Genomic DNA, 55,472 nt, shown 5'->3' with positions numbered 1-55,472 from the left:
CCGAACCGCCCTGCATGATACCCGCGACCTCGCGGCCGAGCTGGCGGTCGATGATCGGCCGCCACGGGACAAGGGTGAACTCGTGGCTCTTTTCCACGATGGCGAACTTGCCGCTCGTTAGCTGGACAGTCCCGGTGAACTTGCCGCTGACACTCTCACCATCCTTGGCGGCGCGGAACGGCAGCGCCTTGCCCTCGGCCATCTCCGCACCGGCGCGCGCAACTTCCCGCTCGCGCAGGGTGGCGAGAAGATTGCGCCGGTAGAAGATTCGGCCGTCCCTGTTGCGCGTGGCGTCGCGCTGTTCGATATGATGCTCGCGGCGCTGGTCCATGGCTTCGCGGACCTGTTGCCCGAAGCCGGTCGGCGCAAGGTCGGCCGTTTCGCCATGGACCAATCGCCGGTCCAGCCATGTCGCGCAGTCCGAACGTATCTGCCTTTGCAGATCAACCGGGGAAAGCACGCGAACGCTGGCCTGCCGGTCGCGGCCGGTATCGTAATCAGCCGCGCGGCTGACCAGATCATCTGGGATGCGCCATTGGTCGGCGTCGATGCGCTCGACGATGCCGGCCCGGCGCAGCGCCTCCAGCCGCCGGACATGGGCATCGATATAGCCCTCATCGTCGCCGCCGGGAACGCGGCCCTCGAATTTCGCCTGCTCCAGATGGCGGCTCGGCCGATAGATGCCGTCCTCGGCGATGGCGGTGATGGTGCGGTCGGACGGCCGGGGTGCCACCTCGGCCGGGCCGATCTGGATGACGCTGCCAATGCGGGCGTCCTCCAGCCGCTCGGGCGTGATGCCGGCGATGTGGTGCGTCCTACCGTCGATCCCGTCCACCACGATTGTCAGGTTCTCGCCCAACTCGTCGGACAGGTGCTTGTCCACGACGCGGCCGACGATAGGCGTCTCGGGCGCTCCGTCATGGATTTGGAAGCTCATGGGATCGCGTTCGCCTGCCTGCGGGCCGAGCGCCTTCTGCATGGTGCGGATAATGTCGCCACGCTCGCCTAGCTCGCGCAGGGCCGGTTCCATGTCCTTGCTCAATTCCCAAACGGCGGGCGCGTGCTCGGTCGCCAGCCCCATCTTCTCCAGCTTGGTAAGGCGGCGCAGGCGCAAGGTGCGCTCGAACTGCCGCCTCGGCTCTGCCAGTTCATGGCGCAGGTCGAGGAAACGGGCATCGGCTTCCTCGACCATGGCGCGGTCGATCCGGGTGAAACGGTCTTGGTCGATCTCGGCGGATAGCTTGCGGGCCTGCTCGATCTCGGTCACGGGGCCGAGTTCGAGACTGGCAAGCTCGCTGGCGCGTTCGCGCAGGCCGGCGGAAAGGTAGTCGCCGTTGATGACTAGATCCCCGCCCATATCGTCGCGGCCGTTGACGACGATATGCACATGGGGATGGCCGGTGTTGTAGTGATTGACGGCAACCCAATCGAGTTTGGTGCCAAGGTCAGCTTCCACCTGTTTCATGAAATCGCGGGTGTAGGCCGTGAGGTCCGACAGCTCCGCCCCCTCCTCGGGCGAGACGATGAATCTGAATTGGTGGCGGTCGTCCTTGCCGCGATCAAGGAAGGCGTCGCCATCGGCGCGGTCCTCGGTCGCCGAATAGAGCCGGCCCCGCTCGCCGTCGCGTGAGGTTCCGTCACGCTGGACATAGCGCAGATGTGCACGGGCACGGCCGCCCTTCAATGCGGCCCTGACGCTGCGCTGCTTGACGATGACGCGGCGGCTGCCCGGCTGGCGATGATGCCAGTTGCCCGAGATATTGCGGGCACGCACGAAGCTCGCGCCCCGGCCGCGCTTCACGCCCTTGCCGCTGGCGACCACGGCACGGGACCGGCCCGACGATGACGGGCGGGCGGATGACGGCATGGAAGGGTCGCGGGAGGCTGCCGCCTGATGCTGCCGGGTGATCTTCCTGACCTGCGTGAAAAAGCTCTTGGTCTTGCCAGCCTTCGGCGTGTCGGATCGGATGCGGCCGGGCTTCGGTCGGAAGCGGTTTTCGTCGTCGGCGCTCAAGGGCGCGACTCCAGCCCAAACCGCCGGAAAACCGCCGATCTGCGCCTATGGTGCCGCTTGAAACCCTGCAAAGCCAAGGCTTTGCGCAAAATCGCGGCACGCGGCCCCTCAAAACCATGGTGCCGGAACCGGCCACCTAACCAGTGTGCAGACAACAACAATTTCCAGAAGCGGCCCGACATGGTGCCGTCTTCTTTAATCTTGCCCTCCGCCCTTTCTGTCTTTTCTGCCCCTCCTGCCGGGAATCCTGCCGGGCGCAAACCTGCCCGACCAGATGCCGAAACCAGCGCCGCCGAGCGCGGGAACGCCGCCCTCATGGGGTTCTCCCATCGCTGGCGCTCGCCACGAAAATGCTGCCGTCCTGCGGCTCCGCACGGGCGCGGCCGTCGCCTGTTTGCACCTCGGACGGCGGCGCGGCGGCAGCTCGCGTGTCGTCCGGGCGCATGACGAATAGCGGTGCCTCGCGCCAGTCGGGCGGCGGTGCCGGTGGTTGCAACGGCGCATCCGATGGAGCCGCGCCGCCAAGGATCGGGGCGAGCGCGGCGACATAGGCGCGTGTCTCGGCGGGAAGCGGGCGGCCCGTCGTGCGGTGCTCGTCATAGCGGCCGGGGCCGGCGTTATAGGCCGCAAGCATCGCGCCGACATTGCCGTAGCGGTCAAACATCTCGCGCAGATAGGCCGTGCCTGCGAGGATGTTGTCGCGCGGGTCGTAGGGATCGCGGCCGAGGCCATGGCGGACGCGCAGGCCCGCCCATGTGTCGGGCATCACCTGCATCAATCCCATCGCTCCGGCCGACGATATGGCGCGCACATCGCCCGCGCTTTCGGCGCGCAGCACGGCACGAATCCAGTGCTCGGGGATGCCGAACCGCTGCGACGCCTCGACGATGTGCGCCGCATACGGATGGGCGGCGGCCGGGCGCTCGACCGATGCGGATTGCGCGACGGCGACGCCCGGTCCTATGCAGACGGAAAGCGCCCCCGCCAGCAGCAGGACGACATAATGCCATGCCGGCCTGTCTCCGCTTCGCCGCCAGCCTGCCAGCGTGCTCGCTGCGGTCAAGGGCAAGGCGCAAGCGCCGGCCGGGGGCCGCCCCTGACCTTCGCTGCGCGCGCCGGCCGTCTGGTCGCCGAGCGGGACGAAGGGATGAGACGGCTTTTCCGCGAACAAAGGGATGCCGATCTTTGACCGGATTGCGGGCCGAACGCGCGCGGCTGTCATTCCTCATCCTCGATCTTCCGGGCGTGCTTCCAACGCAGGGTCCAGACCGAAGGATCGTCGTTGGACTGGAACAGTTTGGCGCGGATCGGGGACGGGAAGATTGGCCCCTCCAATCGCATCGACACGAACTCGCCAGCGTTCTCGCTGGAGTCTTTCCATGCGGGGCCGGCGTCCGGGCCGTCCTCGCTGCCGAGGCGCACGCGATAGTCGGGTGCGTTCTTCACGTCGCTCGGCTTGGCCGGGACGATGAATAGCTGTTCTCTGAGGCCGAACGAATGAAGCTCCCCCGCATAGCCGGCTTCGGTGCGGGTGAAGGTGCCTATCTCTGCCATGGGAAATCTCCTGTGGTTGGTTTTCGGGGGGGGTGGTTTCAGTGCGTCGGCGCGCGCCACTCGTAGCGGCCGACGCCTTCCTCATCGGTCCAGAGCGGAACCGCTCGGCCGATGGCGGAAGCTGCGGGTATGGGTCCGAAATAACGGCCGTCGAGGCTGTCGCGGACTTCCCAATTCATGAGGAAAAGCTGGTCGCCGCCGATGACGCGGCAGCCCTGCCAGACGGGCAGATCGCGGCCGAGGCTGTCGCGCTCCAGCGCCTCGCCCATCTCGATCCCGTCAACCGTGATCGTGCGGCCGGCGCGGCAAACCCGCTGTCCGGGCAGGCCCAAGACGCGCTTCAAGAGCGGGACGCCTCGCGCGATATAGCCGCGCTCGACCATGAAGGCGGCGAGCGGTTCGGGCGGCATGATGGCGACCAGCTCGGGCACGTCGATCCGGTCTGCCGGCTCGACGGTGTAGAACCCGACTGGCGCGCTGGCGGTGGCGTTCCATATGAGTTTCGTCGGCGTCTCGACCGCGCTTGCGGCGGCGATGCCGAGCACCACCAGCGCCGTGATCGTAAGGGTGCGGCGGCGCGTCATGGGTCGATCCTTCGGCGATGAAGCCACGCGGCATGTCGCTCGGGCGTGTAGGCGTTCGCCTCCAGATTGGCGGTCAAACGGTTGTGGACGTGCCGCCAATGCTCCGGCGAAGCGTCGGCCGGATCGAGGCCGAGCGATTCCACGGCGTCGATAGCGGCAAGCGCGCGCTGCACCTTTGGCCAACCGTCGAGGCGCAACAGGATTTCGCCGCCGGGGCGCACGAACGGCAATGTCTGGAACGGCTCGCCGCGCCCGATGGCCCGCACAATGTCGATGCGGGAAACGACCGTGCCATGGTCGCCTTTCGCCCAACGGACGAAGGCAAAGACGCTGCCCGGCGCGAAGCCGACGACGCTGCGGCGGCGGTCGATGATCTGCTCGTAGCTCTTGCGGCCGAAGCGTATCCAGTGCTCGACCTTGCGTTTCTCGAAGGTCAGTTCGACCAATGTTGTGAAGGGCGCGAGGCCATCCGGCAGAGGACGGCCGTGCGCGCTGCGGTGGGCGCGACGGGTCATTGTTCGTCTCCGGTGATATGCTGGGGGCTGCGCGGGCGCAGCGCGTCGAGCGCGGCCGTCATGGCTCGCCCCTTCGGGCAGAACCGGCACCACGCTTCCCGTGCGCGCGCGTCAAAGAAAAAGAGTTAGATTCTCTGTTAGATAAGTTAGCGGTCGGATTCCGCTTTTCAGGCCAAAGCGTTAGCTGCGGTTCGTGCGCCTGATCTGCCGATAGTCGTGCGCCTGATGTGCCGATACCCCGTGCGCCTGATCTGCCGATGGCATTAACAGGGTTATCAACAGTGCCTGTTGACAGGTTTCCGGGGCGGATGCGCAGCAGCTCGCGGCCGTCTTCCCGCTCGATCTGGAGCAGGTAGCCGGGGAGCTGCTGGCGGGCCGCGATCCGGCGCAGGTCTAGCGCGAAGTCGGACGGCCGCGCGAGGCTGCCGGATTTCTGGTGAAGGTGCGCGACCTCAAAAACCCAGCCGTGGCGCTGGTGCCCGGCGTGCTTTCGGGCAACGCGGTAAAGCCATCGCTCGATGCCGCCAGTCAGCCGGAAATAGGCCGGGTCGATGGTCAGGACCAGCGAGCGGTCAATGACGCTGTTGTAGAACCATTCGGGCAGGACGAACTCCATACCCTCGACGCGGCCGGCGTGCGTCGTCATTTCCTCCCACTCGTTGATCCACGAGAATTGCCGGCGACGCCAATGCGGGCCGTTGCGGATGGTGGTGGCAATGACGGTCGATTGCAGCCGCGCCAGCGCGGCTTTCAGAAGCCGGTATTGGTGATTGCCGGTCGGCCGCCCAATGGCGCGCAGCAGATGGTAAGGCGTAAACCGGACAAAGCGCGACGTGGTGAGGCCGTTGTTCTCGGCCGCGACGATCTGCGAGGCCGCCCATATCAGCACATCGGCGTCCCATATGGTCGCCATCCCGTGCTCGGGCATCCCGAACACCTGCACCTCTATGTCGGCGGCCTTGTAGAGAATCGGCTTGGTGCGCGGGGTCTTCGCCAGCGAGAAGAACGGCCGTTCCATCAAGTCGCGCTGGTCGCGCGGCGGCGCGTCGCCCGTTGCGACCACGAAGGGGTCTAGGCGGCTGCGCTCGCTGTCCTCGGTCGGCTGCGCGGGGTCGTGATCGTCCTCGCGCAGCATCTAGCAGTCGCCCCGTTCTTCGGGCGTAAGCGGACGCGCAGGAAAGACGGTGCCGGCGGTTTTGTCGCGGGTGGATTTGCGCTCACCCGCCGCGCTCCAGTCTTCCAGATCGCGGACGGTGTAGAGGACGCGCCCGCCGACCTTGCGATAGGTCGGCCCGGTGCCATAGGTGCGATGCTTCTCAAGGGTGCGGATGGATATGCCGAGGAAGCGGGCGGCTTCCTTGGTGCGCAGCAGGCGCGGCGGCAGGCCCGCAAGCGGGTTGGGCATGGATCACCTCCAGTCGGGATTGGGCTGCCAGCGGCGGCAGCGGACTGTGGCGAACCATGGCGAGGGATCGGCGGCGCGTAGCGTGCCGCATTTGCGCCTATGCGCTGGCGGCACCCCCTCTCGGGGCGGTGCGCGGCCAATAGATGAGGGATTTCAGCGGCTCGTTGCCTGTCGCGCTGAATAGGCGAAGACATTCGCAAGCAGTTCGTCTAAGAATGTGAGTGGAGCAGACGCGCTGCTCTGGGGCGTCGAAACCCCTCACGAATGGCTGGTGCTGGCCAGAACGGCACCAACTCCTTGACCTATGGTCGGGGAGCCTGTGGCGTATACAACAGGCTTTCCGAGCTAAAGGCCATGGGGCCGTTTCGTGACGGTTTCGAACTCCCCGATCACCAAGAGTCAGAGAGAATCGTTTGCGGGGGCGCACCGCAGACAAAGCTCTCCCGGATACGGGGAATGACCATGCGGGTTCCCGTCGAACTCGATCCCGATGTGGATGACGAAGCACCAGCCGGCGACGCCATAACCGCCTATGACGAACGCCACTACGTCACCTATCTGCGTCTTCTCGATGCGAAGGCCGAGGGCGCAGACTGGAAGGAAGTCGCCCGGATCGTGCTGCACCGCGATCCGGCAGCCGAGGAACTTCGGACCTATCGTTGCTGGCAAAGTCATCTCGAACGCGCGCAATGGCTATCGCGTGAAGGCTATCGCAAGATTCTGGAGCAGGCGGCAGCCAACAAGGCGTGAGGACAACACTCGCACGATCAACGCTTGCCGGGCTTGATCGGGTAATGAAGCAGCAAGCGATAGCCGCCGCGCATCATCTTGATACCGTGCGCGACCAGGCGGCGGGCCTTGTTCTTGCGCGGATCGTTCTCAAAGTCTTCCTTGGTGCCGCGAAAGCCGAGCAGGACTTCGGCGATGGTGCGATAGCTCTCTCCGCGCAGCCGGGCGTCGAGCGTGCGCAGGGACAGGATATGCCATTGACGTAGCTGCGTGGGAACGGCCCGGAAGTCGGGACCGGGCGCTCGGCCGTTGAGGGACCGCCAGAATCGACGGACAGCGTGAGCGCGCAGCTCCAGAAAGGAATCCATCGGCAGGGTGACGGCATAGTAGGCGGCGGCATCCGGCATCGCCTCTGGAAGCCAGAACTGATGTGCAACGCCATCCACCTGCCAGAGGCCATGCCAGCCATCGGCAGCGGGGCGCAGGTCTAGGCCGTCTAGGTGCGCCAGCGTCAATATTGGCTCGGTGTCGCCGTCCTTGTGATCTACAGGCGACAACATCACAGCTTGCGGTTGAAGGCGCGGGCTCCAGATCGGCGTTTGACAATCATGCGGCGCGTCTGGATCGCAGGGGAAATCGCAATCCCCAGCGATGCGCGAACTCTTCAAGGTCGCGGCCGGCCGATTGTCCATTAAATGCGATGGTCTGGAAGTCGTGACGATAATCGTCATTCCGGCGTAGGTATTCCCAAGCGAAACCAGCGGCAGGGATGTGCTTTGTGTGCCCGTATGCCGCCGGAGATCGCCAATCAATGCTGAGCATGGCGTCACCTCCCCAAGCCGGGATGCTGGGCAGCGCCCGGCAAAAAGAGGTTCAAGGATCACTGGAAATATAGAACCCACTCAAAGCAGATACCTTGAGCGGCTAACTCGATCATTTTTGGTATTCTTGGCTTGGCGACAGCCGGTAACTCCGGGACGCCTGCCCCTATCAGCACGGATGGGTAGCCTTGTTCTCATCTGCTGGAAAACACATGCACCTCACCGTGCGCAGTTTCGATGGTGAACAGGTCGCCGCCCATCTCAGCGTCGCGCGCCATCGCCTGCCAATCGACATAGTAGAGTAGCGCCTCGGGGATCGTGACGCTCTCGGTGGTCAATTCCTCCATGTAGTCGGCGAGGCTGGCGAACTGACCATGATAGCAATCCTGCAAGGCGGTTTCGGCTTGTTCCATGTCGCCGCTGAACTGCTCCAGCAGGCCCGCGCCAAGTGCGCCATGTTCTGCGATGAAAGCGCCCATGCGTGCTACGGTGTCGATGCCCGCATATTCGCTGATCGCGACACCCTCGAAGCCCTCATAATCATGGATGGCATATTCCTCCGCGTGCTCGATGGGGGACCGTGCGAGCATGGTCGCGATCTCGTCCCTGATTTCGTCCACGTCCTGATCCGCGTCGATCCACGCTCCATGCAAATAGCCGTTATTATAGGCGGCAAGGCAGGCAACATAGATGCGAGGATTGCTGTCGGCTGCGCTGGTCATGTCTCTGTTCCTTCGGGTTTGGGGTTCAGAGCAGCGAAGCGCCGCTCCTGACCCCTTGCCCGTCGGCGAGACCGGGGTAGTAAGGTGCCAGACAACCCTTTGGCACCGTGGAATAAATGGAGGGGACCCGCTTGCGGGGAGCGGGCCGTTTATGCCGCGAAAGGCCGGAGAGTTTTCTTGCGCCGCGCGAGGGCAGCGCCCTTAGAAATAGCTATCAGATGGGACGCGGCGAAAGCCGCGCCGGCCCGCAGGCGAACGCGCTCACAGATTGCGTGGTAGAGAGCTAGACGGCCGCTAGACGAATTCACGGTGTTTGCTGGCGGTAAGCATATCCTCAGGGCTGGTTTTTGTGTATCCGCCGGATACACTGCGAACTATGAAAAAAGACGCCGGTATGCGAATCAGGATCGAGCGCGAGCTGCGGGATGAATTCCTTGCAGCCTGTCAGGTTCTGGATCGGCCTGCCGCGCAGGTCATACGGGAGTTCATGCGCGATTTTGTCCGTAGGAACAGCGCGTCGTCGGACGCGCAACCCGCAACGAAACCGAACGTGACGACGCGCTGATGGAACACGCGCGAAAGCCAGTTCCGGCGCAGCAGGTGAATGCCCGAACAGGGGCTTGGGGGAAGACATGGCCGAACAGACGCTGCAATCGCTTTTGCAGACCTACCGTGATGCAGCGCGTACCGAGCGGGAAAAGGGAACGTATTTCGAGCGTTTCGCCATCGCCTACCTCACCCATGATCCGATCCAGCTTGAACAGTATGAGCAGGTCCAGACCTTCAAGGATTGGGCCGACGCTAACGGCTGGGATGCCCGCGACACCGGGATCGACCTTGTAGCCAAGCTTCGCGACGAAGACGGTTTCGCCGCGATCCAGTGCAAATTCTATGATGCCGCCTACCGCATCAGGAAAGAGGACATCGACAGCTTCATATCGGCATCGGGCAAGGCCCCGTTCAAGCGGCGCGTCATCATTGACAGCACCGAAAAGGCTTGGAGCGAAAACGCCGAAACCATGATCCGTGGGCAGGCCATCCCCGTCCTTCGGATCAACCTTTCCGAAATGCAGGAAAGTCCTATCCGTTGGGAAACCTTCGCCGCCAAGGGCGAAGTGGTGCTGGCCGACAAAAAGAAACTCCGCGAACACCAGCAGGACGCCTTGCGTGAGGTGCGCACCGGACTGGCCGAAGCCGATCGCGGTAAGCTCATCATGGCCTGCGGAACAGGCAAGACCTTCACTAGTCTCAAGATCGCCGAAGACCTTGCAGGGGAAGGAAAGCTTGTCCTGTTCCTTGTGCCGTCCCTTGCCCTGATGTCGCAGACGGTACGCGAATGGACGGCGGACACCGAAACCCCGTTGCGATCCTTTGCGGTATGTTCCGATACGCAGGTCGGCAAGCGTCGTCAGAGCAAGGATGACATTGCCGAAATCGACGTGCTGGACCTCGCATTCCCTGCCACGACCAACGCCGCCAAGCTTTCCGAAAGCGCGGGCGAGGCCGTGCCGGACAAGATGACCGTGGTGTTTGCGACCTACCAATCCATTCAGGTTGTCGCGGACGCACAGCAGAAGCACGGCCTGCCGGAATTCGACCTCATCGTTTGCGACGAGGCGCACCGCACCACGGGCGCAACTCTGGCGGGCGAGGACGAATCCAATTTCGTCAAAGTCCATTCCAACGACATTATTCGTGGCAAGAAGCGCCTCTATATGACGGCCACGCCGCGCATCTTCGGCGACAACGTGAAGAGCCGTGCCGATGAAGCGGACGCTGTTCTGGCTTCGATGGATGACGAGAAGCTGTTCGGAAAGACGCTCTTCTATCGCGGCTTCTCATGGGCGGTGCAGAACAACCTTCTGACCGACTACAAGGTTGTCGTGCTAGCGATGGATGAAGGACTTGTCAGTTCAGCGATCCAGAAGCGTCTTGGTGACGGCAGCTCCGAGCTTGTCCTTGATGACGCGACCAAGATCATCGGCTGCTACAAAGCTCTGACCAAAGCCGACATGAAAGCCGACCTTGCCACCGATCCACATCCCATGCGCCGCGCCTTGGCATTCTGCAAAGATATCCGCAGTTCCAAGCTGATCCGCGACGAGTTCAGCACGGTTGTTGATGAATATCTCGACTATACCGACGAAGACGACGCTGAAAACAGGTTGTCGTTGCGGTGCGAGATCGAACACGTTGACGGCACGTTCAATGCCAAGTCCCGTGGGGCGTTGCTTGATTGGTTGAAAGCCAATGCCGGTGACGATATCTGCCGTATCTTGACCAATGCGCGCTGCCTATCGGAAGGCGTGGACGTTCCCGCGCTCGACGCGATCATGTTTCTGCATCCGCGTAAGAGCCAGATCGATGTCGTGCAATCGGTCGGGCGCGTGATGCGCCGCGCCGAAGGCAAGAAGATGGGTTACGTGATCCTGCCCGTCGGCGTCCCCGCAGGCGTTCCACCGGAACAGGCATTGAACGACAACGAGAAGTATCGCGTTGTCTGGCAAATCCTCAACGCCTTGCGCGCCCATGACGATCGTTTCGATGCGACCATCAATAAGGCATCGCTGGGGCAGGATGTCAGCAATGCGATCGAGATCATCGGCGTCACCCGGAATGCCGAGTTGCAGGCCGTCACTGCCGTTGTTGAAGACCTGCCGACGCGCTCGAAACCCGAGCGGTCGGGTATCGGCACACCGGGGCGCGATCCGATCGTCACCGGCGAGGTGCAGGGCGAGCTTGCCTTCTCCGTTGACGAATTCTCGCGCGCTATCATGGCGAAGATCGTCAAGAAGTGCGGCACCCGTGATTATTGGGAAGATTGGGCGACCAACATCGCCGAAATCGCCAAGAACCATATCAGCCGCCTAAAAGGCATCCTTGCCGATCCGGATACCGAAGCCTGCCGTGCCTTCGACGAATTCCACGGCGAGCTGAAAGATGACCTGAATGACAGCATCACCGAAGATGATGCCGTCGAAATGCTCGCGCAGCACATCATCACCCGTCCGGTGTTCGAGGTGCTGTTTGAAGGCCATCAGTTCACCAGCGAGAACCCCGTCTCCCGCGCCATGCAGAGAGCACTGGACGTGCTGGACGAAGCCAATCTCGACAAGGAATCAAAAGATCTCGAAAAGTTCTATGCCAGTGTGCGGATGCGTGCATCAGGCATCACCGATCCGCAGGCCAAGCAGCGGCTTGTTGTCGAGCTTTACGAGAAGTTTTTTGCCAAAGCCTTCAAACGTACGACGGACAAGCTTGGCATCGTTTATACGCCGGTCGAAATCGTGGACTTCATCATCCATTCGGTGAACGAGGTTTTGCAGCAGGAATTTGGGCAGACGCTTGGTTCCGAAGGCGTCCACATCATCGACCCGTTCACGGGAACCGGCACTTTCATCACGCGGCTTTTGCAATCAGGCCTGATTGCCCCGGAGGAAATGGAACACAAGTTCCGGCATGAAATCCATGCCAACGAGATTGTTCTACTGGCGTACTATATCGCCGCCATCAACATCGAAGCCGTCTATCACGGCATCATGGGCGGTGATTATGTGCCATTTGAGGGTATTTGCCTCACCGACACCTTCCAGATGTACGAGAGCGACGACCTAGTATCGCGGTACATGCCGGACAACTCGGAACGACGGAAGCGGCAGAAGGCGTCCGATATTCGGGTAATCGTGGGTAATCCGCCGTATTCGATTGGTCAGGACAGCGAGAACGACAATGCTGCAAACATTGTCTATCCGAAGCTGGATGAGAGGATTCGCGAAACCTACGCGCATAGATCAAAGCGAAAACTGTCGCGTGCACTCTACGATAGCTATGTTAGAGCCTTTCGTTGGGCAAGCGATCGCATCGGTAATAGCGGTGTGCTGGCGTTCGTAAGCAGCGCGGGTTGGGTGGAAACCTCAACAGCAGATGGGATGCGCGAATGCCTGGCGGAAGACTTCAGTGATCTATACATCTTCCATCTACGGGGCAATCAGCGCACTTCTGGCGAGCTTTCTCGCAAGGAAGGGGGAAAGATTTTCGGCTCAGGCAGCCGAGCGCCGATTGCGATTTCGGTTCTCGTCAAGAATCCTGATGCAGCTGAGAAAGGGCACATTCATTTTCACGACATTGGCGACTATCTCGACCAGAAACAAAAGCTCGGGATCATCAGAGATTTCCATTCTATCAGTGGCATCTCCAAGATCGATGGATGGAGGGGCATCACGCCAGACAAGAACAATGACTGGCTAGACCAGACGGATGAGGCCTTTGAAACATTTCTTCCTATTGCTAGCAAAGATGAAGCCATTGGGCCGCAGGTTTTTAGCCTGCACTCTCTTGGCGTTGTTACTGCAAGGGATGCATGGGCGCTGAATTCTTCGCCCACGAAACTCCGCGATAACATGCAGAGGATGATCTCGGTTTATAATGAAGAGCGAGAACGCTTCGCGGCACTCAGCAAAACCTTCCCCAACGCCAAGGCAAGAAACGACTATGTCGATAGTTTTGTAACAGATGAAACAAAGCGCATCAGTTGGAGCCGCGCCCTAAAAGCATCCGTCGGCAAGCAGACCAAGATCAAATTTGATCCGAGCAAAATTCGTCGGTCCACTTACCGACCCTTCACGGCGCAATGGCTCTATTTTGACCGACAACTCAATGAAGTTGTCTATCAGATGCCGCGCGTATACCCGAACGAAGGTGTCGAAAACTTGTGCATTTGCGTGCCCGCAAGATGTAGCCCCGGTTTGTTTTCGGGGTTCATGGTGTCTGCGATACCTGACCTAAATCTTGCGCCAAACATGGGCGGCTATCAGTGCTTCCCCCTGTACCTCTACGAAGAAACCCAACCCGATGATGGCCTCTTCGCCGCATCGAGCGATCAGGACGGCGGCCTCACTCGCCGTGATGCGATCACCGATGAGGGCCTTGCCCATTTCCAAGCCGCCTATCCGGGGGAAGATATCAGTAAGGAAGACCTGTTCTATTACATCTACGGCCTGCTTCACTCACCCGATTATCGCGCGAGGTTCGCCAACAACCTCGCCAAGCAGCTCCCCCGCATCCCGGCGGTGAAAACCTTTGCTGACTTCCGCGCCTTCCGCGACGCTGGCCGCACCCTTGGCGATCTCCATGTCGGTTACGAACGCGTGGAGCCGTATCCAGTCACTTTCAAACAGGGAGACTTGCGGCTTGCTAACATCCCTGATCCAGAAGCGTTCTACCGCGTCACGAAGATGAAGTTCGGCGGTAGTGGGAAATCTAAGGATAAATCCGTCGTCATCTACAATGCCAACATCACCATGCAGGACATCCCGCTTGAGGCATATGAATATGTCGTCAACAGTAAGCCTGCCCTTGAATGGGTGATGGAGCGCCAATGCGTCAAGACAGATAAGGACAGCGGCATCGTCAACGACGCCAACCGCTATGCTATCGAAACGGTTGGCAATCCGGCCTATCCGCTGGAACTGTTTCAGCGTGTCATCACCGTCAGCTTGGAGACGATGAAAATCGTCCGCAGTCTTCCGGCGTTGGATATCGGCGAATGAGTATCTTTGTCATGTTGGGATCAATTCAAATGTAAGCAGCCGCAACTGGCTGCGTCGGGAGGGGCGCGGGGATGGTACAATCGAAATCAAGAAGGGATGGCGTGCTTGCCATCCTGCCGATCCATTTTGATTTACCGGCCCATGCCATACCCCTCAATACGTTTGTGCGCACCGCCGAACAGACGGAAGCCATCATCGCCTCTTTGAACAGAGAGTTGTTTGATGGAAAGCTGAAATACGAAATTCTGGTGCTTCCGCCGCAGGAAGGCTCCTTTAAAAGCAAGATCGGCGTCTATTTGTTCGGCGGATGGCTTGCCGTTTGGACGTTTACAGAAAGCGACATCGGTCAGGCTTTCATCCGTGGTCTGACATTGCAGGAGCCGGCACATTGGGCCGAGCAGGCCGGTTCGGCGATCAGGGAACAGATCGTTTCTGATGAGGATGACGAAGCCATCGAGGAAGCGGACGAAGAGCCAGAAGACGACGAAGCGAAATGCCTTGCCGCCGCTGAATTCCTTGTCGGAACAACAAAATCCTTTCTTCAAACAGATGTCGCCGAACTGGAATCGGTCGGGATAACCACGACGCGCTTCCGCGATGGATTCGCCGCACGGAACGAGTTTTACGAAGCTTGCGCCGCCACACCTGATATCCGTGCAGTTGGGTTCGAGGACGAGCCTGTTTTCCCGATCGACCGAAGCGACTTTGCACGCCTACAGGTTGTTCTCCCGCCGCTGAAAGACGAGAACGACGAGCCGTGGCAAACGGCCATTGTTGACCTCAAGGTCACGTCCCCGAATTGGGAAAGGGAAGATCGTCAGCGTGCTTGGAAGGCGAAGGACGCCAAGGGCCGCGAGCGGCTTTTCCGGATTGAAGATGAGCAGTTCTGGGGATTGGTAAAAGCCGAACGCCTCAACATCCACATCATGGACACGATCAAGGTGCAGTGGGCATTTCAGGGAAAAGTCAACTCACCCAAAAATATCAGGGTTTTGCGCGTTCTGGAGTTCAATAGCGATGCCTTATCGGAGCCGCTAGACGATAATGCTCTGTCTGCGGTTTTGGGTGCATTTAGCGAAATCGACACAGACCAGGGCGACCTTTTCGCGGGCAGAGGGGGTAGCGATGAGTAGTCGACATCTCCGCACGATCGTGAAGGGAGTCGGTCAGATCGAGATCGATGATCTCTATATCGGGCTCGACAAGTATGGCTGCCACTATGTCATTCCCGTTCAAGCCAAAGACGGAAAAGACCAGATCGGCGCTGTGCAAACAGGCCAGGATATTGCTTTCGGCGCTGAGAAGTTCCCAGACATGCGCTGCCGCCCTGTCGCTGCGCAGTTTATGAACGAGGGAGTCATTGCCCTTTTCGAGCTGACGCTCGACGACGGGCAAGTGAAGGGCGTGGAGGAGCGACACTACTGCTTGGTACCGGCAGATGAACTCGATAGAAAAGCAATTAGGGAGTACCGATAGACGATATGTGTGGAGGGGGCATGTCTGTTTGGGAAAAGCGTCGGAGCGATTGGGTACAGCAGCCAGAGGATCAACGAACGCCTTACGATGTGGATTACGCCCGCATTGTGCATTCCGGTTCTTTCCGACGCTTGCAGGGGAAGACGCAAGTCCTCAATCTCGGCGATAGCGACTTCTACCGAACGCGCCTGACGCATTCGTTAGAGGTAGCGCAGATTGCGAACAGTATCGTTCGTCAACTTTCGGCGCATACGGATCATCCCGTCCATCCTCATTTGCCGTCTACAAGTCTTATTCAGGCGGTTGGGTTCGCGCACGATCTAGGTCACCCGCCATTCGGCCATGGCGGCGAAGTCGCACTCAATTATTGCATGCGGGGTCATGGCGGATTCGAAGGAAACGGGCACACGCTTCGAATTCTTGCTCGTCTGGAGAATTTTTCGAAGTCGCATGGGACGGACGTTACACGTCGCACCCTTCTGGGTGTGCTTAAGTACCCTGCGAGCTACGATGAGGCAGCGAATCCGCTTCTCGTGCCGACGATGGCCAAGGAGCCTCAGTCGATCAGATTGATTGAGCGAAAATCGTCGAAGCCGCCCAAATGCTATCTGAACAGCGAGCGCGATGTGGTCGACTGGATACTCAGCCCGCTCGATCCGGCCGAACGAAAGCAGTTCATTTCTGTAAACCCCGTCGAGAAGAAGCACTCGAAGACGATGTTCAAGTCTTTCGATTGCAGCATCATGGATGTCGCGGACGACATCGCTTACGGCGTTCACGATCTGGAAGATGCAATCGCTATGGGTCTGATAACGGAGCGCGATTTCCGTTCCTCGGTGCCTGAGGAGAAGTGCGCCTCGTTTATCGAGATGCTAAAGCGGCGAAAACCCGATGGAAACCACAACAGTCTCTACGATTCGATCGTGTCGTCGCTATTCGGCAGCGGCAAAGAGCGCAAACACTACATCGGCAGGCTGGTGCATCACTTCATCACCGGCGTAGGGATCATACAGAACGTGGATTTCTTCGAGCCGCTCATCCGCTATAATGCGGTGCTAGCCGGGGGCGAGCGAGAATTTCTCGACGCTCTTCAAGATCTAATCGTGACGAAAGTGATCAAGAGCGCAGAAGTGCAGCACCTTGAGGTCAAGGGGCAAAAGATGGTGGTGTCCGTTTTCGAAGCGCTCGCTTGCGATCCCGAAGCGATGCTCCCTGCGGATGCCTTTGCGGCTTATAAGGCGACCGGAAACGACCTCCGGTCGATCTGCGACTACGTCGCCGGAATGACAGACGGCTTCCTCCTAAAAACATATGATCGTCTATTCAGCCCGCGCATGGGGTCCGTATTCGATAAAATATAAGCGAGTTCAGATAGCGCCTCGCCACGCGCCTATGGAGCAAAATACTCCATTGTGCTCCGATCTTTCGCAACGCGATATGATTACCGCTATTCTAGCGGCGGAGAGAGGATTTTTGGCGAGCGTCATTTGTTTATTACTCTGGGGTTGGGGGGCAGAAAATGCAGATTTCTAGGGTGGTCGTGCGCAACTATCGCGCGCTTGAGAATGTTGATGTAAGTGTCTGTGAGGACCTGTGTTGTGTTATTGGGGAAAACAACACCGGCAAGAGCGCCCTGCTCAGAGCGATACAAATTTGCCTCGATGTGTCTCTGCCGTCCAGCTACCGGGCGCTGATACGAGAGGATATTCATACGTCAGTTGACGTATCGCGCCCGAGCCGGCTCTGTTGCAAAAATCGTGAAGCTTGAGCATGCTTGGCGGAGATTGGACGGACGGAACGATGACGGATTTCAAGTGGCGCCATTTCCAGGGTGATGTGATCCTGTGGGCGGTGCGCTGGTATTGTCGCTATCCGATCAGCTATCGCGACCTTGAGGAAATGCTGGCGGAACGCGGCATTTCGGTCGACCATACGACGATCTATCGCTGGGTCCAGTGCTACGCCCCGGAGATGGAGAAGCGGCTGCGCTGGTTCTGGCGGCGTGGCTTTGATCCGAGCTGGCGCCTGGATGAAACCTACGTCAAGGTGCGGGGCAAGTGGACCTACCTGTACCGGGCAGTCGACAAGCGGGGCGACACGATCGATTTCTACCTGTCGCCGACCCGCAGCGCCAAGGCAGCGAAGCGGTTCCTGGGCAAGGCCCTGCGAGGCCTGAAGCACTGGGAAAAGCCTGCCACGCTCAATACCGACAAAGCGCCGAGCTATGGTGCAGCGATCACCGAATTGAAGCGCGAAGGAAAGCTGGACCGGGAGACGGCCCACCGGCAGGTGAAGTATCTCAATAACGTGATCGAGGCCGATCACGGAAAGCTCAAGATACTGATCAAGCCGGTGCGCGGTTTCAAATCGATCCCCACGGCCTATGCCACGATCAAGGGATTCGAAGTCATGCGAGCCCTGCGCAAAGGACAGGCTCGCCCCTGGTGCCTGCAGCCCGGCATCAGGGGCGAGGTGCGCCTTGTGGAGAGAGCTTTTGGCATTGGGCCCTCGGCGCTGACGGAGGCCATGGGCATGCTCAACCACCATTTCGCAGCAGCCGCCTGATCGGCGCAGAGCGACAGCCTACCTCTGACTGCCGCCAATCTTTGCAACAGAGCCGTCGCAAGTATTCTATTTCATGCAACTAAAACACGCGACAAAAAACGCCAGGGAAAGGGCAGGGTGGTGTCGTTTTCAGAAGACGGCTGCACTGAACGTCAGAAGCCGACTGCACTATAGCAGCGGAGGGGTTGGATCCATCAGGCAACGACGGGCTGCTGCCGGCCATCAGCGGACGCAGGGAGGACTTTCCGCAACCGGCCGTTCGATGCGGCACCGATGGCCTTCGCGCAGGGGTAGTGAATCCGCCAGGATTGACTTGCGCTGCCCTACCTCTCACTAGTGAGGGGCGGCAGCGCATCAAGCGGTGAGCGCACTCCGGCACCGCCAACTTTCAGCACATGCGTGTAAATCATCGTCGTAGAGACGTCGGAATGGCCGAGCAGATCCTGCACGGTTCGAATGTCGTAACCGCTGCGGAGCAAGGCCGTCGCGAACGAGTGGCGGAGGGTGTGCGGTGTGGCGGGCTTCGTGATGCCTGCTTGTTCTACGGCACGTTTGAAGGCGCGCTGAAAGGTCTGGTCATACATGTGATGGCGACGCACGACACCGCTCCGTGGATCGGTCGAATGCGTGTGCTGCGCAAAAACCCAGAACCACGGCCAGGAATGCCCGGCGCGCGGATACTTCCGCTCAAGGGCGTCGGGAAGCGCAACGCCGCTGCGGCCCTCGGCCTGGTCCTTCAGCCACCATGCCCGTGCACGCGACAGCTGCTCGCGCAGGCTGGGTGCCAAGCTCTCGGGTAACATCAAGGCCCGATCCTTGGAGCCCTTGCCCTCCCGCACGATGATCGTGCCGTGATCGAAATCCAGATCCTTGACCCGCAGTTGCAAACCCTCACTGATCCGCATGCCCGTTCCATACAGAAGCTGGGCGAACAAACGATGCTCGCCTTCCAGAAAACCGAGGATGCGAACCACTTCATCCGGGGTCAGCACCACCGGCAAGCGCCGCGACGGCCGAGGTCTTCCGATCTCCTGAAGCCAGGGCAGATCCGTGCACAGCACCTTGCCGTAGAAGAACAGCAAGGCCGCCAATGCCTGACGATGCGTGGAGACCGAAACCTTGCGCTCGTTCGCCAGCCAGGACAGAAATGCCTCGACTTCGCTGCTGCCCAAGGTTGCCGGGTGACGCACACCGTGGAAACGGATGAAGGCACGAACCCAGTGGACATAAGCCTGTTCGGTTCGTAAGCTGTAATGCAAGTAGCGTATGCGCTCACGCAACTGGTCCAGAACCTTGACCGAACGCAGCGGTGGTAACGGCGCAGTGGCGGTTTTCATGGCTTGTTATGACTGTTTTTTTGTACAGTCTATGCCTCGGGCATCCAAGCAGCAAGCGCGTTACGCCGTGGGTCGATGTTTGATGTTATGGAGCAGCAACGATGTTACGCAGCAGGGCAGTCGCCCTAAAACAAAGTTAAACATCATGAGGGAAGCGGTGATCGCCGAAGTATCGACTCAACTATCAGAGGTAGTTGGCGTCATCGAGCGCCATCTCGAACCGACGTTGCTGGCCGTACATTTGTACGGCTCCGCAGTGGATGGCGGCCTGAAGCCACACAGTGATATTGATTTGCTGGTTACGGTGACCGTAAGGCTTGATGAAACAACGCGGCGAGCTTTGATCAACGACCTTTTGGAAACTTCGGCTTCCCCTGGAGAGAGCGAGATTCTCCGCGCTGTAGAAGTCACCATTGTTGTGCACGACGACATCATTCCGTGGCGTTATCCAGCTAAGCGCGAACTGCAATTTGGAGAATGGCAGCGCAATGACATTCTTGCAGGTATCTTCGAGCCAGCCACGATCGACATTGATCTGGCTATCTTGCTGACAAAAGCAAGAGAACATAGCGTTGCCTTGGTAGGTCCAGCGGCGGAGGAACTCTTTGATCCGGTTCCTGAACAGGATCTATTTGAGGCGCTAAATGAAACCTTAACGCTATGGAACTCGCCGCCCGACTGGGCTGGCGATGAGCGAAATGTAGTGCTTACGTTGTCCCGCATTTGGTACAGCGCAGTAACCGGCAAAATCGCGCCGAAGGATGTCGCTGCCGACTGGGCAATGGAGCGCCTGCCGGCCCAGTATCAGCCCGTCATACTTGAAGCTAGACAGGCTTATCTTGGACAAGAAGAAGATCGCTTGGCCTCCCGCGCAGATCAGTTGGAAGAATTTGTTCACTACGTGAAAGGCGAGATCACCAAGGTAGTCGGCAAATAATGTCTAACAATTCGTTCAAGCCGACGCCGCTTCGCGGCGCGGCTTAACTCAAGCGTTAGATGCACTAAGCACATAATTGCTCACAGCCAAACTATCAGGTCAAGTCTGCTTTTATTATTTTTAAGCGTGCATAATAAGCCCTACACAAATTGGGAGATATATCATGAAAGGCTGGCTTTTTCTTGTTATCGCAATAGTTGGCGAAGTAATCGCAACATCCGCATTAAAATCTAGCGAGGGCTTTACTAAGCTTGCCCCTTCCGCCGTTGTCATAATCGGTTATGGCATCGCATTTTATTTTCTTTCTCTGGTTCTGAAATCCATCCCTGTCGGTGTTGCTTATGCAGTCTGGTCGGGACTCGGCGTCGTCATAATTACAGCCATTGCCTGGTTGCTTCATGGGCAAAAGCTTGATGCGTGGGGCTTTGTAGGTATGGGGCTCATAATTGCTGCCTTTTTGCTCGCCCGATCCCCATCGTGGAAGTCGCTGCGGAGGCCGACGCCATGGTGACGGTGTTCGGCATTCTGAATCTCACCGAGGACTCCTTCTTCGATGAGAGCCGGCGGCTAGACCCCGCCGGCGCTGTCACCGCGGCGATCGAAATGCTGCGAGTCGGATCAGACGTCGTGGATGTCGGACCGGCCGCCAGCCATCCGGACGCGAGGCCTGTATCGCCGGCCGATGAGATCAGACGTATTGCGCCGCTCTTAGACGCCCTGTCCGATCAGATGCACCGTGTTTCAATCGACAGCTTCCAACCGGAAACCCAGCGCTATGCGCTCAAGCGCGGCGTGGGCTACCTGAACGATATCCAAGGATTTCCTGACCCTGCGCTCTATCCCGATATTGCTGAGGCGGACTGCAGGCTGGTGGTTATGCACTCAGCGCAGCGGGATGGCATCGCCACCCGCACCGGTCACCTTCGACCCGAAGACGCGCTCGACGAGATTGTGCGGTTCTTCGAGGCGCGGGTTTCCGCCTTGCGACGGAGCGGGGTCGCTGCCGACCGGCTCATCCTCGATCCGGGGATGGGATTTTTCTTGAGCCCCGCACCGGAAACATCGCTGCACGTGCTGTCGAACCTTCAAAAGCTGAAGTCGGCGTTGGGGCTTCCGCTATTGGTCTCGGTGTCGCGGAAATCCTTCTTGGGCGCCACCGTTGGCCTTCCTGTAAAGGATCTGGGTCCAGCGAGCCTTGCGGCGGAACTTCACGCGATCGGCAATGGCGCTGACTACGTCCGCACCCACGCGCCTGGAGATCTGCGAAGCGCAATCACCTTCTCGGAAACCCTCGCGAAATTTCGCAGTCGCGACGCCAGAGACCGAGGGTTAGATCATGCCTAGCATTCACCTTCCGGCCGCCCGCTAGCGGACCCTGGTCAGGTTCCGCGAAGGTGGGCGCAGACATGCTGGGCTCGTCAGGATCAAACTGCACTATGAGGCGGCGGTTCATACCGCGCCAGGGGAGCGAATGGACAGCGAGGAGCCTCCGAACGTTCGGGTCGCCTGCTCGGGTGATATCGACGAGGTTGTGCGGCTGATGCACGACGCTGCGGCGTGGATGTCCGCCAAGGGAACGCCCGCCTGGGACGTCGCGCGGATCGACCGGACATTCGCGGAGACCTTCGTCCTGAGATCCGAGCTCCTAGTCGCGAGTTGCAGCGACGGCATCGTCGGCTGTTGCACCTTGTCGGCCGAGGATCCCGAGTTCTGGCCCGACGCCCTCAAGGGGGAGGCCGCATATCTGCACAAGCTCGCGGTGCGACGGACACATGCGGGCCGGGGTGTCAGCTCCGCGCTGATCGAGGCTTGCCGCCATGCCGCGCGAACGCAGGGGTGCGCCAAGCTGCGGCTCGACTGCCACCCGAACCTGCGTGGCCTATACGAGCGGCTCGGATTCACCCACGTCGACACTTTCAATCCCGGCTGGGATCCAACCTTCATCGCAGAACGCCTAGAACTCGAAATCTAACGTCCGTTCGGGCATCGAGGTCCATGTCGGGGTGGGACGGGCCCGTGGCTTCAAGATCACTTGCAGTCCGACCGCGATGTCTTGGTTGCGCGAGAGGTTGTCGATATCCTCCACTTCCATCATCAACCCTGGATAATGCCGCCGCCGTCATCGCCGCCGACGCCCGTGCCGGGCTTTTCGGGCCTGTCAGGCTTGCTCGGCCTTCAGCCTGCCTGGGCGAGATCTCCGGCGGACGGATTAACGGCGGAGCTTCGCCGCCTTTCGTGCGTGTGAAGGCCGAAGATAGTTCTCTCAAAAACATCCGTTTATGAGAGATACCAAATGTCATTTTCAGAAGACGACTGCACCAGTTGATTGGGCGTAATGGCTGTTGTGCAGCCAGCTCCTGACAGTTCAATATCAGAAGTGATCTGCACCAATCTCGACTATGCTCAATACTCGTGTGGGCTCTGTTGCAAAAATCGTGAAGCTTGAGCATGCTTGGCGGAGATTGGACGGACGGAACGATGACGGATTTCAAGTGGCGCCATTTCCAGGGTGATGTGATCCTGTGGGCGGTGCGCTGGTATTGTCGCTATCCGATCAGCTATCGCGACCTTGAGGAAATGCTGGCGGAACGCGGCATTTCGGTCGACCATACGACGATCTATCGCTGGGTCCAGTGCTACGCCCCGGAGATGGAGAAGCGGCTGCGCTGGTTCTGGCGGCGTGGCTTTGATCCGAGCTGGCGCCTGGATGAAACCTACGTCAAGGTGCGGGGCAAGTGGACCTACCTGTACCGGGCAGTCGACAAGCGGGGCGACACGATCGATTTCTACCTGTCGCCGACCCGCAGCGCCAAGGCAGCGAAGCGGTTCCTGGGCAAGGCCCTGCGAGGCCTGAAGCACTGGGAAAAGCCTGCCACGCTCAATACCGACAAAGCGCCGAGCTATGGTGCAGCGATCACCGAATTGAAGCGCGAAGGAAAGCTGGACCGGGAGACGGCCCACCGGCAGGTGAAGTATCTCAATAACGTGATCGAGGCCGATCACGGAAAGCTCAAGATACTGATCAAGCCGGTGCGCGGTTTCAAATCGATCCCCACGGCCTATGCCACGATCAAGGGATTCGAAGTCATGCGAGCCCTGCGCAAAGGACAGGCTCGCCCCTGGTGCCTGCAGCCCGGCATCAGGGGCGAGGTGCGCCTTGTGGAGAGAGCTTTTGGCATTGGGCCCTCGGCGCTGACGGAGGCCATGGGCATGCTCAACCACCATTTCGCAGCAGCCGCCTGATCGGCGCAGAGCGACAGCCTACCTCTGACTGCCGCCAATCTTTGCAACAGAGCCCCCGAGCCAGGTGCTTATTGGGGTCGAGCTCACGGACTTTCAGGGCAAGGTCAACGAAGAAGCGCTCGTCAGCACATGGAAGATAGGGCCTGATAAAGCGCGTATCTTCTATCGATTCCGTCCTAAGCCGAGCATTCGAGAACGACTGAATAACGAGGAGCTCAAGCCCGGCGATCTCACGGTTGAGGATTATTCCTGGGACCTACGGGGGGGCGGTGATCCCGCGTTGGACCTGGCGACAATCGAGTGGAACGACGAGGATGTAGGTGAACCGGTCAGGTTTGCCGACCTTCAATCCTACCTCGTGGTGTCGCTTGCGGCGCTGCGCGATGTTGAAGCCGATCTTCGAAATGCTCGCGTTTCCCCGCTCGTGCGGTTGATCGAAGCCTTCGATGTTCCTCCTGCTGAGCAGCAGGCGCTCATCAAGATACTCGATGATGCGAACAAGCAGATCGAGGCCGCGAAAACGATTTCCGATGTTGCGGAGGCCGTCGATAAATCCTTCAAGACGGTGTCCGGTCCCGCCTTCGAAATGGATGTCGGATTGGGGCTGGCCTCGGCCACATTTCAGTCGATTATCCGCAATCTCAAAGTGCTTCTGTCCGATGCGACGTTGATGAAATTCGAGCCCGCTCGCAACGGGCTCGGCATGAACAACATTTTGTACATCGCGATTCTCGTTGAATATCTTCAAAAGCGCATCGCACGTGCTTCTTCCGCTGGGCAGTTGCTCCTCATCGAAGAGCCCGAAGCACACCTGCATCCTCAACTTCAAATCGCGCTGCTCATCGCCCTGCGTCAGTTCGGTATCCAAGTGATCCTCACGACGCACAGTCCGCAAGTGACCTCACAAGCGCCTTTCAAGACGTTCGTTTCGCTTACACGCAGGGACGACTCCAAAGTGGCTGCTGCTGCGCTCGCCAAAAACGATGCGCTTTCGAAAGACGACATCGCCGATCTTGAGCGCTACCTCGATGCAACCAAGAGCAATCTTCTATTTGCACGCCGTGTCATGCTGGTAGAGGGCCCCGCAGAAATCTTCCTTATTCCCGCGATGGTGGAAGCGGTGAAGGGTATCTCGCTCGAGCGTTCCGGCATCTCAGTGATCGCTATCTACGGCGTTCATTTTGGCGTCTATGCGAAGCTCTTCCGCGCAGGCTCTCTCGAAAAGCGCTGCGCCATCGTAGCTGATGCCGATCTTGCCCCTTCGGATGCCGACGACAGCTTCGACATCGATGAAGATGCAGCGGATCTCGCTGCGCTTAGAGGGCTATACGTTGAGGTGTTCGCAGGCGCGACGACCTTCGAGCGCGAGCTCGTATCGGAAGATACCTTGCCGATGTTCATCGCAGCTCTCAAAGACCTCGGGGCAACGCGCACTGTGAAATCGCTAGAGGAAGCTTATGCCGAGCTCTCTAATGACATTTTTGGCGATGCAGACACTGATCAAATATTGGCGGACGCTGGCGGTATAGTCCTTGCCGCCGCAAAGCGTTTCGGGAAGGCTCGATTTGCGCAAGTCGCCGCCCGGCATGCCGACAAATGCAATGGTCTGCCAGACTACATCGACCAAGCGATCGATTGGCTAAGCCAATGATCAGCCTCACCGCGGAGCAGCGCGCCCCCGTTATCGAAGACGGAAACATCTATCTTTCCGCTTGCCCTGGTAGCGGAAAGACCCGCGTGATCACTGCCAAGCTTCTGCTGCTTGCGGAAGGGCAAGTGGGCTCGCCACGTTCTATCGCTTGCATCACTTACACAAATGCCGCCGTCGATGAGATCGAGGCCCGCCTCAAGCAAATGGGGAGCCGCTCGATTATCGATTGCACCGAAGTCAGCACGATTCACTCATTCTGTCTTCAATATATCTTGCGGCCATATCGGTGGCTGGCGAAGGATGTTCCGGCAAGGTTCAGGATACTAACGCGCGAGTCGCCTGACTTCGAGCGGTTGGTGACAGCCGTCGAAGATGAAATCGGGCGCACCATCGGCCGCACCACGTTCGACGACTATGCCTCAATATCCATGGGATTGGATGGTGAGCCGTACGGTCCGGGCATTGAGCGTGGCATCGTAACGGCCCCACTTGCCAAGCGGCTCTGGCAGTTCATGCTAGCGGGAGGCTTCATCGATTTCTCGATGATCCTTTACTACTCTTATCAGATTCTTCAGCAACACCCGTTCGTCGCGACCGGCGTGGCATCCAAGTTCAAGTGGTTTCTGGTCGACGAATTCCAGGACACAACGGCCGTACAGATCGAGATTTTTAAGGCGATCTTCACGCACAAGCAGAGCGGTTTCTTTCTTGTGGGAGATGAAAATCAATCGATCTATGGCTTTGCGGGGGCTAGGCCTGCATTGGCGCAGGATTTCGCCACTCACATCGAAGCCTCGCTCGACTACGCCCTCTCGGGGAATTTCCGCTCAGGTCCGAGGATCGTCGATGTTGCCGAGACGTTGATCGCGCGAACGCCAAGGATGACGAGCGTTGGTAAGGCAGCGGCATTCACCGAAGCGCCGATCTACGTGCATGTGAACGATCCCAAAGTCGCCATCACCGACTATTTTCTGCCCTGGGTTGAGGCCCAAAATATTCCGCTTGGCAAATGCGCAATTCTTGCGCCCTGGTGGACGCACCTTGTCCCTATCGCGCGACACCTCCGCGCCCTTGGCGTGCCGGTCTTTGGACCAGGTGCGCGGCCGTATCAGCGCAAGCGAACATTTGCAGCCATGGCTGAACAACTTGGTGCTTGTGTCGAGCAGGAACACCTTCTCGGTCTACCTGGCGTGGAGAAGGCGATCTTCGGCATCTTGCAAGAGGTGCTCGGGATCACGCGTTTCGATGTCTTCTCGTACGAGGGACGGCGGACGGCGCTGTCGCTGGTCTATGAAGCCAAGAAGATTGCAGACTGGAAGCCTGGCGGGCTTGCGTGGTTAAGGGCTTGCTCGGCCGAGAGCGCCGAGATTCTCGCGCGCGATGGCTGGCTGCCGGAGGCCGACAAGTGGCTGTTGCGTCAGTCGGTAAATGAGATGGAAGCAGACATGGTTAGACGCAATGTCGATGTCGCAAACCTTGAGATTGCCGATCTGGGTTTATTCGCTAATCCGGATCGAGCCATAAAACTCATCTCCTTGCACAATTCCAAGGGGCGTGAGTTTGACGCGGCAGCCTTAGTTTGCATGAATGAAGGAAGCGTCCCGCATTTCAGCGCCAGGACGCAGAGCGAATTCGATGAGGCGCGGCGCCTGATGTACGTCGGAATCTCGCGGGCTAAGAAGCTGCTGCTTATTGCCTCTCACCAAATGGACTACAGAGACCGGCCATCACGTTTCATAGCGGAGTGTGGCGTCGCACGTACGAACTAACGAGGTTGTCACAGGCGCTGTGGGCTAGAGAGCTACGGCGGAACCTGGGTGATGACGGTTTGAGAAAGGCAGCGTATCGGGGCGGGTAGCCGGACGTGCCCACAAAGTGCGTTCCTCTGCGCTGTGATGGTCACCGTCGAGACACAGCGGCGAAGCGCGGGATTCGAACCAATCTAAAGGAGGGCTATAGCGTAGACATAGTTATCATCTTCGCCCGGTACGGCGCGCCATTTTCCCCTTTGTTACCCTTTCTTACCGCGGCGATCCGTTGCCGCGCATCGCGAAGGAATGAAGCCCCGCTCATGGCAGGGGCGGGGCTTGGGTTCGGCTGCGAAGGTTATCCCGCAGCCTTCGGGTGACTGAACCGGGCACCGGCCCATGCGGCCTCATGTGGGAACGGCCGCGGCAGAGCGGAATGGCGGGATCATCCGTGACGCGGCGTCAACGACGGATTTTCGCACTGGCTTTCGGAGCATGGAAAACCCGGCACTCGCGGGTGCGAATGCCGGGTGCGTAAAGATTCAGAAAAGGCTCAGGCCAGTTCCAGATTCAGGCTTTTCTCGAAGGCGCTGCGATAAAGCTGCGACAATTCGGCCAGCGGTGCGGCATCGCCGCCAAAGGCCACCGCTTCGCCGCCAAACCGGCCCACGCGCGCCAGCGGCACGCCCGCCGCCTGGGCCGCCTCGACCAGTTGCGCGGCATTCTCCTCGGAGCAGGCCACCAGATAGCGCGCCTGGTCCTCGCCGAAAAGCTGGGCGATCTCGGCGCTGTCCAGCGTGACGCCCAGTCCCGCCGCCTCGGCCAGTTCGAAGGCGGCAAGCGCCAGCCCGCCATCCGACAGGTCGGTTGCGACTGAGACCAGCTTGCCATGCGCGCGCAGGAACTCGCCGTTGCGACGCTCGGCGGTCAGGTCGACATGCGGCGCATCGCCCGCCTCGATGCCGAAAGCCTCGGCGGCCAGCGCCGACTGGCCCAGATGGCCGCGGGTTTCGCCGATGACCAGCGCAAGATCGCCCTCGGCCGGCAGGCCGGCGATCAGATCGTCCAGATCGGCGATCAGCCCGACGCCGCCGATGGTGGGCGTGGGCAGGATGCCCTTGCCGTCGGTCTCGTTGTAAAGCGAGACGTTGCCCGAGACGATGGGGAAATCCAGCGCCGCGCAAGCCTCGCCGATGCCCTTGATGGCGCCGACCAGCTGGCCCATGATCTCGGGCTTTTCCGGGTTGCCGAAGTTCAGGTTGTCCGTGGTGGCCAGCGGCAGGGCGCCGCAGGCGGTCAGGTTGCGATAGGCCTCGGCCACCGCCTGCTTGCCGCCCTCATAGGGGTTCGCCTTGACGTAGCGGGGGGTCACGTCGCTGGTGAAGGCCAGTGCCTTTTGGGTGCCATGCACGCGCACCACGCCGGCGCCAAGGCCGGGACGGCGGACGGTGTCGGCGCCGACCTGGGTGTCGTATTGCTCCCAGACCCAGCCCTTATGGGCATGGTTCGGGCTGCCGATCAGCGATTTCAGCGCCGCGATGGGGGCGATGGCGGGCAGGGCGGGCATCTCGGCCGCAGCCGGCGTCGGGGTCCACGGGCGGTCGTATTCCGGCGCGCTGGAGCTGAGCTTGGACAGCGGCAGGTCGGCCTTGACCTCGTTGCCGTGGACGATCAGGAAACGGTCCTCGGCGATGGTCTCGCCGACGATGGCGAAGTCCAGATCCCATTTCTCGAAGATCGCCCGCGCCTCGGCCTCTTTTTCGGGCTTCAGCACCATGAGCATGCGTTCCTGCGACTCGGAAAGCATCATCTCATAGGCGGTCATGTTGGTTTCGCGCTGCGGCACGGCGTCCAGCACCAGCTTGATGCCCAAGCCACCCTTGTCGCCCATCTCGACCGCCGAGCAGGTCAGGCCGGCCGCACCCATGTCCTGGATCGAGATGACGGAATCCGTCTGCATCAGTTCCAGGCAGGCTTCCAGCAGGCATTTCTCGGTAAAAGGGTCGCCGACCTGCACGGTGGGGCGCTTTTCCTCGATGGTGTCGTCGAACTCGGCCGAGGCCATGGTGGCGCCGCCGACGCCGTCGCGGCCGGTCTTGGCACCCAGATAGACCACCGGCATGCCGACGCCCGAGGCGGCGGAATAGAAGATCTTGTCGCTGTCCGCGAGACCCGCCGCAAAGGCGTTCACCAGGCAGTTGCCGTCATAGCTGCGATGAAAGCGCACCTCGCCGCCCACGTTCGGCACGCCGAAGGCATTGCCATAGGCGCCGATCCCCTCGACCACGCCCTTGACCAGATGCGCGGTCTTGGGATGCTCGGGCCGGCCGAAGGACAGCGCATCCATGGCGGCGATGGGGCGGGCGCCCATGGTAAAGACATCGCGCAGGATGCCGCCGACGCCGGTCGCGGCGCCCTGGTGCGGCTCGATATAGCTGGGGTGGTTGTGGCTTTCCATCTTGAAGACCACGGCCTGGCCGTCGCCGATGTCGACGACGCCCGCATTCTCGCCCGGGCCGCAGATCACCTGCGGGCCCGTGGTCGGCAGGGTGCGCAGCCATTTCTTGGACGACTTGTAGGAGCAGTGCTCGTTCCACATGGCCGAAAAGATGCCGAGTTCGGTAAAGCTCGGCTCGCGCCCGATGATCTCGAGGATGCGCTGGTATTCGTCGGGCTTGAGCCCGTGCGCGGCGATCAGTTCCTCGGTGATCTGCGGTTCGTTCATGTCTGGCGCCCTTTTCCCCGGATTTGCGGCCTTTTAAGCGGCGGCGAAGGGTTAGGAAAGAGGCCGCGCGCGGCGGAGGGGAAAACCCGGGCCGCAATGGGTAAAAAAAAGCCGGGCACGAAGCCCGGCTCAAGTCCAACAGGGAGGTGAAGGTGATGAGAGTTTCCTCAAACCATCGCCTTCGAGACTGGAAATATGTGCAGTCGGCGAACGGTTCAAGGACCATTTCCGCGTTGCAGCACATGGCCGATATGCGTTGTGCGAATGCCTCGGGCAGAGGCCGGCGGCATCTGCCCGTTTGGCGCTCACTTCGCGGAGGGGTCGGTAACCTGTTCCTCGGTCTGCTGGCGGCGCAGCGACTGGATTTCCTCGAGCACGAAATCGCGGAATGCGGCAACGCGGCGCGAGGCGCGCAATTCCTCTGGGAAGGCCAGGAAGACCGGCACCTCGCCCGACTGAATATCGGGCAGGACGCGGGTCAGGCTGGGGAAATCCGCCGACAGGTAATCCGGCAGCACGCCGATCCCGACATGGTTCAGCACGCCTTGCAGCACGCCGAAATAGTTGTTCACCATCAGGGTCGAACTGATGTTGCGCCCCAGCAGCATCTGCGACAGCACGGCACCCGAACTGACCTGCGGTGTCTGCGGGTTCTGGCAGATCAGCCGGTGCGGCCCCAGATCCTCGAGCGTCTGCGGCATGCCGGCCTTGGCCAGATATTCCGGCGTTGCGTAAAGCCGCATGCGGATGTTGAGCAACCGGCGACGGATCAGGTCCTGCTGGTTCGGCTCTTTCATGCGGATGGCGACATCGGCCTCGCGCATGGGCAGGTCCAGCACGCGCTCTTCCAGCATCAGGTCGATCTTGAGGTCCGGATAGCGGTCGTAAAGCTTGGCCAGCCGCGGCACCAGCCACATGGTGCCGAAGCCGGTGGTCGTGGTGACCTTGAGCTCGCCGAAGACGCTTTCCTCGCTGTCGCGGATGCGGGCGGCGGTCGTGTCGAGCTTGCGGACCATGGACGAGGTTGCCTCGAACAGCAACTCGCCCTGCTCGGTCAGGATCAGCCCGCGGGCATGGCGGTGAAAAAGGGTGGTGCCCAGCGAATCCTCCAGCGCGCGGATCTGGCGGCTGACGGCGGACTGGGACAGGTGCAAAACATCGCCCGCGTGGGTCAGGCTGCCCGCGTCGGCGACGGCGTGAAATATTCTTAACTTATCCCAATCCATAACAGTGCTTTCTTGCGGCATCAGCCATGCAATCCGTGCAACCCTTATCACAGAAGGTTAGCGGAACAAGCCTGCAAAGCGCCACGAATTCCTTTATCCGTCAGTATGGCTTACCTACAACGCCCACCGAGCGGGCATCGGGTGAACGCAGGCTGAACAAGGGTGCAGGAATCCGACCTTGCGGGCCGATTCGGCAGGGCAGGGCATCACGCGGTTTTGAGCGGCGCGCAGGCGCGGCCGATGCCGTGACGAGCAGGCGCGGGATACGCTCGGGCACCGGACGCGGCCGTCACGCGACCTTCTGCCGCAAGCCGCACCGATCACGACCGCGCCGGAACGCGGCCATGCCCTGATCAGGCAGGAATCCCCGGGAAACCCGTCCCATGCGGGCCCGCGCCCCCTGTCGCTGCAACGCGTCCGATCCACGTCTGGCCAGGTGACATAAATCATGGCGTTCCGGTCCGGTGCATCCTAAAAAGACCTGTCGCGAGCAGGAGGCAAGTCATGGCGGTGGGCGTATTCGATTCGGGTCTGGGCGGACTGACGGTTCTGTCTGCGATCGCCGCGCGCATGCCCGACCTGCCCCTGGTCTATCTGGGCGACAATGCCCATACCCCCTACGGCGTGCGCGACGCCGACGACATCTTCGATCTGACCTGCGCCGGGGTCGAGCGGCTTTGGGCCGAGGGTTGCGATCTGGTGATCCTCGCCTGCAACACCGCCTCGGCCGCCGCGCTCAAGCGCATGCAGGAAACCTGGCTGCCCGCTGACAAGCGCGTTCTGGGGGTCTTCGTGCCGATGATCGAAGCGCTGACCGAACGGCGCTGGGGCGACAATTCGCCGCCGCGCGAGGTGGCGGTAAAGCATGTGGCGCTGTTCGCCACGCCCGCGACCGTCGCCAGCCGCGCCTTCCAGCGGGAACTGGCCTTTCGCGCCATCGGCGTCGATGTCGAGGCCCAGCCTTGCGGCGGCGTCGTCGATGCCATCGAGATGGGCGACGAGATCCTGGCCGAGGCGCTGGTGACATCCCATGTCGAGGCCCTGCTGCGCCGCATGCCGCATCCCGAAGCGGCGATCCTGGGCTGCACCCATTACCCGCTGGTGCAGGCCGCCTTCCAGAAGGCGCTGGGGTCGCAGGTCACGGTCTATTCCCAGCCCAACCTCGTGGCGGAAAGCCTTGAGGACTATCTTGGGCGCCATCCCGAAATGCTGGGCGCGGGCAATGTCTCGCGCTTCCTGACCACCGGCGATCCCGAGCGGGTCTCGGGCAAGGCCACTCAATTCCTCCGCCATCCGATCAGGTTCGAAAGCGCCTGAAGCAGGAAAGCTTGCATCATGAAGTCTTTGAAGAAAAAGCGCCGTATCCAGATCCTCGTCGCCGCTGCCGTGGCCCTTGTCCTGGCCGTCGGGCTGATCGGCTATGGATTTCGCGACGGCATCAACCTGTATCGCTCGCCCAGCCAGATGGCCGAGAACCCGCCCGAGGCCGGCGAGGTCTTTCGCCTTGGCGGGCTGGTCGAGGATGGCAGCCTGGTGCGCGGCGCCAGCGAGACGGTGACTTTTCGCGTGACCGACGGCGGCGCCACCGTCCCGGTGCGCTTTACCGGCGTGCTGCCCGACCTTTTCTCCGAGGGCCAGGGCATGATCGGCACCGGGCGGATGGAGGGCGAAACCTTCGTTGCCTCCGAGATCCTGGCCAAGCACGACGAGAATTACATGCCGCGCGAGGTCATGGATTCGCTCAAGGAGCAGGGCGTCTATCAGGAGCCGAATTCCTGACGCAACGCACGCCCGGTTAACGGCCGGTTAACCGGATTTCTCCAGCCTCGGTCCGCTTCAGGATTGGAGGCTGGAATGAAGACAGTGACGCAGATCGCGGCCGAGATCGTCGCGCGTGAGGGGGGCTACGTCAACGACCCCGACGACCCGGGCGGGGCAACGAATTACGGCGTGACGCTGGCGACCTTGCAGCGGCTGGGCATCGACAAGACCGGCGACGGGCGCGTCGATGTGGCGGATGTCAGGGCGCTGACCCGCGCCGACGCCGAGCGCATCTTCGTCGAGCATTACTTTCGCCGGCCGCGCCTGGCGGAACTGCCCGCCTCGGTGCAGGCCTCGGTCTTCGACATGTATGTCAACGCCGGCAGCAATGCGGTGAAGATCCTGCAACGGCTGGTGACGCGGATGGGCTTTGCCGCGGCCGACGACGGCCTGGTCGGGCCGCGCACCATCCTGGCGGCGCGGCAGGCCGACGCGGCGGCGCCGGGCTATTTCGCCGACGCCTACGGGATCGCACGGCGCAACTACTATTATTCGCTGGGCAATGCGCGGCCGGCCAGCCGCAAATACGCCCGCACGCAATCGGGGGGCAAGGGCGGCTGGATCCTGCGGGCCGAGGAGTTCATCTCGGCCAGATATCACCTCACGTTGGCCGAGCACCGGGCAAGGGTGGCGAAATGGGGCTGATGGACCGCTTTCTGGGTGCCGGCGCCGCCGTCACCACCGTCGCCCATGCCGCGACCGGCATGGCCGAGCTGTTCCGCGAGAACGCGACGCGGCGCATGGAACTGGACGAAGAGGCCCATGCCCGCACCGTCGCCCAGCTTTCCGGCGAGTTCGCCGCCCGGCCATGCGGCTGGTTCGACGGCATGATGAACGGGCTGAACCGCCTGCCGCGTCCGCTGATGACGTTGGGGACGGTGGGGCTGTTCGCCTATGCCATGGCCGACCCCGAGGGCTTCGGGTTGCGGATGCAGAACCTGGACCTCGTGCCCGAGCCGCTCTGGTGGCTGCTGGGCGCCATCATCAGCTTTTATTTCGGCGCGCGCGAGGCGCATTACTTTCGCCGCCGACCCATTCCACCCGGCCCCTCGCGGATCGCGGAAGCGGATCCCGGGCAAGCGGCACCCTTCGCGCCGATGACGGCAGAACCCTTCGAGGACAACGCCGCCTTGCGGGATTGGGCTGCGGCAAAGGCTGCGCGCTAGCAATGCTGTGACAATCTGGCAGGCGCGGGGGGCTGGCTTGCCGCCCGCGCCGCGGTTATCCTGCGGGGCAGCCACCCGGAGGGAGCCCATGATCGCTGAACTTGGCCATTTCGCACTGATCCTTGCCTTTGCCGTGGCCATCTTCCAGATGATCGTGCCGATGATTGGCGCCGGCAAGGGCTGGGGCGGCTGGATCGACTCCGCGCGCCCCGCCGCGCTGGCGCAATTCGGGCTGGTCGGCATTTCCTTCGTCGCGCTGACCATGGCCTTCGTGACCTCGGACTTCTCGGTCGCGCTGGTCTACCAGAACTCGCATACCGCCAAGCCGATGATCTACAAGATCAGCGGCGTCTGGGGCAACCACGAGGGCTCGATGCTGCTCTGGGTGCTGATCGTGGCGCTGTTCGGCGCGATGGCGGCGATATTCGACGCGAACCTGCCGCCCAAGCTGCGGGCGCGGGTTCTGGCGGTGCAGGGCTCGATCGGCGCGGCGTTCCTGGGCTTCATCCTGTTCACCTCGAACCCCTTCCTGCGCATGGCGAGCCCGCCTTTCGACGGGCGCGACCTGAACCCGCTCTTGCAGGACCCGGGCCTCGCCTTCCATCCGCCCTTCCTCTACCTCGGCTATGTCGGGCTCAGCATGGCCTTCAGCTTTGCCGTGGCCGCGCTGATCGAAGGGCGGGTCGACGCCGCCTGGGCGCGCTGGGTCAGGCCATGGACGCTGGCGGCCTGGGTCTTCCTGACCATCGGCATCGCGCTGGGTTCGTGGTGGGCCTATTACGAGCTAGGCTGGGGCGGCTTCTGGTTCTGGGATCCGGTGGAAAACGCCAGCTTCATGCCCTGGCTGATCGCCGCCGCGCTCCTGCATTCCGCCATCGTGGTGGAAAAGCGCGAGGTGCTGAAAAGCTGGACCATCCTGCTGGCGATCATGGCTTTCGGCTTTTCGCTGATCGGCACCTTCATCGTGCGCTCGGGGGTCATCACCTCGGTCCACAGCTTTGCCAGCGACCCCAAGCGCGGGGTGTTCATCCTGGCGATCCTGGCGTTCTTCGTCGGCGGCGCGCTGCTGCTTTACACCTTCCGCGCCGCCTCGATGCAGGCGCGAGGCGCCTTCACCCCGGTCTCGCGCGAGGGGGCGCTGGTGCTCAACAACATCCTGCTGGCGGTCTCGACCTTCGTGGTCTTCATCGGCACCGTCTGGCCCCTGGTGGCCGAGATGCTGTGGGACCGCAGGCTGTCGGTGGGCGCCCCCTTCTTCGAGCAGGCCTTCACGCCCTTCATGGTGGCGCTGGCGATCATCCTGCCCGTGGGCGCGATCCTGCCGTGGAAGCGCGGCAAGCTCAAACGCGCGCTGTATCCGCTGCGCGGCGCGCTGGTCTTTGCCGGGGCGGTGATGGCGCTGGTCTTTGCCGTCTCGACCGGCCATTCGGCGCTGGCGGTGATCGGCGCCGGGCTGGGTGCCTGGCTGGTTGCGGGCGCGGTCGTGGACCTGTGGCTGCGCACCGGCAACTCCGGCCTGTCCCGCCTGCGCCGGCTGCCGCGCGCCGATTGGGGCAAGGCCGTAGCCCATGCCGGGCTGGGCGTCACCTTCATCGGCATCAGCCTGCTGATGGCCTGGCAGGTCGAGGACATCCGCGTGGCCCGCATCGGCGAGACCTTCACCGTCGCCGGCTACGACATCACCCTGGAAAGCGTGGAAGAGCGCCCCGGCCCGAACTACAACTCGATCACGGCCGCGATGACGGTGGATCGCAACGGGCAGCAGGTTGCGCTGCTGCATCCCGAAAAGCGGGTCTATCCGGTGCAATCCATGCCCACGACCGAGGCGGCGATCCAGAGCGGCCCGTTCCGCGACCTCTACCTGGTCATCGGCGACGAACAGCAGGGCGGCGGCTGGGCGGTGCGCGTCTATATCAAGCCCTTCGCCAGCTGGATCTGGCTGGGCTCGGCGCTGATGGCGCTTGGCGGCTTCATCAGCCTGTCGGACCGGCGCTATCGCGTCGCCGCCGGCGCCCGCCATGCCCGCACCGCACCCCAACCGGCGGAGTAGCCCATGCGCGCGCTGATCCTTTGCCTGTCGCTGCTGCTTGCGCTGCCCGCCTTCGCCGTCCAGCCCGACGAGGTGCTGTCCGATCCGGCGCTGGAGGCGCGGGCGCGCGAGATTTCCAAGACCCTGCGCTGCCCGGTCTGCCAGGGCGAAACCATCGACGAATCGAATGCCGCGATCAGCCGCGACCTGCGGCTCTACCTGCGCGAGCGCCTGGTTGCCGGCGACAGCGATACCGAGGCGGTGCAGGCCATCGCCGACCGTTTCGGCGAATATGTCCTGTTCGAGCCCCCGGCGCGCGGCGCGAACTGGCTGCTCTACCTGGCCGGGCCGGTCATGGCGTTGCTGGCGCTGCTGGTGGGCTGGCGCTTCGTCCGCTCGCGCAACCTGGCCGAAGAGGGGCCGGCCAAGCTCAGCGACGAGGAAAAGGCCAGGCTGGAAAGGATCCTGCGCGACTGACGCAGGGTCGGGGCTTTCCTGTCCCGCAGCACCCCGGCAGGATGGCCGAAAGCAGGGGAAGAGGCAGGGATGAGCTTTCAGACCATCGAATTCACGCATCGGGACGGCATCGCAAGGCTGGCTCTGAACCGGCCCGACGTGGTCAACGCGCTCAATCGCACCATGCGCGCCGAGATCGTCGCGGCACTGACGAACTTGCCGCAGGAGACGCGCTGCGTGGTGCTGACCGGCAACGGGCGCGGCTTTTGCTCGGGCCAGGATCTGACCGATGCCGGCGGCGGGTTCGACGTCGAGACCATCCTGCGCGAGGAATACGAGCCGATGCTGGCCGCCATCGCCGAGGCGCCGGTGCCGGTGATCGCCGCGGTGAACGGCATCGCGGCCGGGGCGGGGGCCAATCTGGCGCTGGCCGCCGATGTGGTCATCGCTACGGAAAGCGCCAGCTTCGTGCAGGCTTTCAGCCGGATCGGGCTGATCCCGGATGCGGGGGGGACGTTCATCGTGCCGCGTTCGGTCGGCGTGCCGCGTGCCATGGGGATGATGCTGTTCGCCGACCGCATCCCCGCGGCCCGGGCGGCGGAATGGGGGCTGATCTGGGAGGCGGTGCCGGACGCGGAGTTCGAGACCGTCGTGGCCGCGCGGGCCAAGGCCCTGGCCGAGGGGCCGACGGCGGCTTTCCTGGCGATCCGGCAGGCTTTGCGCGCCTCGGGCAACAACGACATGGCCGGGCAATTGCGGCTGGAGGCCCGGCTGCAAGGCGAGATGGCCCGGACCGAGGATTTCGCCGAAGGTGTCGCGGCCTTCCTGGAAAAGCGCGCGCCCCGGTTCAAGGGACGCTGATCCGGCGCGCCGTGATCGGCCGCGCCGCTCTGGCCTAGCCGATGCGCAGGAAGCGTGGGGTCGCCAGCCGGTTGTCGAAGAAAGGCACGGATTGCGGCAGCGCCAGCGGCCCGTCCCCGGCCGCCGCCAGCAGGCTTGCCACTTCGGCCAGCGCCACCTCGGTGATGAAGGGCAGGTCCAGCGCCCGAGCCTCGGTCAGCGGCACCCAATGCAGATGCGAAAGCTCGTCGCAGGCGGCGCTGAAATCGTTGCGGTCGCCATGCAGCCGCTCGGCATCCAGAAGCAGGAAACGCGCATCGAAACGGCGCGGCCGGCCGGGCGGGGTGATGGCGCGGAACATGTAGATCAGCGCCGAGGGATCGGGCGCCAACCCGGCGCCGGCGTAATGGTCCCAGCCCTCGGGCGCGGGGCCAGGGGGGCCGGTCAGCAGGCCGGTCTCCTCGGCCAGTTCGCGCAGGGCGGCGGCAGCCAGCGCCAGCGGCGTCACCTGCGAGTCGATGCGCGGTTCGGCCGCCAGCAGGGCCGCGCTGCGGGGCGGCAGGTCGCCGGCCAGCCGCGCTTGCGCATCGGCGGCATCCACCGCACCGCCGGGAAAGACGTATTTCGAGGGCATGAACACAGCCGAAGCGCCCCTTTGCCCCATCAGCACCGACGGCCCGTCATGGGCATTGCGGTCCAGCACGATGATGGTGGCGGCATCGCGGATCGGCTGCTCGGCGCCGCCGCGTCCCCCCGGGGTGGCTTCGATCGTCATGGTCACGACGCGGCGGCCTCGATCACGGCGGGTCCGGCACCGAAACCGTGCATGCGCCGCGCCCATTGGAAGCCGACCATACCGCCCTTGATCCGCGGCAAGAGCAGCAACGACAGCACCACCGCGCCAAGGCCGAAGCCGATCAGCATGGACATGGCCGACGGGCGATACATCATGAAGATGGCCAGCAAGAGCGGCGCGCCCAGATGCGAGACCAGCAAGATGGTCAGGTAGGCCGGACCGTCGTCGGCGCGCTGATGGTGCAGTTCCTCGCCGCAATGCGGGCAGGCCGGGCTGACCGAGAGATAGCCCTGGAACAGCCGCCCCTGGCCGCAGGACGGGCAGCGCCCAAGGGCACCTCGCAGCATGGCCGGCTTGAGCGGACGTTCGGGCAGCATCCCGTCTGAATAGGCATGGGGCATGAGCGCGTTCCTTTCCTGTTCCGCTTCTATCTAGGGCAAGCGGCCTGCAAAGAAAAGCGCGGCTTGGGTCCGGGGCGGCCGCGACAAAGGGACGCAGCGGCAATTCATGCCGCGATCACCGTCGAGGCCATGACGATTCGGTTGCGCCCCGAGGACTTGGCATTGAGCAGCGCGCGGTCGGCGCTGGCCAGCAGCGCCTCGGGGTCGACCGGCGGCAGGTGCGGGCCCCCGTGGCCCAGGGCCACCCCGACCGAAATGGTGACGCATAGCTCGGCAGCCGTGCAGCCCTGCGGCAGGGGGATGGGTGCGGCCATCACCGCATGGCGCAGGCCCTCGGCCACGCGGCGGGCGGCGCGGGCCGGGCAATCGGGCAGCACGGCCAGGAATTCCTCGCCGCCGATGCGGGCGAGCAGGGCGCCTTCGGGCAAGGTCGCGGCCAGCCGCGCGGCGATCCCGGCCAGCACGGCATCGCCGGCGGGATGGCCGTGGATGTCGTTCACCTGCTTGAAATGGTCCAGGTCCATCAACATGACCGCCAGGACGCCCTGCCGCTCCTGCGCCTCGGCAGCGAGCTCGGCAAGGCGCGGCAAGGCAAAGCGGCGATTGTGCAGCCCGGTCAGGGGGTCGGTCATCGCCCAGCGCATGTTGCGCTGCGTCTCGTGCCGGCGCCGGTCGGCCTCATGCTTGCGGGCAAGCTGGGCTTGCAGTCGCATCGCCGTCTCGGGAGCGGCATCCGGGCGGGCCAGAACCCAGGGCAGCACGTCCCCGGCACCGAGGTCCAGCGCCACCGGCATCATCTCGTCCCGCCCGGGGCGCAGGGCGATGACGACCGCCGCCTCGCGCGAGCGCGGGCGGGCGCGCAATTCGGAGAGCAGCCGCAACCCGTCGCCCGGCAGCTGGATATCGGCGGCGATCAGATAAAGATCCGCCACCCGGGCCGAGGCGGCCTCGGCCAGCGCATGCTCGGGCTCGCGCACCGAGATGGCGAAATCCACCCGGTCCTGCAAGGCATGCCGCCAGCCCAACGCGGTGGCCGGACGGTCGGCGACGAAGACCGCGTGGGGGCGGCTTTCTGCGGCAAAGCCTGCCGCCGCCTCGGCCATGCCGGGTGCCGGATGCTCAAGCCCGCCGGTTTCGTGCCGCATCAGCCCGCGGATGCGCGCAAGCAGCGTCAACTCGTCGCAGCGGGCGTCGATCAGCGCGGTCGCCCCCGCCCTCAGCGCCGAGACGCGATTCGCACCGCTGGCCTGGACCAGCACCGGCAGGTCGGCCGCGCAGGGCAGGGCGCGCATTGCGTTGCAAAGGGCAAGGCCGTCCATGTCGGGCAGGTTGGCACCGATCAGCACGATCTGCGGGTGGATCAGCCGCGCCAGGCGCAGCGCCTCGGCCCCCGAACTGGCGGTCGAGACCTCGTAGCAGGCCGAAGCCAGCCGCACCTTCATCGTGATGCGGTTCGTCGGCAAGCCGTCAACGACAAGAATGCGCCCAGCCATGATCACGCCTGCTTTACACCCGGAGCCCGGAGTCGCATCTTGCGCGGCAATGGTTAACAAATCCTTTCCGGCCGCGAAGAAAATCGCCCCGGCCTTCATAAGAGCGAGACGCGGATGACACCGAACGAGGCACGCGACATTGCCGATGCGGGCTTTGCCCATATCGCCGGGGATGCGGAACTGGTGGGGGCGATGCTGGCGCAATCGGGCAGCGACGTGACCGGCTTGCGCGCCATGGCGGGGCGGCCGGAATTCGCGGTCTTCGTGCTGGATTTCCTGCTGGAGCTCGACCAGCGCGTGCTGGATTTCGCGCAGGCCGCACAGATCGCACCGCAGCGGGTGCAGATGGCCCGCGCCGTTCTGGGTGGTGGGGGCGACCCCTGGTAGGGGGCCGCCCGGATCGCGTCAGGCCACCTCGGCAAAGACCTTGTCGAGCGCCTTTTCCAGCTTTTCGAACATCTCGTCCATCTGCGCCTCGGTCAGGATGAAGGGCGGACACAGCACGATGGACTGGCCCAGCGGCCGGCAGATCAGCCCCAGATCGGTGCAGGTATTGGCGATGCGCTCGCTGACCGAAAGATTGGCGTCGAAGGGGGTCTTGGTCGGCTTGTCCTTGACCGCCTCCAGCGCCCACATGAAGCCGATGCCGCGGTATTCGCCGATGTTCGGGCGGTCGGCGATGCGCTTCAGCCCCGCCTCGAAGCGGGGTGCGAGGCGGCGGACATTCTCGGCCAGCCCCTCGTTCATCACCACGTCGATGGCCTTCAGCGCGATGGCGCAGCCGACCGGATGGCCCGAGGCGGTGAAGCCGTGCGGGAACTCCTCGATCGCCTCGACCGCGGCCTCGACCCGCTTGGCGAGGTCGGGCCCGAGGATGACGGCGCCCATCGGGAAGAAGCCCGCGGTCAGGTTCTTGGACGAGATGATCGCATCGGGCATGAAGTCGTAGGTCAGGCAGCCCCAGGTGTTGCCGGTGCGCCCGAAGCCGCAGATCACCTCGTCCGAGATCATCGGGATATCATGCTTGCGCAAGATCGGCAGGATGGCCTGGAAATAACCCTTCGCCGGCGGGATCACCCCCCCCGCGCCCATCACCGGCTCGGCGAAGAAGCCGGCGATGGTGTCGGCGCCCTCACGGGTGATGGTATCCTCAAGCTCGCGTGCCAGGCGGGCGACGAATTGCGCCTCGGTCTCGCCTTCCTCGCCATAGCGCCAGTAATGCGGGCAGGTCAGGTGGATGAAGCCGGGCAGCGGCAGGCCGAAGACCGAGTTGTAGGGCTTGCCGGTCATCGAGGCCGAAACCGCGGTCACGCCGTGATAGGCGTTCCAGCGCGTCAGGATCTTGCGCTTTTGCGGCTTGCCCTCGGCGGCATGCAGGAACCACAGCATCTTGACCATGGTGTCGTTCGCCTCGGAGCCGGAATTGGTATAGAAGACCCGGCCGTTGTCGAATGGCGAGACCTCGACCAGCTTTTCCGACAGCATCACGGTCTGGTCGGACATGCGGCCGAAAAAGGCGTGATAGCCGGGAAAGCGGTCGTATTGCGCCTTGGCGGCCTCGATCAGGCCCTTGTGGTCGAAGCCCGCGACCATGTTCCACAGGCCCGAATTGGCATCCAGATAGCGGCGGCCATGGACATCGACGATATAGGGCCCCTCGCCATGGGTCACGACGACCGTGCCCCGCTGATGGACCGAGGGCATGTCGGTGAAACCGTAGAGCGAATAGGTCTCGGCCCGGGCTTCCCAGCTTTGCGGTTGGTTCATGTCGTCAGCCTCCATCTGCTTTGCCGAAAGGCTAGCCGGGCGCCGGGGGCGGTTCAATGGGGGCCGCAGCGGCTTTGGCCAAGTGCCGGGCCGCGGGGCGGCGCATCGGCGAATTGCCGGGCGCGGCGGTGGAAATGCCGGGGCGGGACGGCAGGGTTGGTGCCCGTGGCCGGCGTCGGATGAGTATTTGCGGAACAGAGAAGGGCAGGCGGGCGGCGCTTTCGATGCGCCGTAGCGCTAGCCCCTCGGCAAGAGCCGCAGGCGGATGCCGTCCTTGCCCCGCAGCGTCAGCCGCATGATCGGGACCGGGCGCTCGCGGCCGGGTTCAAGGCGATAGGCGCGGACCAGTGCCGCGAGGATCAGCGGTCCCTCGACCATGGCGAAGCCCGCGCCGGGGCAGGCACGGGCGCCGGCCGAAAAGGGGATGAAGGCCCGGCGCAGGCAGGTCTTGCCGTTCTCGGTTTCCCAGCGCGAGGGGTCGAAGCCGTCGGGGTTCACCCACAGCCGTTCGTGCCGGTGCAGGTGCCAGGGCGAGAGCACCAGTTGAGCCCCCCTGGGTGCCTTGCGGTCGCGCAGGGTCTCGGCCTGCCGGCATTGCCGCACGGTCATGGCAACGGGCGGATAGAGCCGCAGCGCCTCGCGGAAGACGGCGCGGGCCAGCGGCAGGTTGCGAGTCGCGGCGAAATCGGCGGCGAGGTTCAGCCGCGCCTCCTCGGCCAGCCGGTCCTGCCAGTCCGGGTTTTCCGCCAGCAGGTAGAGCGCCCAGGCCAGCGCCGAGGCGCCGGTTTCATGCCCGGCGAGGAAGAAGGTCGCGACCTCGTCGATCATCTCGGCCTCGGTGAACAGATCGCCGGTCTGCGGGTCGGGCGTGGTCATGATCTTGGTCGCCAGATCCTGCGGTGCGGTGCCTGCCCGGATCTGCGCGGCACGAACCGAAACCAGTTGGCGGATCAGGCCGCGGATGCGGCGCGCAGTCTCGCGCACCCGGCGGGTGTGCAGCCGCGCCCAGCGGGGCAGCGCCATCAGCCCGCCCAGGTTCACCATCGGCTGCGCCTCCTGATGTTCGCGGAAGGCTTGGAAGACCTGGACGGCGATCTCATCCTCGATCGGGATCGAGAACAGCGTGCGGAAGATCACGTCGGCGGCGATATGGCTGGTCTGCGGCTCGATGTCGATCTCGGCGCCGTCGGCCAGCGGTTGCAGCCGGGCGGTGCCGGCCAGGGCTGCCTCCCACATGGCCGGGAAAGCCTCGCGCAGCCTTCCGCCCTCGAAGGCGGGGTCGATGATGCGACGCTGGTGCAGCCAGGTCTCTCCGTTCGAGATGAAGCTGGAATTGCCCAGCAGCGGCTGCAACCCGGCCGCCATGCGCGGCGATTTCGGGAAATCCATCGGCCGCTCGCGCAGGATCATGTCGACCAGCGCCGGGTCGTTGCAGGTGAAGCTGTGGATGAAGGGGCCGCGGAACTCGGCCATCCAGGCGCGGTAGAGCTTGTCCGATTGCGCTGACAGGATGTCGCGGCGAAAGTCGCGGATGAAGCGCCAGACCGAGCCGCGCCCCTGTCGGGCAGAAGGCTTGGGCGGGATCATGTCGCCACCCAGCGATTGACGGGCCGGGCGATCCGGCCCGGCGAATGCGAGCGCCCGGCGAAACGCCGGCCGAGCGTCAGCGGTCCCGCGGTAATGGCGAAATAGTCGTAGTCGCCCGGCCGGTCGAAGGCGCAGAGATACTGGAAATGCAGCCGAAACCAGCGCCCGCGCAATTTGCGCCGCTTTTCGGGCGAAAGCGTTTGGGTGAAGGCGGCGGATAGGATCAGCGGATGGCGGCGGCCGGGCGGCTCGACCCCCGAGACCGCCACCGGATCGCAAAGCCCGAAGCAGCAGGCATCGCCCGGCGCGGTCACGTCGATCCAGTCGAGCTTCGCGCTGCCCGCGAGATCGCGCAGGTCGGCGCGCAGGCGGTTCGCGCGCGGCAGGAAGGACGCCATCGGCACGACATGGCCCAGCGACAGGTAGGAGAGGCGCGGCCCCTGCGCCGGCACCCGCCCCGAGCGGATCAGCCCGGCCAGCACCGAAACGCCCAGATAGGCGCCCGAACTGTGGCCGACCACCAGCACCTCGTCCCAGTCGCCCGCCAGCACCTCTGCGATGCGGTCGGCGAAAAGGGCCAGCCGCGCCTCCAGCGCCGGGGGATAGGCGCCCAGGTCCCGGGCGGTGAAGGCATAGTCATGCATCAGATACCAGGCGAAGATCCTGCCGTCGATGCGCCGCCACAAATGCAGCCCCGCCCAGGTCAGCGCCGGCATGACCGGCCCGCCCAGCCACCAGCCAAGGCCGGTCAGCCGCCCCAAAGCCCAGCCGATGAGCGCCCCGGCCAGCGCCGAGAGCAGAAGCTGCGCCAGCAGCACCGCCACCGGATAAAGCGCCGCGATCACCGGCCCGCGCCGCAGCCGCGCCAGACGCATCAGCGCGCCCGAGCCGATATAGGCCCATGCCGTGCGGAAAAGCTGGCCATAGGTCGCAAGGATACCCTGGCCCATCGAGCCCTGCACGATATCGGCCCAGACCAGCACCTCGAACTCGGCCTCGACGCGCCGGCCGCCGAAATCGCCGCTCACGCCCCAGCCGAAGCCCTTACGGTCGCGCCGCGGGCCCAATTCCAGCCTGTAGCCCGAGATGCGCGCCTGTTCGGCGCCCTCGCGCCTGTAAAGTTCGCGATAGCGGCGGGGCGGGATCGGGTCATAGCCCGGAATGTAAAGGATGCGGCGACGAAAGGGGCGGGTCATGGAAAATCAACTGCTTGCCGGCGCAGCATAACCCATTCGCGCGCGCAGACAAGTTAGACCAATTCCCAGCGCGCCTCCAGCTTTTCGATGGCGGCGATGCGCGCATCGGCCGGGGGGTGCGACATGAGCCAGGCCGGCGCACCGGCACGGCCCGCGCCCGCCAGCCGGTCGAGCTTGCGAAACAGGCTTTTCTGCGGCCCGGTGCCCAGCCCCGCCTTGACCATCAGCGCGCTGGCGAAGGCGTCGGCCTCGAATTCGTCCTGGCGCGACAGGCGAGCGGCGATGGCGCTGGCGGCGATATTGGCGATCCAGACGCCGATGCCGGGCAGAAAGCGGCCCAGCACGCCCGCCAGCACCATCCGCACCACGTTCTGGCCGGCGAAATCCACCATGCGACGCCGGGTATGGCCATGGGCGACATGGCCCAGCTCATGCGCGATGACGGAAGCCAGCTCGGCCTCGGTCACCTCGCCGCGGTCCAGCCGGTCGAGGAAACCGCGGGTCAGGAAGATGCGGCCGTCGGGTGCGGCCAGCCCGTTCACATGGCCGACCTCGTAGACATGCGCCTGCACGCGCGGCAGGTCCATGGCGCGGCCCAGCCGGTCCAGCATCGGCACCAGCCGGGGATGGCGCAGCGGCGTGGACTTGGCGTTCAGCTCGGCCTTCAGCCGCCACGCGGAAAAGAACCACATCGCGGCGGCATAGAGCAGGATCAGCAGGATCGGCGTCAGCTTCAGCATAAGCGCAATATGGGCATGGCGCGGCCGTCAGCCAAGGATGCGCATGGCCTGGGTCAGCCCCTCCAGCGTCAGGGGCTGCATCCGGTCCTCGAAGATGTCCCGAATCATGGCGATCGAGCGGGTATGGCCCCAATGCGCGCGCGGCACCGGGTTCAGCCAGACATGGTCGGGCCAGGTCTCGCGCAGACGCCGCAGCCAAGTCTCGCCCGATTCGGGGTTCCAATGCTCGTTGGCGCCGCCGGGGATCGCAATCTCATAGGGCGACATCGAGGCGTCGCCGACGAAGATCGCCTTGTAGTCGCGGCCGAAGCGGTTGATGACCTCCCATGTTGGCGTGGTCTCGGTCCAGCGGCGGCGATTGTCCTTCCACAGCGCCTCATAGACGCAATTGTGGAAGTAGAAATGCTCCAGGTGCTTGAACTCGGCCCGGGCGGCCGAGAACAGCTCGTCCACCAGCCGGGAATGGTCGTCCATGCTGCCGCCGGCATCCAGGAACAGCAGAACCTTGACCGCATTGTGCCGCTCGGGCCGGGTCTGGACGTCGATATAGCCGTGCTCGGCGCTGGCCCGGATGGTGCCGGGCAGGTCCAGCTCCTCCAGCGCGCCGTGCCGCGCCCATTGCCGCAGCCGCTTCAGCGCCACCTTGATGTTGCGGGTGCCCAGTTCGACCGAATCGTCGAAATCCCGAAACTCGCGCTTGTCCCAGACCTTGACGGCGCGGCGGTGGCGGCTCTCATGCTGGCCGATGCGCACGCCCTCGGGATTGTAGCCATAGGCGCCGAAGGGCGAGGTGCCGGCGGTGCCGATCCACTTGTTGCCGCCCTGGTGGCGGCCCTGCTGTTCGGCCAGCCGCTCGCGCAGGCGCTTCATCAGCTCCTCGAAGGATCCGGCGCCCTCGACCGCGGCGCGCTCCTCGGGCGTGAGCAGCTTTTCGGCCAGCTTTTCCAGCCATTCGCGCGGGATCGAGACCTCGTTCACCAGCGCCTCGATGGGGATCTCGTCGAGGCCCGAGAAGGCTTCGGCGAAAGCGCGGTCGAATCGGTCGATATGCGCCTCGTTCTTGACCAGCGTGGCGCGGGCCAGGTGATAGAACCCCTCGGGCGTCCAATCCGACAGCCCGGCCTGCAGCCCGGCCAGAAGGTCCAGGTATTCCCGCAGGCTGGCCGGCACCCCGTGCCTGCGCAGACTGTCGAGGAACGGCCGGAACATCAGCCCATCCGGCTGACGAAGACGGTCAGGAATATGCCCAGCACGGTCAGCGCCAAGGCATGGGCGGCGGCATATTGCAGCTTGTCGGCGCGGCTGCCGCCGGCTTTCGCGGCGCGCATCCAGCCGATCGCTGCGCCAAGGATGAATGCGGCGATCACGATCATGGGGCAGGGCATAGCCCGCCCCCGCGGCCCTGTCGAGAGGCACGCCCCTGAACGCCCCCCTTGAAGGCGTGGCGGGCGCAGGTTACTTTCGGACCAACTTGTTATCGGAGGGCGTGACCATGGCGCCCAGGCGTCCTGCGGGTGCGGACGCGTTCCCGAGAAAAACGGTCGAGCCTTTCGCCACCCGCCCGGCCGAGGACGGGCCGCTCTATGCGGCTTTGGATCTTGGCACGAACAGCTGCCGGATGCTGATTGCCCGCCCCGCGGGCAGCCAGTTCCAGGTGGTCGACAGTTTCTCGAAGCCGGTCCAATTGGGCCACGGCCTCGAGGCATCAGGCAGGCTGTCGCGTCCCTCGATGGCGCGGACGGTGCATGCCTTGCAGGTGTGCCGGCGCAAGCTCGAGGCGCATCAGGTCACGCGCATGCGCCTGGTCGCGACCGAGGCCTGCCGGCGGGCGAGGAACAGCCGCGATTTCCTGCGCATGATCCGGCGCGAGACCGGCCTGCCGGTCGAGATCATCGATGCCGAGGAAGAGGCGCGGCTGGCCGTGATCTCCTGCGCGCCGCTGGTCAGCCAGCGGACCGAGCAATTGCTGGTCGTCGATATCGGCGGCGGCTCGACCGAGCTGGTCTGGATCGACCTGGAGGATGTCGAGCCCAAGGAACGGTCGCGCGCCATCATGCGGCTGGGCGACGGCTTTCGCGATCCGCTGCCGGGCGGCGCCCGGGTGGTGGACTGGATCAGCGTGCCGCTGGGCGTCGCGACGCTGCGCGACCAGTTCGAGGATGTCGAGGACGACCAGGGCCGCTTCGCGCTGATGTCCTGGCATTTCGAGGAGATGCTGGCGGATTTCGCCCCCTATGCCCTGGCGCAGACCATGGAGGAGGGGTTCCAGATCATCGGCACCTCGGGCACGGTGACGACCGTGGCGGCCAGCCATCTGGGCCTGCGCCGCTATGACCGAACCAAGGTGGACGGGCTGATCATGAGCTCGGCCCAGATCGACCGGGTGATCCGCGACTACCTGTCGCTGGGGCCCGAGGGGCGGCGCGCCGACCCCCGCATCGGGCGCGAGCGGCATGCGCTGATCATGTCGGGCGCCGCGATCCTGCAGACGCTGATGCGGGTCTGGCCGACGACGCGGCTGTCGGTCGCCGATCGCGGCCTGCGCGAGGGGTTGCTTTATGCGCAGATGGTCAAGGACGGGGTGCTGGCCCCGGATGGAATGAACGGGGTGGCATGAGATGAGCGAAGGCAAGAAGCCGGGCTCCGGGCGCAAGAGCTCGGGCCGCGGCCAGCGCGACCTGCGGGTGCGGGTCAAATCGGCCAAGGGACGCAAGCTTTCCAGCACGCTCTGGCTGGAGCGGCAGTTGAACGACCCCTATGTCGCGCGGGCGAAGCGCGAGGGCTATCGCGGCCGCGCCGCCTACAAGATCCTGGAACTGGACGACAAGTATCGCTTCCTGGTGCCGGGGGCGCGGGTGGTCGATCTGGGCTGCGCGCCGGGCGGCTGGTGCCAGGTGGCGGTCGCGCGGGTGAACGCCCTGGGCGACAAGTCCGGCAAGAAGGTCGGCCGCGTGCTGGGCGTGGACCTGCAAGAGGTCGATCCGATCCCGGGGGCCGAGATCCATCAGCTGGACTTCCTGTCGGAGGGTGCGGACGAACAGGTCAAGGCATGGCTGGGCGGCCGGGCCGATGTGGTGATGTCGGACATGGCCGCGGCCTCGTCCGGGCACAAGGGCACCGACCACCTGCGCATCGTCGCGCTGGTCGAGGCGGCGGCGCAACTGGCCTTCGACGTGCTGGAGCCGGGCGGCACCTTCGTCGCCAAGGTTCTGGCCGGCGGGGCCGAGAACGAGATGCAGGCCATGCTCAAGCGCAATTTCCGCAAGGTGGCGAATGTGAAGCCCCCGGCAAGCCGCTCCGACTCTTCCGAGAAATTCGTGGTGGCCCAAGGGTTCCGCGGCCGTGGCGACGCGGAGGATGTCGAAAACGGCGAGGACGACGGGGCATGAGGATCGGGAAGGCGCCGGGCCGGGCGGCCCGCTGCCGTATCCGCCCGCAGAGCCCCCGATAGCGGCCTGCGCCGTGGCGCATGGCGGGATGCGGCTTTGGACGTTCCGTGCCGGCACCGTTGAGCCCGGAATGCGCTCAGCGTCCGTCGGTCGGCCGCTTGCCTTGGAGTTCGCGCATCAGCGTCCGGTAGGCCTGGGGCGTGCGGCCGGTCGCCGCCAGGAAGGTGCGCATGAAGTGCCCGGGCCCGCTATAGCCCAGCATGCCCGCAATCTCGGCCACCGGCCCGTCGCCGTCGCGCAGCGCCCGGATCGCGCATTGCAGCCGCAGGTCGTAAAGCAGTTCCAGCGCGCTGCGCCCCCGGCTTTGCCGGCAGGCACGGTCGAGCTGCGCCAGTGAGCAGTCCAGCCGCCGCGCCATCTCGGCCATGGTCTGGTTCAACGGCAACTCCGCCCCCGCCAGACGCAGGAACCTTTCGGTCAGCGCCCGCGCCCGGGCGAGGTCGCCGGCCGGCGGCTCGGACCGGGCCGGACTGTCGTCGAGCCGCGACAGCACCGCCGCGATCCGTGCAAGCCCGCCGGCGGTCGCGGCATGGCGTGCCGGGCCGCATGGCGGCTCCGAAGCCAGCGCGAACAGGGCCGGATCGAGCAGGTCCGCATCTTCGGCCGCCGGCTGGCCGTGGCTGAACCCCGAAGGCAACGGCGGGCCCTTGCACAACGCGGGCGGGATCAGCAGTGCCAACCCGCGAACCTCGGGCGGCGGCTTCAGGGAAAAGGCCGTGCCCGCCGGAATGAAGGCGACGCGTCCGGGCGGCAGCGGGTGGTTGTGGCGGGGAAACATGATCGTGACCATGCCCTCGGTCGGGCGGAGCAGCACATGGTCGCCCCGGACCCGAGGGCTGGGCGGAGCGGTCCGGCTCCGCACCGGCCCGCCCCAGTGAAGGCCCGCCAGCGGGATCAGGCGCAACCCGTCGCCCGGGCGGCCCCGCGGCAGCGGCTGGGACCGGAGCGCAGGGCCGGACGGCAGCAGGGGTGCCGCCGCCTCGGAGGGTTCGACGACATCGGGGGCCAGGACCGAGGGCCGGCCGCGCGGGTCGGCAGGCGGGGCCGCTGGCGGGATGGCCGCCCGCATCAGCCGCGGATCGGTTTCCGCCGGCTCCAGGATCGCTCCTGCGGTGATGCCGGCCGCGACCAGCCGCGCCACGACCGGATCGGACGGGGCAAGGGCGTGGCGGGCTTCATTCATCAGGCGCGGCTTTCAGCGAATCCATGTCGGAAGGCTATCCCCATGGCGAGAAATCGCGAAGGGCATATTCCGCTCACGGTTGTTATAAGGTCAATATGTCCTAGCAGTGCGGCAAAACCCGCACAAGTCAGCCGCCGATGCCGATCCAGCGCCAGTCGCGCATGCGGCCGCGAAAGAAGCTGCGCTGCGCCTTGGCATATTGCCTCGTGGCGATGACCGCGCGTCGCGCGGCCTCGTCCAGATCGATCCGGCCTTGCAGATGCGCGACAAGTTCCGGCGCCCCGATGGCCTTGGCCCAAAGCGCATCGGGGTTCCAGTGCGGCAGCATCGCGCGCACCTCGTCCAACGCGCCCTGCTCCAGCATCAGGTGAAAGCGGCGGGCGATGCGTTCGGCCAGCCAGTCGCGATCCGGGTTCAGCACCAGCAGATGCGCGGCCGCGGGGTCAATCAGCGGCGGCGGCGTCTCGGCCTGCCAGGCGGCGATGCCGCGCCCGGTGGTGGTCAGCACTTCCCAGGCACGCTGGACGCGCACCGGATTTCTCAGGTCGATGCGCGCGCGGGTGGACGAATCGAGATCCTCGATCATGCGGGCCAGCCCGCCGGGCTGGCGCACCAGTTGGTCGGCCTGGGCGCGGATCTCGGGCGGGGTCGGGGGAATCACTGCCAGTCCGCGGCTGAGCGCGTTCAGGTAAAGCCCGGTTCCGCCGGTCACGATCAGCCGGCCGCGGCCCGAATCGCAGCCCTTATCCATGAGAGCGGCGACCTCGGCCAGCCAGGCGCCGACGGAATAGGCGCGATCCGGCGCGACGTGGCCGTAAAGCGCATGCGGGGCGCGGGCCTCGTCCTCGGCCGTGGGCCGGGCGGTCAGCAACCGCCAGCAGGACCAGACCTGCAAGGCATCGGCATTGACGACGGTGCCGCCCTGCGCCTCGGCGATCTCCAGCGCCAGCGCGGATTTGCCGCTGGCGGTCGGCCCGGCGATCAGAATAGGGCGGGCGGGATCCAGCTCGGCCAGGATCGGGTGACGCAGGGTCATTTCGGCTCGGGTCGGCGGCGGTTGAACATGGGGCCTGTTTGCGACATTTTGCCCGGCAATGAAACAGCCGCAAAAAGGTGAACCCATGTCGGAAAGCGCGTCCAAGACCCCCGGAAGCTATTCGCGCGTGATGCTGAAGATTTCGGGCGAGGCGCTCATGGGGGACCAGGGCTACGGCCTGCACCCGCCGACCGTCGCCCGCATCGCGCAAGAGGTCAAATCCGTCCATGACATGGGCATCGAGATCTGCATGGTCATCGGCGGCGGCAATATCTTCCGCGGGCTTCAGGGCAGCGCCCAGGGCATGGAGCGGGCGACCGCCGACTATATGGGGATGCTCGCCACGGTGATGAACGCGCTGGCCATGCAGGCGGCGCTGGAGGCGCTGAAGATCCATACCCGCGTGATCTCGGCCATCCGCATGGACGAGGTGGCCGAGCCCTATATCCGCCGCCGCGCCGTCCGCCACCTGGAAAAGAAGCGCGTCTGCATCTTCGCCGCCGGCACCGGCAACCCCTATTTCACCACCGACACCGCCGCCACGCTGCGCGCCAACGAGATGAACTGCGAGGCGATCTTCAAGGGCACCAAGGTCGACGGCGTCTACGACAAGGACCCGAACAAGTTCCCCGATGCCAAGCGCTACGACGACGTGACCTATGACGAGGTGCTGCAAAAGCACCTGGGGGTCATGGACGCCTCGGCCATCGCGCTGGCCCGCGACAACGACCTGCCGATCATCGTCTTCTCGCTGGACGAACCGGGCGGTTTCCGCGGAATCCTGGCGGGAAGCGGCACATATACGCGCGTCCATGGGTAAAATCCCCGTATAGGCTTTGCCATGCGGGCGTGGCTCGGCTAAAAGCGGCGAAAATCACAGCACAGAGGCCATGACCGAGCATGTCCGACGAGATCGAGATCGACACCGACGACCTAGAGCGCCGCATGAAGGGCGCGATGGAATCCCTGCGCCATGAATTCGCCTCGCTGCGCACCGGCCGCGCCTCGGCCAGCATGGTCGAGCCGATCATGGTCGATGCCTACGGCTCGCCCACGCCGATCAACCAGATCGGCACGGTGAACGTGCCCGAACCGCGCATGGTCACGATCAACATCTGGGACAAGGGCCTGGTCGGCAAGGCCGAGAAGGCGATCCGCGAATCGGGCCTGGGCATCAACCCGCAGCTCAACGGCACCATCATCATGCTGCCGATCCCCGAGCTGAACGAAGAGCGCCGGCGCGAACTGACCCGCGTCGCCGCGCAATATGCCGAACATGCCCGCGTCGCCATCCGCAACGTGCGACGCGACGGCATGGACCAGATCAAGAAGGCCAAGTCCTCGGGCATGTCCGAGGACGACCAGAAGTTCTGGGAGGGCGCCGTGCAGGAACTGACCGACAAGATGATCGCCTCGGTGGATCAGGCGCTCGAGGCCAAGCAAGCCGAAATCATGCAGGTCTGACGCATGGCCGAGATCGCAGCCAGCCTGTCGAAGCCCGGCGGAGGGGACCAGCGGCCCCGTCATGTCGCCATCATCATGGATGGCAACGGCCGCTGGGCCAAGAACCGGGGCTGGCCGCGACTGGTCGGGCATCGGCGCGGCGCCGAGCGCGTCAAGCAGATCGTCCGCGCCTGTCCCGACCTGGGGGTGAACTGGCTGACGGTCTATGCCTTCTCGACCGAGAACTGGAAGCGCTCGACCGAGGAAGTGCTGGGCCTGATGGGCATCTTCGCCCGCTATATCGAGCGCGAGGCGGACGGGCTTTCCGCCGAGGGCGTACGCATGCGCTTCATCGGCGGGCGCGAGCGGCTGGAACCCAAGCTGCAGCGGCTGATGGCCGGGATCGAGGCGCGCACCGCCGGCAACACCCGGCTGAACCTGACCGTGGCGATCAATTACGGCGGCCGGGACGAGCTGACCCGGGCCGCGGCCCGGCTGGCGGCACGCATCGGCCGGGGCGAGGTCGCCGAGCCGACCGAGGCCGACCTGGCCGACTGCCTGGACACGGCCGGCCATCCCGACCCGGACCTGGTGATCCGCACCAGCGGCGAGACGCGGACCTCGAATTTCCTGCCCTTCCAGGCGGCCTATTCGGAATATGAGTTCACCCAGACGCTCTGGCCGGACTTCACGCCCGAGCATCTGGCCGAGATCCTCGACCGCTACGGGCTGCGCGACCGGCGCTTCGGCGGCGCATGAGCGGGGACGGACCACAGCCGGGCCGGTTGCGCGGCGCCTTGCAGCGCGGACGCGACAAATGGGCCGATCTCTGGCCGCGCCTTCTGTCGGGCGCGGTGCTGGCGGTGCTGGGGCTGTTGCTGCTGCTGTCCTCGGGGCTTTGGATCCGGCTGGGCGTCTCGGCCGTCATCGGGGTGATGATGTGGGAACTGGCGCGGCTGACCGGCTGGCGCCATCCCGAATTCCGCAGCCCGCGCCATCCGGTGCTGATCGCCATCCTGTCGGGGCTGGTGATGCTGGCCATGCTGGTGCTGCCCGGCGACTGGCCGATGGCGCTGGCACTGGTGCCGATGATCGCCGGCTGGCACGGCACGCATGAACACGAACGCCCGGCCTATCTGCTGTTCACCCTGGCGATCCTGGGTGCCGGCTATGCGCTGGTGGTGATCCGCGAGGTGATGGGCCTGCCGACGCTGGCCTGGATCGTCGGCACCGTGGTGCTGTCCGACGTGCTGGGCTATTTCATCGGCCGCAAGCTGGGCGGGCCGCGCTTCTGGCCGGCGATCAGCCCCAAGAAGACCTGGAGCGGCACCATCGCCGGCTGGGCGGGCGCGCTGGTGCTGGCGCTGGTCCTGATGCTGGCCGGGCAGGCGCCCTGGCCGGTCCTGGTGCTCGGCCCGCTGATCGCGCTGGCCGGGCAGTTCGGCGACATCGCGGAAAGCTGGCTCAAGCGCCGGGTCGGGGTCAAGGACAGTTCCGATCTGATCCCCGGCCATGGCGGCGTCCTGGACCGTTTCGACGCCATGTCCGGGGCGTTGCTCATGGCGCTGCTGCTTTTGATCGGCGATCTCTTACCCGTTATCGGAGGCTGAGACGATGCGCAGCATATCCGTGCTGGGCGCGACCGGGTCGGTCGGCGAAAGCGCATTCGATCTGTTGATGCGGGCCGGCGGCCCCGAGCGCTTCCGCACCGTCGCCCTGACCGGCGGCGCCAATGTCGCGCGGCTGGCCCAGATGGCCCGCGCGCTGCGGGCCGAACTCGCCGTCACCGCATGGCCGGAGCGCCTGGCCGATCTGCGCGCGGCACTTGCCGGCAGCGGGATCGAGGCCGCGGCGGGACCGCAGGTCGTGGCCGAGGCCGCCGCCCGCCCGGCCGACTGGACGCTGTCCGCCATCGTCGGCGCCGCCGGCCTGCCGCCGGGGCTTGAGGTGCTGAACCGAGGCGGCACCCTGGCGCTGGCGAACAAGGAAACCCTGGTGGCCGCCGGACCGCTGGTCATGGCCCGCGCCCGGGAGACCGGCGCACGCATCCTGCCGGTCGATTCCGAGCATTCCGCGATCTTTCAGGCACTTCACGGCGAAAACCTCGATTCTGTCGAGCATGTGACCATCACCGCCTCGGGCGGCGCATTCCGCGACTGGCCGCTGGAGCGGCTGGCACGCGCGACGGTGGCCGAGGCCAGCCGGCATCCGAACTGGGACATGGGCCAGCGCATCACCATCGACAGCGCCAGCATGTTCAACAAGGCGCTGGAAGTCATCGAGGCGCATGAATTCTTCGGCCTGGGCGTCGACCGCCTGCGGGTGCTGGTGCATCCGCAATCGATCATCCATGCCATGGTCACGCATCGCGACGGCGGCAGCATCGCGCATCTGGGGGCTCCGGACATGCGCCATGCCATCGGCTATGCGCTGAACTGGCCCGCGCGCGCCGCCCTGCCGGTGCCGGCGCTGGACCTGGCGGCGCTTGGCAGCCTGACCTTTGCCCAGCCGGACGAGGTGCGCTGGCCTGCCCTGCGGCTGGCGCGCGAGGCGATCGGGGCCGGCGGTGCCGCGGGTGCGGTGCTGAACGCCGCCAAGGAGCAGGCGCTGGACGACTTCATCGCCGGGCGCATCCGCTTTACCGACATGGCGCCCGCGGTCGAGCACGCGCTGGCGCTGGCCGCGCGCGAGGCCGGCTTTGCGCAAAGTCCGCGCGACCTTGGCGAAGTGCTGCATTGGGACGATTTCGCGCGGCGGGCGGCAGCGCAATGGCAGGGGGCGGCATGAGCCTGGTTCTGGACATGATGGGCGGGTTCCTGTGGACCGTGGCGGCCTTCATCGTCGCGCTGTCGGTCATCGTCACCGTGCATGAATACGGCCATTACATCATCGGCCGGCTGTGCGGCATCAAGGCCGAGGTGTTTTCGCTGGGCTTCGGGCCGCGGCTGGCGGCGCGGCGCGACCGGCACGGCACGGTCTGGCAGGTGGCGGCTATCCCGCTGGGCGGCTATGTGCGCTTTCTGGGTGATGCCGATGCGGCCAGCGCGGGATCGGTGCCGGTCGATCCGGCCCGCGCGCGCCAAAGCCTGACCGGCGCGCCGCTCTGGGCGCGCTTCGCCACCGTTGCGGCGGGGCCGGTGTTCAACTTCATCCTGTCGATCCTGGTCTTTGCCGGCATGGCGATCTGGCAGGGCCTGCCGGTGGACGAGGTCCGGGTGGGGCAGCTGCACCCGACGCCGCCCGGCGTCGAGATGCAGTTGCAACCGGG

Annotated in this window: 54 protein-coding genes and 1 pseudogene (2 of these 55 running past the window's edge); 30 read left to right on the top strand and 25 right to left on the bottom strand. The window is 64.0% G+C overall.

Annotated features, from left to right (window positions below):
• The 8 genes and pseudogenes from QPR87_RS05215 to QPR87_RS05185 all read right to left on the bottom strand — a co-directional run.
• Positions 1-1,192, bottom strand: partial view of a DUF3363 domain-containing protein gene (locus QPR87_RS05215; RefSeq protein WP_268905781.1) — the 5' portion only. 41 nt of this gene lie to the left of the window's left edge; 1,192 of the gene's 1,233 nt are visible here — the first part of the coding sequence; it begins with the start codon at positions 1,190-1,192; its stop codon lies beyond the left edge, outside the window.
• Between the two features lie 174 nt (positions 1,193-1,366).
• Positions 1,367-1,867: pseudogene (locus QPR87_RS23730) on the bottom strand (relaxase/mobilization nuclease domain-containing protein); the annotation flags it as partial.
• A gap of 460 nt (positions 1,868-2,327) precedes the next feature.
• Positions 2,328-3,236 (bottom strand): lytic transglycosylase domain-containing protein, encoded by a 909-nt coding sequence (locus tag QPR87_RS05210; protein WP_100650079.1) that lies wholly within the window; start codon positions 3,234-3,236, stop codon positions 2,328-2,330.
• On the bottom strand, positions 3,233-3,568 hold the full coding sequence (locus tag QPR87_RS05205; RefSeq protein ID WP_100650080.1) for a DUF736 domain-containing protein: 336 nt from the start codon (positions 3,566-3,568) through the stop codon (positions 3,233-3,235). Before QPR87_RS05205 ends, QPR87_RS05210 begins: the two co-directional genes overlap by 4 nt.
• Before the next feature lie 38 nt (positions 3,569-3,606).
• The gene (locus QPR87_RS05200) at positions 3,607-4,152 is read right to left on the bottom strand and encodes a S26 family signal peptidase (RefSeq protein ID WP_100650081.1); all 546 of its coding nucleotides are present in this window, start codon (positions 4,150-4,152) and stop codon (positions 3,607-3,609) included.
• Positions 4,149-4,667 (bottom strand): DUF2840 domain-containing protein, encoded by a 519-nt coding sequence (locus QPR87_RS05195; protein WP_100650082.1) that lies wholly within the window; start codon positions 4,665-4,667, stop codon positions 4,149-4,151. Before QPR87_RS05195 ends, QPR87_RS05200 begins: the two co-directional genes overlap by 4 nt.
• A 58-nt stretch (positions 4,668-4,725) precedes the next feature.
• A complete protein-coding gene (locus tag QPR87_RS05190; protein WP_100650083.1) occupies positions 4,726-5,802 on the bottom strand; it encodes a replication initiator protein A in 1,077 nt (358 codons plus the stop codon).
• Entirely contained in the window at positions 5,803-6,072 is a 270-nt protein-coding gene (locus QPR87_RS05185; RefSeq protein WP_018426335.1) for a helix-turn-helix transcriptional regulator, read from the bottom strand.
• 456 nt (positions 6,073-6,528) lie between these two features.
• Here QPR87_RS05185 and QPR87_RS05180 point away from each other — a divergent pair, with 456 nt between their 5' ends.
• Positions 6,529-6,822: a DNA -binding domain-containing protein gene (locus QPR87_RS05180; protein WP_502921598.1), complete on the top strand. Its 294-nt coding sequence runs from the start codon at positions 6,529-6,531 to the stop codon at positions 6,820-6,822.
• Between the two features lie 17 nt (positions 6,823-6,839).
• Here the strand turns inward: QPR87_RS05180 and QPR87_RS05175 are convergent, their stop codons facing one another.
• From QPR87_RS05175 to QPR87_RS05170, 3 genes are all read right to left on the bottom strand, one after another.
• A complete protein-coding gene (locus QPR87_RS05175) occupies positions 6,840-7,493 on the bottom strand; it encodes a DUF2285 domain-containing protein (RefSeq protein WP_350310444.1) in 654 nt (217 codons plus the stop codon).
• On the bottom strand, positions 7,408-7,623 hold the full coding sequence (locus QPR87_RS23605; protein WP_100650085.1) for a transcriptional regulator domain-containing protein: 216 nt from the start codon (positions 7,621-7,623) through the stop codon (positions 7,408-7,410). Before QPR87_RS23605 ends, QPR87_RS05175 begins: the two co-directional genes overlap by 86 nt.
• Before the next feature lie 193 nt (positions 7,624-7,816).
• Complete coding sequence (locus tag QPR87_RS05170) at positions 7,817-8,344, bottom strand: antirestriction protein ArdA (protein WP_100650086.1); 528 nt, start codon at positions 8,342-8,344, stop codon at positions 7,817-7,819.
• 632 nt (positions 8,345-8,976) lie between these two features.
• Between QPR87_RS05170 and QPR87_RS05165 the strand changes: the two genes are divergently transcribed.
• From QPR87_RS05165 to QPR87_RS05145, 6 genes are all read left to right on the top strand, one after another.
• Positions 8,977-13,893 (top strand): DEAD/DEAH box helicase, encoded by a 4,917-nt coding sequence (locus QPR87_RS05165; protein WP_100650089.1) that lies wholly within the window; start codon positions 8,977-8,979, stop codon positions 13,891-13,893.
• Positions 13,894-13,994: 101 nt separating this feature from the next.
• Positions 13,995-15,026 (top strand): hypothetical protein, encoded by a 1,032-nt coding sequence (locus tag QPR87_RS05160; protein WP_285048677.1) that lies wholly within the window; start codon positions 13,995-13,997, stop codon positions 15,024-15,026.
• Complete coding sequence (locus tag QPR87_RS05155; RefSeq protein WP_100650091.1) at positions 15,019-15,369, top strand: hypothetical protein; 351 nt, start codon at positions 15,019-15,021, stop codon at positions 15,367-15,369. Before QPR87_RS05160 ends, QPR87_RS05155 begins: the two co-directional genes overlap by 8 nt.
• A 20-nt stretch (positions 15,370-15,389) precedes the next feature.
• Positions 15,390-16,730, top strand: coding sequence for an anti-phage deoxyguanosine triphosphatase (locus QPR87_RS05150; protein WP_100650092.1), 1,341 nt, complete (start codon positions 15,390-15,392; stop codon positions 16,728-16,730).
• 158 nt (positions 16,731-16,888) lie between these two features.
• The gene (locus QPR87_RS23600; RefSeq protein ID WP_350310443.1) at positions 16,889-17,137 is read left to right on the top strand and encodes an AAA family ATPase; all 249 of its coding nucleotides are present in this window, start codon (positions 16,889-16,891) and stop codon (positions 17,135-17,137) included.
• Between the two features lie 32 nt (positions 17,138-17,169).
• Entirely contained in the window at positions 17,170-17,934 is a 765-nt protein-coding gene (locus tag QPR87_RS05145; RefSeq protein WP_001389365.1) for an IS6-like element IS6100 family transposase, read from the top strand.
• Positions 17,935-18,257: 323 nt separating this feature from the next.
• Here QPR87_RS05145 and intI1 read toward each other — a convergent pair whose 3' ends face one another.
• Positions 18,258-19,271, bottom strand: coding sequence for a class 1 integron integrase IntI1 (gene intI1, locus QPR87_RS05140; protein WP_000845048.1), 1,014 nt, complete (start codon positions 19,269-19,271; stop codon positions 18,258-18,260).
• A gap of 145 nt (positions 19,272-19,416) precedes the next feature.
• Between intI1 and aadA1 the strand changes: the two genes are divergently transcribed.
• The 7 genes from aadA1 to QPR87_RS05100 all read left to right on the top strand — a co-directional run bounded on the left by aadA1 (position 19,417) and on the right by QPR87_RS05100 (position 26,871).
• On the top strand, positions 19,417-20,208 hold the full coding sequence (gene aadA1, locus QPR87_RS05135; RefSeq protein ID WP_001206316.1) for an ANT(3'')-Ia family aminoglycoside nucleotidyltransferase AadA1: 792 nt from the start codon (positions 19,417-19,419) through the stop codon (positions 20,206-20,208).
• A gap of 163 nt (positions 20,209-20,371) precedes the next feature.
• Positions 20,372-20,719 (top strand): quaternary ammonium compound efflux SMR transporter QacE delta 1, encoded by a 348-nt coding sequence (locus QPR87_RS05130; RefSeq protein ID WP_000679427.1) that lies wholly within the window; start codon positions 20,372-20,374, stop codon positions 20,717-20,719.
• Positions 20,713-21,552, top strand: coding sequence for a sulfonamide-resistant dihydropteroate synthase Sul1 (gene sul1, locus QPR87_RS05125; RefSeq protein WP_000259031.1), 840 nt, complete (start codon positions 20,713-20,715; stop codon positions 21,550-21,552). Before QPR87_RS05130 ends, sul1 begins: the two co-directional genes overlap by 7 nt.
• Before the next feature lie 127 nt (positions 21,553-21,679).
• The gene (locus QPR87_RS05120) at positions 21,680-22,180 is read left to right on the top strand and encodes a GNAT family N-acetyltransferase (RefSeq protein WP_000376623.1); all 501 of its coding nucleotides are present in this window, start codon (positions 21,680-21,682) and stop codon (positions 22,178-22,180) included.
• A gap of 506 nt (positions 22,181-22,686) precedes the next feature.
• Entirely contained in the window at positions 22,687-23,451 is a 765-nt protein-coding gene (locus QPR87_RS05110) for an IS6-like element IS6100 family transposase (protein WP_001389365.1), read from the top strand.
• Between the two features lie 64 nt (positions 23,452-23,515).
• On the top strand, positions 23,516-25,102 hold the full coding sequence (locus QPR87_RS05105; protein WP_285048676.1) for an ATP-dependent nuclease: 1,587 nt from the start codon (positions 23,516-23,518) through the stop codon (positions 25,100-25,102).
• On the top strand, positions 25,099-26,871 hold the full coding sequence (locus tag QPR87_RS05100; RefSeq protein ID WP_100650094.1) for an ATP-dependent helicase: 1,773 nt from the start codon (positions 25,099-25,101) through the stop codon (positions 26,869-26,871). Before QPR87_RS05105 ends, QPR87_RS05100 begins: the two co-directional genes overlap by 4 nt.
• Positions 26,872-27,403: 532 nt before the next feature.
• Here QPR87_RS05100 and purL read toward each other — a convergent pair.
• Positions 27,404-29,575, bottom strand: a complete 2,172-nt coding sequence (gene purL, locus QPR87_RS05095; protein ID WP_285048674.1) for a phosphoribosylformylglycinamidine synthase subunit PurL — start codon at positions 29,573-29,575, stop codon at positions 27,404-27,406.
• A 305-nt stretch (positions 29,576-29,880) separates the two neighbouring features.
• Positions 29,881-30,801 (bottom strand): LysR family transcriptional regulator, encoded by a 921-nt coding sequence (locus QPR87_RS05090; RefSeq protein WP_041530436.1) that lies wholly within the window; start codon positions 30,799-30,801, stop codon positions 29,881-29,883.
• A gap of 504 nt (positions 30,802-31,305) precedes the next feature.
• On the opposite strand from QPR87_RS05090, the gene QPR87_RS05085 reads away from it, so the two are divergent.
• From QPR87_RS05085 to QPR87_RS05055, 7 genes are all read left to right on the top strand, one after another.
• Entirely contained in the window at positions 31,306-32,118 is an 813-nt protein-coding gene (locus tag QPR87_RS05085; RefSeq protein ID WP_285048672.1) for a glutamate racemase, read from the top strand.
• An 18-nt stretch (positions 32,119-32,136) separates the two neighbouring features.
• Positions 32,137-32,580, top strand: coding sequence for a cytochrome c maturation protein CcmE (ccmE, locus tag QPR87_RS05080; RefSeq protein ID WP_011750208.1), 444 nt, complete (start codon positions 32,137-32,139; stop codon positions 32,578-32,580).
• Positions 32,581-32,655: 75 nt separating this feature from the next.
• Positions 32,656-33,267: a holin-associated N-acetylmuramidase gene (locus QPR87_RS05075; RefSeq protein ID WP_285048669.1), complete on the top strand. Its 612-nt coding sequence runs from the start codon at positions 32,656-32,658 to the stop codon at positions 33,265-33,267.
• Entirely contained in the window at positions 33,258-33,788 is a 531-nt protein-coding gene (locus QPR87_RS05070; protein ID WP_285048668.1) for a holin family protein, read from the top strand. The genes QPR87_RS05075 and QPR87_RS05070 overlap by 10 nt, the downstream gene beginning before the upstream one ends.
• 88 nt (positions 33,789-33,876) lie before the next feature.
• Positions 33,877-35,838: a heme lyase CcmF/NrfE family subunit gene (locus QPR87_RS05065; RefSeq protein WP_285048667.1), complete on the top strand. Its 1,962-nt coding sequence runs from the start codon at positions 33,877-33,879 to the stop codon at positions 35,836-35,838.
• A gap of 3 nt (positions 35,839-35,841) precedes the next feature.
• Complete coding sequence (locus QPR87_RS05060) at positions 35,842-36,294, top strand: cytochrome c-type biogenesis protein (protein ID WP_011750212.1); 453 nt, start codon at positions 35,842-35,844, stop codon at positions 36,292-36,294.
• Positions 36,295-36,363: 69 nt separating this feature from the next.
• Complete coding sequence (locus tag QPR87_RS05055; protein ID WP_285048665.1) at positions 36,364-37,134, top strand: enoyl-CoA hydratase-related protein; 771 nt, start codon at positions 36,364-36,366, stop codon at positions 37,132-37,134.
• 34 nt (positions 37,135-37,168) lie between these two features.
• Here QPR87_RS05055 and QPR87_RS05050 read toward each other — a convergent pair whose 3' ends face one another.
• From QPR87_RS05050 to QPR87_RS05040, 3 genes are all read right to left on the bottom strand, one after another.
• Positions 37,169-37,888, bottom strand: a complete 720-nt coding sequence (locus QPR87_RS05050) for an NUDIX hydrolase (RefSeq protein ID WP_011750214.1) — start codon at positions 37,886-37,888, stop codon at positions 37,169-37,171.
• Positions 37,889-37,890: 2 nt separating this feature from the next.
• Positions 37,891-38,310, bottom strand: coding sequence for a DUF983 domain-containing protein (locus tag QPR87_RS05045; protein WP_011750215.1), 420 nt, complete (start codon positions 38,308-38,310; stop codon positions 37,891-37,893).
• 104 nt (positions 38,311-38,414) lie between these two features.
• On the bottom strand, positions 38,415-39,803 hold the full coding sequence (locus tag QPR87_RS05040) for a diguanylate cyclase domain-containing protein (protein ID WP_285048664.1): 1,389 nt from the start codon (positions 39,801-39,803) through the stop codon (positions 38,415-38,417).
• 114 nt (positions 39,804-39,917) lie between these two features.
• Here QPR87_RS05040 and QPR87_RS05035 point away from each other — a divergent pair, with 114 nt between their 5' ends.
• Complete coding sequence (locus tag QPR87_RS05035) at positions 39,918-40,190, top strand: DUF3572 domain-containing protein (RefSeq protein ID WP_285048663.1); 273 nt, start codon at positions 39,918-39,920, stop codon at positions 40,188-40,190.
• Positions 40,191-40,208: 18 nt separating this feature from the next.
• Here QPR87_RS05035 and QPR87_RS05030 read toward each other — a convergent pair whose 3' ends face one another.
• From QPR87_RS05030 to QPR87_RS05005, 6 genes are all read right to left on the bottom strand, one after another.
• Complete coding sequence (locus QPR87_RS05030) at positions 40,209-41,570, bottom strand: aminotransferase (protein ID WP_285048662.1); 1,362 nt, start codon at positions 41,568-41,570, stop codon at positions 40,209-40,211.
• A 237-nt stretch (positions 41,571-41,807) separates the two neighbouring features.
• On the bottom strand, positions 41,808-43,157 hold the full coding sequence (locus QPR87_RS05025; protein ID WP_285048660.1) for a cytochrome P450: 1,350 nt from the start codon (positions 43,155-43,157) through the stop codon (positions 41,808-41,810).
• Positions 43,154-44,353 (bottom strand): hypothetical protein, encoded by a 1,200-nt coding sequence (locus QPR87_RS05020; RefSeq protein ID WP_285048659.1) that lies wholly within the window; start codon positions 44,351-44,353, stop codon positions 43,154-43,156. Before QPR87_RS05020 ends, QPR87_RS05025 begins: the two co-directional genes overlap by 4 nt.
• Before the next feature lie 53 nt (positions 44,354-44,406).
• Entirely contained in the window at positions 44,407-45,093 is a 687-nt protein-coding gene (locus QPR87_RS05015; protein WP_011750221.1) for a M48 family metallopeptidase, read from the bottom strand.
• A 27-nt stretch (positions 45,094-45,120) separates the two neighbouring features.
• Positions 45,121-46,302, bottom strand: coding sequence for a vWA domain-containing protein (locus QPR87_RS05010; protein ID WP_230999792.1), 1,182 nt, complete (start codon positions 46,300-46,302; stop codon positions 45,121-45,123).
• Positions 46,302-46,478, bottom strand: coding sequence for a hypothetical protein (locus QPR87_RS05005; RefSeq protein WP_157137457.1), 177 nt, complete (start codon positions 46,476-46,478; stop codon positions 46,302-46,304). The genes QPR87_RS05010 and QPR87_RS05005 overlap by 1 nt, the downstream gene beginning before the upstream one ends.
• A 107-nt stretch (positions 46,479-46,585) precedes the next feature.
• On the opposite strand from QPR87_RS05005, the gene QPR87_RS05000 reads away from it, so the two are divergent.
• Entirely contained in the window at positions 46,586-47,710 is a 1,125-nt protein-coding gene (locus QPR87_RS05000; protein WP_011750223.1) for a Ppx/GppA phosphatase family protein, read from the top strand.
• Position 47,711: 1 nt separating this feature from the next.
• Entirely contained in the window at positions 47,712-48,482 is a 771-nt protein-coding gene (locus QPR87_RS04995; protein ID WP_011750224.1) for an RlmE family RNA methyltransferase, read from the top strand.
• A 136-nt stretch (positions 48,483-48,618) separates the two neighbouring features.
• On the opposite strand, the gene QPR87_RS04990 is transcribed toward QPR87_RS04995, so the two are convergent.
• Both QPR87_RS04990 and miaA read right to left on the bottom strand, forming a co-directional pair.
• Positions 48,619-49,725, bottom strand: coding sequence for a helix-turn-helix transcriptional regulator (locus QPR87_RS04990; protein WP_285048655.1), 1,107 nt, complete (start codon positions 49,723-49,725; stop codon positions 48,619-48,621).
• 127 nt (positions 49,726-49,852) lie between these two features.
• Positions 49,853-50,761 carry a tRNA (adenosine(37)-N6)-dimethylallyltransferase MiaA gene (gene miaA / locus QPR87_RS04985; RefSeq protein ID WP_285048653.1) on the bottom strand — a complete coding sequence of 303 codons (909 nt, stop codon included), beginning with the start codon at positions 50,759-50,761 and terminating at the stop codon, positions 49,853-49,855.
• 85 nt (positions 50,762-50,846) lie between these two features.
• Between miaA and pyrH the strand changes: the two genes are divergently transcribed.
• The 6 genes from pyrH to rseP form a co-directional block, all read left to right on the top strand.
• Entirely contained in the window at positions 50,847-51,581 is a 735-nt protein-coding gene (gene pyrH / locus QPR87_RS04980; RefSeq protein ID WP_011750227.1) for a UMP kinase, read from the top strand.
• Between the two features lie 80 nt (positions 51,582-51,661).
• Positions 51,662-52,225, top strand: a complete 564-nt coding sequence (frr, locus tag QPR87_RS04975; protein ID WP_011750228.1) for a ribosome recycling factor — start codon at positions 51,662-51,664, stop codon at positions 52,223-52,225.
• Positions 52,226-52,228: 3 nt separating this feature from the next.
• On the top strand, positions 52,229-52,963 hold the full coding sequence (uppS, locus tag QPR87_RS04970; RefSeq protein WP_011750229.1) for a polyprenyl diphosphate synthase: 735 nt from the start codon (positions 52,229-52,231) through the stop codon (positions 52,961-52,963).
• Positions 52,960-53,814 carry a phosphatidate cytidylyltransferase gene (locus QPR87_RS04965; protein WP_011750230.1) on the top strand — a complete coding sequence of 285 codons (855 nt, stop codon included), beginning with the start codon at positions 52,960-52,962 and terminating at the stop codon, positions 53,812-53,814. The genes uppS and QPR87_RS04965 overlap by 4 nt, the downstream gene beginning before the upstream one ends.
• A 4-nt stretch (positions 53,815-53,818) precedes the next feature.
• Positions 53,819-54,991, top strand: a complete 1,173-nt coding sequence (gene dxr / locus QPR87_RS04960) for a 1-deoxy-D-xylulose-5-phosphate reductoisomerase (protein WP_285048650.1) — start codon at positions 53,819-53,821, stop codon at positions 54,989-54,991.
• A protein-coding gene (rseP, locus tag QPR87_RS04955; protein WP_285048649.1) for an RIP metalloprotease RseP crosses the window boundary here: on the top strand, positions 54,988-55,472 show its 5' end (the start). The gene runs 841 nt beyond the window's last position; the window shows 485 of its 1,326 coding nt (coding positions 1-485); it begins with the start codon at positions 54,988-54,990; the stop codon falls past the right edge of the window. The genes dxr and rseP overlap by 4 nt, the downstream gene beginning before the upstream one ends.

Source organism: Paracoccus sp. SSJ, assembly GCF_030234105.1.
Lineage (GTDB): Bacteria > Pseudomonadota > Alphaproteobacteria > Rhodobacterales > Rhodobacteraceae > Paracoccus > Paracoccus denitrificans.
Note: the sequence above shows the minus strand (reverse complement) of the source record. Positions and strands in the feature narration are given on the sequence as shown.

What these genes read in the sequence shown, in the direction of transcription:
- QPR87_RS05210 (WP_100650079.1), bottom strand. Translation starts at nt 3,236, where the DNA reads ATGACAGCCGCGCGCGTTCGGCCCGCAATCCGGTCAAAGATCGGCATC.
- QPR87_RS05205 (WP_100650080.1), bottom strand. Translation starts at nt 3,568, where the DNA reads ATGGCAGAGATAGGCACCTTCACCCGCACCGAAGCCGGCTATGCGGGG.
- QPR87_RS05200 (WP_100650081.1), bottom strand. Translation starts at nt 4,152, where the DNA reads ATGACGCGCCGCCGCACCCTTACGATCACGGCGCTGGTGGTGCTCGGC.
- QPR87_RS05195 (WP_100650082.1), bottom strand. Translation starts at nt 4,667, where the DNA reads ATGACCCGTCGCGCCCACCGCAGCGCGCACGGCCGTCCTCTGCCGGAT.
- QPR87_RS05190 (WP_100650083.1), bottom strand. Translation starts at nt 5,802, where the DNA reads ATGCTGCGCGAGGACGATCACGACCCCGCGCAGCCGACCGAGGACAGC.
- QPR87_RS05185 (WP_018426335.1), bottom strand. Translation starts at nt 6,072, where the DNA reads ATGCCCAACCCGCTTGCGGGCCTGCCGCCGCGCCTGCTGCGCACCAAG.
- QPR87_RS05180 (WP_502921598.1), top strand. Translation starts at nt 6,529, where the DNA reads ATGACCATGCGGGTTCCCGTCGAACTCGATCCCGATGTGGATGACGAA.
- QPR87_RS05175 (WP_350310444.1), bottom strand. Translation starts at nt 7,493, where the DNA reads ATGGACAATCGGCCGGCCGCGACCTTGAAGAGTTCGCGCATCGCTGGG.
- QPR87_RS23605 (WP_100650085.1), bottom strand. Translation starts at nt 7,623, where the DNA reads ATGCTCAGCATTGATTGGCGATCTCCGGCGGCATACGGGCACACAAAG.
- QPR87_RS05170 (WP_100650086.1), bottom strand. Translation starts at nt 8,344, where the DNA reads ATGACCAGCGCAGCCGACAGCAATCCTCGCATCTATGTTGCCTGCCTT.
- QPR87_RS05165 (WP_100650089.1), top strand. Translation starts at nt 8,977, where the DNA reads ATGGCCGAACAGACGCTGCAATCGCTTTTGCAGACCTACCGTGATGCA.
- QPR87_RS05155 (WP_100650091.1), top strand. Translation starts at nt 15,019, where the DNA reads ATGAGTAGTCGACATCTCCGCACGATCGTGAAGGGAGTCGGTCAGATC.
- QPR87_RS05150 (WP_100650092.1), top strand. Translation starts at nt 15,390, where the DNA reads ATGTCTGTTTGGGAAAAGCGTCGGAGCGATTGGGTACAGCAGCCAGAG.
- QPR87_RS23600 (WP_350310443.1), top strand. Translation starts at nt 16,889, where the DNA reads ATGCAGATTTCTAGGGTGGTCGTGCGCAACTATCGCGCGCTTGAGAAT.
- QPR87_RS05145 (WP_001389365.1), top strand. Translation starts at nt 17,170, where the DNA reads ATGACGGATTTCAAGTGGCGCCATTTCCAGGGTGATGTGATCCTGTGG.
- intI1 (WP_000845048.1), bottom strand. Translation starts at nt 19,271, where the DNA reads ATGAAAACCGCCACTGCGCCGTTACCACCGCTGCGTTCGGTCAAGGTT.
- aadA1 (WP_001206316.1), top strand. Translation starts at nt 19,417, where the DNA reads ATGAGGGAAGCGGTGATCGCCGAAGTATCGACTCAACTATCAGAGGTA.
- QPR87_RS05130 (WP_000679427.1), top strand. Translation starts at nt 20,372, where the DNA reads ATGAAAGGCTGGCTTTTTCTTGTTATCGCAATAGTTGGCGAAGTAATC.
- sul1 (WP_000259031.1), top strand. Translation starts at nt 20,713, where the DNA reads ATGGTGACGGTGTTCGGCATTCTGAATCTCACCGAGGACTCCTTCTTC.
- QPR87_RS05120 (WP_000376623.1), top strand. Translation starts at nt 21,680, where the DNA reads ATGGACAGCGAGGAGCCTCCGAACGTTCGGGTCGCCTGCTCGGGTGAT.
- QPR87_RS05110 (WP_001389365.1), top strand. Translation starts at nt 22,687, where the DNA reads ATGACGGATTTCAAGTGGCGCCATTTCCAGGGTGATGTGATCCTGTGG.
- QPR87_RS05100 (WP_100650094.1), top strand. Translation starts at nt 25,099, where the DNA reads ATGATCAGCCTCACCGCGGAGCAGCGCGCCCCCGTTATCGAAGACGGA.
- purL (WP_285048674.1), bottom strand. Translation starts at nt 29,575, where the DNA reads ATGAACGAACCGCAGATCACCGAGGAACTGATCGCCGCGCACGGGCTC.
- QPR87_RS05090 (WP_041530436.1), bottom strand. Translation starts at nt 30,801, where the DNA reads ATGGATTGGGATAAGTTAAGAATATTTCACGCCGTCGCCGACGCGGGC.
- QPR87_RS05085 (WP_285048672.1), top strand. Translation starts at nt 31,306, where the DNA reads ATGGCGGTGGGCGTATTCGATTCGGGTCTGGGCGGACTGACGGTTCTG.
- ccmE (WP_011750208.1), top strand. Translation starts at nt 32,137, where the DNA reads ATGAAGTCTTTGAAGAAAAAGCGCCGTATCCAGATCCTCGTCGCCGCT.
- QPR87_RS05075 (WP_285048669.1), top strand. Translation starts at nt 32,656, where the DNA reads ATGAAGACAGTGACGCAGATCGCGGCCGAGATCGTCGCGCGTGAGGGG.
- QPR87_RS05070 (WP_285048668.1), top strand. Translation starts at nt 33,258, where the DNA reads ATGGGGCTGATGGACCGCTTTCTGGGTGCCGGCGCCGCCGTCACCACC.
- QPR87_RS05065 (WP_285048667.1), top strand. Translation starts at nt 33,877, where the DNA reads ATGATCGCTGAACTTGGCCATTTCGCACTGATCCTTGCCTTTGCCGTG.
- QPR87_RS05060 (WP_011750212.1), top strand. Translation starts at nt 35,842, where the DNA reads ATGCGCGCGCTGATCCTTTGCCTGTCGCTGCTGCTTGCGCTGCCCGCC.
- QPR87_RS05055 (WP_285048665.1), top strand. Translation starts at nt 36,364, where the DNA reads ATGAGCTTTCAGACCATCGAATTCACGCATCGGGACGGCATCGCAAGG.
- QPR87_RS05050 (WP_011750214.1), bottom strand. Translation starts at nt 37,888, where the DNA reads ATGACGATCGAAGCCACCCCGGGGGGACGCGGCGGCGCCGAGCAGCCG.
- QPR87_RS05045 (WP_011750215.1), bottom strand. Translation starts at nt 38,310, where the DNA reads ATGCCCCATGCCTATTCAGACGGGATGCTGCCCGAACGTCCGCTCAAG.
- QPR87_RS05040 (WP_285048664.1), bottom strand. Translation starts at nt 39,803, where the DNA reads ATGGCTGGGCGCATTCTTGTCGTTGACGGCTTGCCGACGAACCGCATC.
- QPR87_RS05035 (WP_285048663.1), top strand. Translation starts at nt 39,918, where the DNA reads ATGACACCGAACGAGGCACGCGACATTGCCGATGCGGGCTTTGCCCAT.
- QPR87_RS05030 (WP_285048662.1), bottom strand. Translation starts at nt 41,570, where the DNA reads ATGAACCAACCGCAAAGCTGGGAAGCCCGGGCCGAGACCTATTCGCTC.
- QPR87_RS05025 (WP_285048660.1), bottom strand. Translation starts at nt 43,157, where the DNA reads ATGATCCCGCCCAAGCCTTCTGCCCGACAGGGGCGCGGCTCGGTCTGG.
- QPR87_RS05020 (WP_285048659.1), bottom strand. Translation starts at nt 44,353, where the DNA reads ATGACCCGCCCCTTTCGTCGCCGCATCCTTTACATTCCGGGCTATGAC.
- QPR87_RS05015 (WP_011750221.1), bottom strand. Translation starts at nt 45,093, where the DNA reads ATGCTGAAGCTGACGCCGATCCTGCTGATCCTGCTCTATGCCGCCGCG.
- QPR87_RS05010 (WP_230999792.1), bottom strand. Translation starts at nt 46,302, where the DNA reads ATGTTCCGGCCGTTCCTCGACAGTCTGCGCAGGCACGGGGTGCCGGCC.
- QPR87_RS05005 (WP_157137457.1), bottom strand. Translation starts at nt 46,478, where the DNA reads ATGCCCTGCCCCATGATCGTGATCGCCGCATTCATCCTTGGCGCAGCG.
- QPR87_RS05000 (WP_011750223.1), top strand. Translation starts at nt 46,586, where the DNA reads ATGGCGCCCAGGCGTCCTGCGGGTGCGGACGCGTTCCCGAGAAAAACG.
- QPR87_RS04995 (WP_011750224.1), top strand. Translation starts at nt 47,712, where the DNA reads ATGAGCGAAGGCAAGAAGCCGGGCTCCGGGCGCAAGAGCTCGGGCCGC.
- QPR87_RS04990 (WP_285048655.1), bottom strand. Translation starts at nt 49,725, where the DNA reads ATGAATGAAGCCCGCCACGCCCTTGCCCCGTCCGATCCGGTCGTGGCG.
- miaA (WP_285048653.1), bottom strand. Translation starts at nt 50,761, where the DNA reads ATGACCCTGCGTCACCCGATCCTGGCCGAGCTGGATCCCGCCCGCCCT.
- pyrH (WP_011750227.1), top strand. Translation starts at nt 50,847, where the DNA reads ATGTCGGAAAGCGCGTCCAAGACCCCCGGAAGCTATTCGCGCGTGATG.
- frr (WP_011750228.1), top strand. Translation starts at nt 51,662, where the DNA reads ATGTCCGACGAGATCGAGATCGACACCGACGACCTAGAGCGCCGCATG.
- uppS (WP_011750229.1), top strand. Translation starts at nt 52,229, where the DNA reads ATGGCCGAGATCGCAGCCAGCCTGTCGAAGCCCGGCGGAGGGGACCAG.
- QPR87_RS04965 (WP_011750230.1), top strand. Translation starts at nt 52,960, where the DNA reads ATGAGCGGGGACGGACCACAGCCGGGCCGGTTGCGCGGCGCCTTGCAG.
- dxr (WP_285048650.1), top strand. Translation starts at nt 53,819, where the DNA reads ATGCGCAGCATATCCGTGCTGGGCGCGACCGGGTCGGTCGGCGAAAGC.